The sequence below is a fragment of the Streptosporangium sp. NPDC050148 genome, from assembly GCF_055586505.1.
Genome location: NZ_JBVJIA010000037.1, coordinates 1 through 55074 on the forward strand (window position 1 = coordinate 1; position 55074 = coordinate 55074).

Genomic DNA, 55074 nt, shown 5'->3' on the forward strand with positions numbered 1-55074 from the left:
CCCCCCCCCCCCCTCCCCCCCCCCCCCCCCCCCCCCCCCCCCCCCCCCCCCCCCCCCCCCCCCCCCCCCCCCCCCCCCCCCCCCCCCCCCCCCCCGCGGTCATCGGTCGTCCGGTACGCGCGCCCGCTCGGTGCGGGCGCCGTCCGGTCGTGCGCCCTCGATCAGTACTTACGGTCGGCCAGGACCGCCTTGGCCTGCTCGGGCGTGAAGGTGGTCTCCTCGGTGAGCACCCGCTGCGGGATCTGCTCGCCCTTGACGGCCTTCTTGACCAGGTCCATCAGTTGCGGGCCGAGGAGGGGGCTGCACTCCGCGATGAAGTTGATCTTCCCGTCGGCCAGGGCCTGCATGCCGTCCTTGACCGCGTCGATCGTGATGATCTTGATGTCGGTGCCCGGCTTGAGCCCCGCGCCCTCGATCGCCTCGATGGCGCCCAGGCCCATGTCGTCGTTGTGCGCGAACAGCACGTCGATGTCCTTGTGCGCCTTGAGGAAGGCCTCCATGACCTCCTTGCCCTTGGCGCGGGTGAAGTCACCGGTCTGCGAAGCGATGATCTTGAACTTGGGGTCGGCCGCGATGGCCTCGCCGAAGCCCTTCTTGCGGTCGTTCGCGGGGGCCGAGCCCGTGGTGCCCTGGAGCTCGACGATGTTGACCGGGTCGGACTTGCCCTCGTACTCCTTGACCAGCCACTCGCCGGACTTCTTGCCCTCGACGACGAAGTCGGAGCCGATGAAGGTCTTGTAGAGCGAGGTGTCGCTGGAGTCGACCGCCCTGTCGGTCAGGATGACCGGGATGTTGGCGTCCTTGACCTCCTTCAGGACGGTGTCCCAGCCCGACTCGACCACCGGCGAGAAGGCGATCACGTCGACCTTCTGCTGGATGAACGAGCGGATGGCCTTGATCTGGTTCTCCTGCTTCTGCTGGGCGTCGGAGAACTTCAGGTCGATGCCCGCCGCCGCGGCCGCCTCCTGGACGGACTTGGTGTTGGCGGTACGCCAGCCGCTCTCCGCGCCGACCTGCGAGAAGCCGAGCGTGATCTTGTCGGACCCGCCGCCCTGGGCGGTCGCGCCGGTGGTGCCGGCGTCCCCGCCGCCCGAACCGCAGGCGGTGAGCACGACGGCCATGAGTCCCGCGGCCAGTACCGCGGGCAGTTTCTTGAACATGAACCTTCTCCTGATAGTGAGGTGAGGAGTTTTCTCGAAGAGCTCGAAGAGGAGGTCGCCTCCCGGACGCTGTCCGGGACCGGCGAGGAAGGGGGACGGATCGGCACGGAGGGAACGGAGGCCGATCGGGCGGTACGGGAGCGTCAGTGAGGGGCGGGGCCGCTGCTCTCCCTGACCACCAGTTCGGGTTCCACGATGCGCGGGCCTCCTTCCTCGGCGCCCTGGATGCGGTCGATCAGCAGCCGGAAGGCGTGCCGTCCGACCTCTCCGAAGTCCTGCCTGACCGTCGTCAGCGGCGGCCAGAAGTAGGCGGCCTCGGGCACGTCGTCGAAGCCGACCACGCTGACGTCCTCGGGGACGCGCCGGCCCGCCTCGCGCAGGGCCCGCAGCACCCCCAGGGTCATCTGGTCGTTGGCCGCGAACACGGCCGTGACCGAGGGGTCCTCGGCCAGGCGCCTGCCGAGCCGGTAGCCGGAGTGCGCGCTCCAGTCACCGGCCGCCACCTCGGGCACCGGCCGTCCCTCGGCCTCCAGCACCGACCGCCACCCCTCGACCCGTCCCCTGGCGTCGATCCAGTCGGGGGGGCCGGACAGGTGCCAGACGGTCTCGTGCCCGAGGCTCAGCAGGTGCCGGGTGGCCCGTACGGCGCCGCCGCGCTGGTCGACCATGACCACGGGGACGGGGATGTCGTCCCCGGCGTCCACCGCGACCAGCGGCAGGCCTGACGAGAGGTGGCGCAGGCCGTCGGCGGCCGACTCGTGCGGGGCCAGGACGACGATGCCGTCGACCGACTGCGCGTGCAGCCGCTCCACCCCCTCCCCGATCGACCTTCGGTTCAGGGTGCCGAGGCTGGCGATGTTGACCACGTAGTCGTTCTGCCGGGCCGCCTGCTCGATCGCGTAGAGCGTGGAGGCGGGCCCGTACAGGGTGGTGTCGAAGCTGACCACACCGAGGACTCCCGAGCGGCCCGTGACGAGCTGGCGCGCCGCCGGGTTGGGCCGGTAGCCGAGCTCGTTCACCGCCGCCATGACACGCGCCCGGGTCTCGGGGCGCACCCTGTCGGGAGCGTTCAGCGCCCGGGACACCGTCATGGCGGAGACCCCGGCCAGCTCGGCGACATCGTCCAGCACCGCCGGTCTGGTCCTCGCCTTGCCGTTGTCGGCACTGGGTGTCATGGGGGTCCTCGTCATGTTTCGCTGGGGTTACCAGAGTGTTTGCGATAACACCGACCATGTCAATACCGGCGAAGTCACCTTTTCTGGGGTTTTGCCAGGAGGGCGGAATCACCCCCTCCAGCCGGAGTTCTTTCTGAATCGTGATGTACGGGCCCCTTGACGCGCCTGCTGGTAGCGCTAACAATCGGAGCCGCGACCCGGCCGTGAAATCCTCACGTACGCATGCCCTTCCACGCGCGCGCGGCCTTCCCGGGCGGGCGCGACGTCACCGGCGGAGGGCGTCCCCCACCCAGCCCCGCGCCCTCCCGTCACCGGCACGCGGCCCCCGCCCCCGGGCGATCACGCCGCACCACCGCCCGCGCCCGCAGAGACGGTCCGGCGCCCGCGGAGACGTTCCGTCGGACACGGGCCGGCGATCACGGGCCGGCCGGTCCCGCGCCGATCGATCCTGCCCGGATCGGCGCGGGACCGGTCACCGCGAGCCGTCCAGCGAGCCGGTCAGCGCAGGCCGTCCAGGAGCGTCCGGGCGAGCCCGGCGGCGAACTCGTCGACCGGCAGGGCGGCCGGGCCCAGGGGCGGGCGGCCCGCGGCGAAGGAGTGCAGGAACGCGCGCTGGAAGCAGGCCCCGAGGAACAGCGCCGCCGCCGCGGCCGGGTCGGCGTCGGAGCGCAGCCGCCCGGCCGCGCGCTGCTCGCGCAGGTAGGCGGTGAGCGCGTCGAGCGGCCGGTGCGGGCCGTTGCCGAGCCTGGCCATCTCGTCCCCGTGCCGGCGCAGCAGGACCGGGTCGGAGAACAGGGAGGCGGCGATCGGGAAGCTCGACGCGTAGAACGCCACGGCGTGCCGGGCGACCTCCACCAGCGTCTCCTCGACGTCGCGGCCGTCCATGCCACCGCTCTCCAGATCGGCCACGAGCGGGCCGAACGGGGGCAGGCGCTCCTGCAGGACGAGCACGAACAGCTCCTCCTTGCTCTCGAAGTGCTTGTAGAGGGCGGCCTCCGAACACCCCGCGGCGCGGGCGATCTCCTTGGTGGTCGTACGGGCCAGGCCGATGGTCCGCATCAGGTGCTCGGCGGCGTCCAGGATGCGGACCCGGGTCGGCTTCATGCTGGGTGCTCCCCCGGGTTGACGAATGGTGAGTGTTCACCCACCCTAATGGTTAGTGAGCACTCACCAACCACATGGAGGCGCAATGAAGCTGACCGTCTGCGGAGCCACGGGGGGCACCGGCCAGGAGGTGGTCCGGCAGGCACTGGAGGCCGGTCACGAGGTGACGGCGGTGGTGCGCGACCCCGCCCGGCTGCCGGGCGACCTCGCCGGCGCGCGGGTCGTCACGGCCGACGTCACCGACCCGCGGTCGCTCCGCCCGGCGATCGAGGGACGGGACGCCGTGCTCTCCGGCCTGGGCGCGCGCAGCCGCGGGCAGGCCAAGGCCGGCGTGGCCGCCCCGGTCACCCGCGGGATCCTGGCCGCCATGGCCGGGTGCGGGGTGCGCCGCCTCGTCGTGGTGAGCGCGGCCCCCCTCGGCACCTCACCTCCGGGTGAGCCCTTCCTCGACCGCCGGGTCCTCACCCCCCTGGTGCGGGCCGTCCTGAGCCCGGTCTACGACGACCTCAGGGCGATGGAGCGGGCGATCGCCGAGAGCGACACCGACTGGACGGTCCTGCGGCCGCCCCGTCTGCTGAACGGGCCGGTGACCGGGAGGTACCGGCTGGCGGTGGGCTCCGGCGTCCGCGCCGGCCGCACGATCGCCCGCGCCGACCTGGCCCACGCGATGCTCGCCGTGCTGGACGACCCGGCCACCGTCAGGCGGACGGTCGGCATCGCCTACTGAGCCCGCCCCGTCCCGGACGACCCCTGACGTGCGAGAAGGTGCCGCGCGGGCCGGGCGGCGCGTCGTTTGCGCCCTGCCCGTCAGGGCACGCACCCGGGTATGACCATGCAGTCCTATTGGATGGAATCAGCGCCCGGAGTGCCCTGTCCGGCCCTCGATCGTGACCTGCAGGTGGACGTCGCCGTGGTCGGCGGAGGGATCGCCGGCCTGAGCACGGCCTGGGAACTCGCCCGGGCCGGCCGGTCGGTGGCCGTCCTGGAGGCCGGCCGGATCGCGGCCGGGGTCACCGGCAACACCACCGCCAAGCTGTCGGCCCTGCACACCCTGATCTACGCCGACCTCGCCTCCTCGGCCGGGCCGGAGGCCGCGGCCCTCTACGCCCGTTCGCAGCGGGAGGCGATCGCGCACCTCATCGCCACCGCCACCGAGCTCGGCGTCGACTGCGACATCGAACGGGTGCCCTCGCTCACCTACGTCGAGTCGGCCGACGGGGTCGGCAAGCTCGAGGCGGAGGCCGAGGCCGCCGAGCAGGCCGGGCTGCCGGCCTCGTTCGTGACCGAGAGCTCGCTGCCCTTCCCGATCGCCGGCGCGGTGCGGGTGGAGGATCAGGCCCAGTTCCATCCGCGCGCCTACCTGCTCGCGCTGGCGGAGGCCATGACCGGGATGGGCGCGCTCGTCTTCGAGGGGACGCGCGTGGTGGGCCTGAAGGAGGGCTCGCCCTGCCGCCTCACCACGTCCGAGGGGCTGACCGTCACGGCGACGGACGTGGTGGTGGCCACCCACTATCCGATCTTCGACCGTTCCCTGCTGTTCGCCCGGATGGAGCCGCACCGCGAGCTGGTCGTCGCCGCCGCGATCCCGGCCGATCAGGACCCCGGCGGCATGTTCATCACCACCGAGCAGAGCACGCGCTCGGTCCGCACCGCCCCGTACGAGGACGGGCAGCGCCTGCTGATCGTCACCGGCGAGTCGTTCCTTCCCGGGTCCGGCAACGTCGGCGACCGGCTGGAACGGCTGCGCTCGTGGACCGTCGAACGGTTCCCCGGGGCTCGCCCCACGCACTGGTGGGCGGCCCAGGACAACGACACCACCGACGGCGTGCCCTTCGTCGGCCCGCTGCACCCCGGCGCCAAGCACGCCTACGTCGCCACCGGGTTCGGCGGCTGGGGCATGAGCAACGGCGTCATGTCGGGGCTGCTGCTGAGCACGCTGATCACCGGCGGCGGGTCACCGTGGGCGGGGTTGTACGACCCGCGGCGGCTGCGCCCGGTACGCGAGGCCGGGCCCGCGCTCAAACTACAGGCCACCGTCGCCAAGCACTTCGTCGGCGACCGCCTGTCCACCGCCGGCACCGGCGCCCAGGACGCGATCGATCTGCTCCCCGGAGAAGGGACCGTGGTCAAGAACGGCGGCAAGCGCTGCGCCGTCTACCGCGACGAGACCGGGACCCTGCACGCGGTGTCCGCCATCTGCACCCACATGGGCTGCGTGGTGGGCTTCAACGAGGCCGAACGCTCCTGGGAGTGCCCGTGCCACGGCTCGCGCTTCGGCGTGGACGGCGCCGTCCTGCAGGGGCCCGCGGTGACCCCGCTGGAGAAGGTGGACCTCGCCTCCGGGGACGAGGACACGTCCGGATGAGCCCGCAGGGACCGCCGCTGACAGCGATGTTTGCTCATCGTGAAGAGGGTAAGGGGCTGTTCGCACGACGGGGAGATTCCGTCCGCCGGAACGAGGACCACCGGGACGGAATCACCGGACACATGACAGGAAAACAAAAAAGCTGAGCTTGTACACCCGCCTTGAGCGTTTCCCGGCTGAAGCGCGGAAGGCTCCGTGATCACATCGAAGGAGAGCGACATGGCACCGATATCGCACGCCCCCGGTCACGAGCCGGGCACCCCGCACGGCATCGACCCGGCCGGTGTGGAGGCCCGCAGCGAGCTGGCCCGCTGGGTCAGCGGCGCCGGGGTCTTCCCCACCGACCGTGACACCCTGATCGGCCGTGCCCAGGAGCAGGGCGCGCCCGACACGGTGCTCGGCACCCTGCGGTCCCTGCCCGATCGGACCTTCACCAACATCGCGGACGTGGCCGAGACCCTCGGCTACGGCAAGGAGGAGAGCGGGCAGGGCTGAGACTCCCGCGTACGGCGCCCCGTGCGGGACGGCACGATCACATCCGGTCTCCTTCCGGCACGGGTCTCCGTGCCCCGCGGGACCGGCCAGACCGTACTCGAAGGAGAGGGAGCAGATGACCGACCGTCAGACGGCACCTGAACTGATGGACGAGAAAGACGTGGTGGAGCTGCTGCTCGCCCAGCACTCGCTGATCCGGGACCTGTTCGACGAGGTCGAGACGGCCTCCGCCGAGGACAGGCCCGAGGCGTTCCAGCGCCTGGTGCGGCTGCTGGCGGTGCACGAGACCGCCGAAGAGGAGATCGTCCACCCCTACGCCCGCCGCAAGATCGAGGGCGGTGACGCGGTGGTGGACGACCGCCTGGCCGAGGAGAACGAGGCCAAGCAGCTGCTCATGACGATGGACAAGGCCGGTGCCGACGACCCGGAGTTCCTGACGAACCTCGCGGTGCTCCGGGCCGCGGTCATGGCCCACGCCCGCAGCGAGGAGCGCTACGAGTTCACCCAGCTGCGCGCCCAGACCAGCGAGGCCGAGCGCCGGGCCATGGCCGTCGGGGTGAAGGCGGCCGAGGCGATCGCGCCGACCCACCCGCACGCCGGGGTGGAGTCGGCGACCAAGAACCTGCTGGTGGGGACCCCGGTCGCGATGATGGATCGGGCCCGCGACGTGATCCGCCAGGCCATGGGCAAGACGGGCTGAACGTACGCGCACGGCGAACGGCCCGCCCCTCCTGAACGTGGGAGGGACGGGCCGTTTCCTCGTCCGGCGGGCCGGTCGTTCTCGCCCGGTGGGGCTGCAGGACGGCGGGGACCGCGGGACGGCGGGGCCATGGGAGGGACGGCGGGTGCCGGACCCCCGTGCACGGCGAAGGGCCGGTCCCCCTCGGCGGCGGACCGGCCCTTGCACGTCCTACCGGTCCGGGTAGAAGACGGCCCGCACGCAGCCGTCCTCCTTGCGCTTGAACATCTCGTACCCGCGGGGACCGCCGTCGAGGCCCATCGGATGCGTCTCCAGGTGACTCGCGTCGATCTCGCCCTTGGCCATCCGGTCGAGCAGCATCGGGATGTACCGCTGGCCGTGCTGCTGGCCGCTGCGCAGGGTGAGGCCCTTGTTCATCACCGCGCCCATGGGGAACTTGTCGACGAACCCGAGGTAGACGCCCATCACCGAGACCGTCCCGCCCTTGCGGCAGGCGTGGACGGCCTGGCGCAGCGGCAGGCCGCGGTCGGTCTGCAGCCGCAGGGCCTGCTTGGTCCGGTCGAAGGCGTACTGCGCGCCGGTGCCGTGGCCCTCCATGCCGACCGCCTCGATGCACACGTCCGGGCCGCGTCCGCCGGTCATCTCCTTGAGCGTGCCGAGCAGGTCGGTCTTCTCGTAGTCGATCGTCTCGGCGCCGATCCGCTTCTCGGTCATGGCCAGGCGCTCGGGGAAGCGGTCGATGCCGATGACCCGCTCGGCGCCCATCAGCTTGGCGGCGAGCATGGCCATCTGGCCCACCCCGCCGCACCCCCACACCGCGACCACGTCACCGGGGCCGACGCCTCCGATGTCGGCGCCCATCCAGCCGGTGGGAACGGCGTCGGAGGCGAACACCGCGTTGGAGTCGCTCACCCCCTCCGGCACCGGGAAGGCGTTGACGTCCACGAACGGCACCCGCACGTACTCGGCGTGGCTGCCGGCGTACCCGCCGAGGGCGTGGGAGTAGGCGAAGATGCCCGCGGTCGCGTGACCGATCAGCGTCTCCAGGAAGCCGGGGTTGGGATTGCTGTTGTCACACAGCGAGTACATCTCCTGGCGGCAGTAGTGGCAGCCGCCGCAGCCGATGATGGAGCAGACCACGACGCGCTCGCCGACCCGGCGGTCGCGCACGTCCGGCCCGACCTCGACGATCTCGCCGAGGAACTCGTGGCCGAGGATGTCGCCCGCCATCATGGTCGGCACGTACCCGTCGATCAGGTGCAGGTCGGAGCCGCAGGTGGCGCTTGCGATGATCTTGACGATGGCGTCGCGGCGGTTGAGCAGCCCCGGCTCCGGGACGACCTCCACCGACACCTCGTTGATACCGGTCCAGCACACGGCCTTCATCGGATCCCCCTCCTCATCAGCCGCTTGGCCCCCGGCAGCACGGTCCGCCCGGCCAGGGTCCTGCGGCCTTCCGTCTGGCCCTCGACGCGGAGCACCTCTCCGGTCTCGATGAGCTGCTTGACCGCGCGCAGCCGTTCCCTGGGGGCGCCTTCCGAGGTGCGCACCGCCACCTCGGTCCCGCGGCCGCCCGGGGCCTCGCTGAAGCGCACGTCGTGCTCCTCGACCAGCCTCGCCAGCTCTCCGGGGCGGTCGGGCCCGGTGAGGACCTCCGGGGAGCACTCGATGGTGAGCGCGTACCACTCGGCGGGGTTCGGCGTGGCCCTGCGGGACAGCAGGCGCCGGCCGATCGCAGCGGCCGCCAGACCCGCCGACGCCGCGGCCACGCTCTTGATGACCGAGGTCATGTCAGATTCCCTTCGTGTGAGGACGCCCGGTCTCCGCGCGGGAGACCCGGCGGCCGGGCGGGCCTTCGCCCCCGGACGGGGCGGGGGACGCTCCCGTCCGGGAACGTCCCCCATCACCGCCGTGACCCCGACCGGGCCGGGGGTTCGTCTCCTAGTGGTGGGAGACGGTGTTACGGCGGGAGAGCAGCACGCCCAGGGCGATCATGCCGATGCCCAGGAGCAGGTGCAGCCAGTTGTCGGCGCTGTTGAGCGGCACGAAGTTGGCGTCGCTGTCGTGACCGACGAGCATGCCGTACACCCACAGCAGCAGGTAGACGACGCCACCGCCGATGAGGTAGTTACGGGCGCCTCCCCAGGTGCGGGAGAGGACGATACCGGCGATGCCAAAGAGCAGGTGGACGATGTTGTGCAGGATGGACACCTGGAAGATGCCCAGGAGCATGGCCTCGGACTCGTGCCCGGCGAACTCCATGCTGTCGTAGTTGGTGGTTATCCCCGGAATGAATCCCAGTACTCCCACCAGCAGGAAAACCACTCCGACGGCCATCGCGGCCGTCTGGAGGCGGGTCTTGTTACGTGTGGTGGCGTTCATGATCTCTCCTTGGGTACGGCGTGGCGGCGTCCCGGCCCGGACCGCAGTCCGGGAAGCGGGCGCGTATGGGGGGCGGTCATGACCTCTATGGAGTCCACGAGGATCACGCCGGGCCCGGCCGGTCGAGAGGCACGCCGTCCCGTGGCCGCGACGGGGAGGTCACCGGGGCCGATGACGGCGGCGAGGCGGGCCTCTCCGCGCGCCACGGCGACGTGACCGCCGGCGCCTGGACACGATCTCAATTCACGATCCCTTTCGAGTACGTCGTCAGAGAGGCGCGTGCCGCTCTCCTGCCGAGCCGCTCCCGTACCCGGGCGCCGCGTATCAAACCTGCCGGTTCGAACGGGCGAGATCCCCGCCGGGCACGTTCCAGGGCGCGTTCCCGGATTCGCGCCGGTCAGGGCCGTCGCGCCCGGCCGGCGGGACACCGAGACACGTCAGCCGCATTCGATAAAAAACGCGCCGTCACGGTCTCCGCGGCCTTTTCCCCGCAAGTATCGTGACCAAAAATTATCGCTATTGTCACTGTCGATTGGGATTAATACAGACTTTTGAATTGCGCGGTGACGTCCCCTGCCGCCGGGTCCCGGGCCGGAGCGGCCCGGGAGTCGCCCGAGGCGGCCGGGAGCGACGGTTCCGCGCCCCCGGTTCCGTGCCCTCAGTGGCGGACGGCCGTGAACAGGGCGTAGCTGATCTGCGGGATCTGGCCGAAACGCCGGTACATCTCCCTGCGGGCGGTCGGGCGCTCTGCGGCCTCACCGGCCGGGCCGGTGGCCGCCATGGGGAGGACCTCCTCCACCTGGCCGAACGACCGGCTGATGTTCGCCCATATGTCATGAAAAATCTCGATCTTCAGTCCGGCCTGGTCCATCCGCCGGTAGAGGTCGTCGGCCGTGGGCAGGAACCGGACGCCGAAGCTCCGCGCGAAGCGTTCGATCTCCTCACCCGGGAGCGGCTCCAGCAGGTACCACTCCCCCACCACGAACCGCCCTCCCGGCCGCAGCACCCTGGCGATCTCGTCCAGGGCCGCCGACGGGTTCTCCAGGTGGGCCAGCGACTCGATGGCGTACGCCGCGTCGAAGGAGTCGTCCTCGAAGGGCAGCCACATCGCGTCGGCGAGCTGGAAGTCGGCCTGGCCCACGCCCTCGCCCGCCTCCGGACGCGACCGGGAGAGCCGCACCTGGTACTCGCTGAGCGTGACCCCGGTGACCTGCACGTCGCGGGCCGTGGCGATGCGTACCGCGGGCCTGCCAGTCCCCGAGCCCACGTCCAGGACATGGTCCCCGGGAAGGACCTCCAGCCGCTCGGCCACCAGGTCGGTGAGACGGTCCGTCGCCTCGCCCGCGGACGCCTCGTCGTACTCGTCGGTCCAGTAACCGGCGTGCAGGTTCCCGCCGAACGGGTCGGCCGGGACGTCCGGCTCCCCCGTCCGAGGGCTCGTGGCACCGGCCCAGGACCCGGACGTGTCCGCCCAGAAGCCGGACACGCTGTCATGGGCGCCGGACGTACCGGACCACACGCCCGTCACGCCCGGCATGTCGTCGCGGACGTCGGACGTCTCGGCCCACACCCCGGTCACGTCGTCGCGGGAACCGACCGTCTCGGCCCACACGTCGGACGCGTCGTCACGGGAGTCGGCCGTCTCGGCCCAGGAACCCGACGTGCCGGCCCACACCCCGGTCACGTCGGGCGCGTCCAGCGCGTCGGGCCCGTTGTCGTGGGCGCCGGCGAAGCGGTCGTGGGTCTCGCCGGTCCCCTCGGGCGAGGGTCTCTCCTGCCGGGTCATAGTCAGCTCAGCCTGCCTCTCCGGGGCGGTCCGCATGAGATTCCGTGACGGGAGGGCACGGCGAGAGGCACGCCCTCCCGGCCTCACCCGGCCACCCGGCCGCCGATCGCGACCGGGCGGGGCCGCGCGCTCCCGCCCGTGACCCTCCATGAAGGATCACGGGACGGGTGCCCGCCGTACCACGTTCCCGGCGTCACCGCGTCGCACGTGGCGCGGTCGCCAGATTACTCAGCGTGCACACCGGGAGCCACGGCGCAGCCGGGGCATGTTCGGTAAATCTTCGTTCACGGGATAGGGCGGGTCAGAGCACCCCAGGTCTCTCCGGCGGGGCACGGCCCCGCGCCGGCCGGGCGCGGGGACGTCCGCGCGCGGACCGGGACGTCACCGGCGCCTCACCGGACCCCGGCGCCGGCCCCCGCCTCCTCCAGGAGCACCCGCGCCAGCGTGTCGGCCGCGTCGACGCGGCCGAGGGAACCGGCGGCGCCGGCCATGGCGGCACGGGCCCGCGGGTCCCTCAGCAGCGCGTCGAGCTCGGCCATCAGGTGCTCGGCCGTGGGACCGTTCTCCAGCAGGGCCCGGGCAGCGCCCGCCTCGGCCAGGTAGCGGGCGTTCTGGCGCTGCTCGTCGGCGGCCGAGGGCACCAGCGGGACGAGGACGGACGCCTTGCCCACCGCGGTCAGCTCGGCCACCGTCCCCGCGCCGCTGCGCGAGACCACGACGTCGGCGACCGCGAACACGTCGGCCAGCTCCGCGCCGACGTAGGGCACCGGGCGGTAGCGCTCGCGCAGCCACCCGGGCAGGGCGTCCGCGGTACGGGTGAGCTGGTCGATCCAGCCGGGCCCGCACTGGTGGAGCACCTGCGCCCGGCCGAGCAGGTCGGGCAGGATCTTCTCGATCATGGTGTTGATCTGCCGGCTCCCCTGGGCGCCGCCGGTCACGTACACCACCGGCAGGTCGGGCGTTAGCCCGAAGTGACGCCGCGCCGCGTCGACGTTGCCGCGCAGCAGCTGGGGGCGGACCGGGTTGCCGGTGACGACGGCCCGGTCGCGCACCCCGGCGGGCAGGTGCTCGATCGAGGAGGGGTGGGTCAGCGCGATCCGCCGGGCGAAGCGCGACAGGATGCGGTTGGCCAGGCCCAGGGAGGTGATCTGCTCGTGCATCACCAGCGGGCGGCCCAGCACCCGCGAGGCCACCCCCAGCGGCACGCAGACGTACCCGCCGGTCGACAGCACCACGTCGGGGCGGTAGCGGGCGGCGATGCCGAAGGCCTGGAACACGCCCACCGGGATGCGGAACATGTCCGCCAGGTTGGTGAGCAGCTCGCGCGGGTTGGGCGAGCGCCTGAGCTTGCCCGCCTTGATGGCCCGGAACGCGATGCCGTGCTCGGCCGCGACACGGGCCTCCAGGCCTGTCGCCGTACCGACCCAGAGCACGTCCAGGTCCAGGCCGCGCGCGGCGGCGTGGTCCCGCAGGGCCGTGACGGTGGTCAGCGCGGGATAGGTGTGACCACCGGTCCCGCCTCCGGTGACGAGCAACCGCAGGGTCCGGTGATGTCCGGCCTCCATGTCTGTCCTTCCTTCGCTGTCGCGGCGGTGTTTCGCCGTCGTGACGGTCGTGCCCGAGGGGCCGCGCCGGAGTGCTCCGGAACCCCGGGCACGGTACCCGAGGCGCCCGTGAAGATCCACTTCGCCCTCCGTCGCGGAACGGTCGCCTCCCGTACCTCCCGACACGCCCGCCGTCCGGGGCGTCGGCCGATCGGTCCTGTGGATTCGCCGCGATGAGTACGGTATGTGAATGGATCTGACGGAAGAGCATTTCTTCGGGGCGTCGGAGCGTCTCGGTGACGCGCTGGCGGTGCTCCAGAAACAGGCCGGGGCGGGCGCGGAGGCGCTCGGCTACTTCGGCGACATCGCGCGGGAACTGCACTCCATCGGATCCTGGTTACGGCGCCCGGCCCAGGCCCGGGAGTGGCCGCAGCACATCATGCCCCCCGTCTACGGCCTGCTGTTCGCCCAGGCGTGGGAGCTGGCGTTCCCCGACCTGACGCCCCCGGCCTTCCCCGACGGCGCGGAGCGGACCGAGGCCGGCTGGACCGTGCACCGGGCCACCGTCTGGTTCGGCGACACCCACGTCCCCGGATGGCTCGACCTCAAGGCACCGCTCATCGTGATCGGCCACCTGTCGGTGGAGGGACTGCTCGACGACGGCGACGCCTCCGAGAGCTACCTCGCGGTGGCCGGTGACGTGCGGGCCCGCGCGATCCACAGCGCCGCGGACCACCTGGTGCTGGGCACCCTCTCGGCGGAGGTCGTCTTCTGCACGGGCGGCGACGGCGTCCTGGTCACCGGCGGGGACATCATGGCGGACCTGTTCGTCCCCTCCGAGCACGCCTACGCGCACTACGGCAAGCTCCGGGCCGGGGTCGTCGGCGCCGGGGACCGGGCCGACGTGGTGGCCGAGCGGCTGGCGCCGTGGCTGCCCTCGGGCTACGTCCGCCTCGGCGTACCGGGCACCCCGGTGGACAGGTGGCGCGTCCTGCAGGAGGCGGCGGTGGGACGCTCACCGGTGCTCGCCCAGCCCCGGCCGGTGGTGTTCCCGCCCCCGGCGCTGCTGCTCTCCGCCCTGGCCGCGCCCGCCGCGGTGACCGAGCTGGACCTGTCCGGCAGCCGCCTGCACCGCGTCCCCGAGGACATCTCGGCCCTCACCGCGCTGACCCGGCTGGACCTGGAGCAGACACCGCTGACCGGCCTGGACGGCATCGGGGGCCTGCGCACCCTGGAGCACCTGTCGATCAGGAACACCCCGGTGCGGTCGCTGGCACCGTTGCAGTCGCTGAAGGACCTGCACCACCTGGACGTCTCCTACTGCGAGGACGTCCGGGACTGGACCGTTCTGCTGGACCTGCCCGCGCTGGACACGCTCGTCGCGCACGGCTGCGCCCTGCCGCCCCAGGTACGCGCGCAGCTGTTCGCCAGGCTCGGCGAGCGGATCATCGGGCAGGGACCGCTTCCGGCGTGACGGCCTGACGATGTGACGGCCGGGCCGGTGTGACTGGCGGATCGGCGTGACTGGCGGATCGGCGTGACTGGCGGATCGGCGTGACGAGCCGGGTTTTTGTCGGTGGCGACTGGTTGGGTGGCGGGCATGACTGAGCGACCCGTCCTCGTTCTGGGGGCCACCGGCTCCACCGGCCGCCGGGTGGCGGCCCTGCTGCGCGCCGCCGGGCATCCGGTGCGCGCCGCCTCCCGTGAAGGTGGAGTGCGCTTCGACTGGACCCTGCCGGAGACCTGGGGGCCCGTCCTGGACGGTGTGTCGAAGATGTACCTCATGGCGCCCAGCGGGGTGGCGGTCGACCCGGCCTTCGTCGCGCAGGCGGTGGAGCGGGGCGTCAGGCGCATCGTGCTGCTGTCCGCCACGGCGATCGAGGCGACGGGCGACGAGCGCCTGATGGCCGCCGAGCGGACGGTGCGCGCCTGCGGCACGGCCTGGACCATCCTGCGGCCGACCTGGTTCGCCCAGAACTTCGACGAGGGCCTCTTCCGGCAGGACGTCATGGCCGGTGAGCTCGCGCTCCCGGTGGGTGACCTGCGTCAGGCGTTCGTCGACGCGGACGACGTCGCCGCGGTCGCGGTGAAGGCCCTGACCGTGACCGGCCACGCCGGGCGGAGGTACGAGCTGACCGGTCCCGCCGCCCTGTCGTTCGCCGAGGCGACGGCGATCGTCGGCCGGGCCGCCGGGCACCCGGTGCGCTTCCTGGGAACGCCGGAGGCGTACCTGGACGCGCAGGAGGCGATCGGCCGTTCCCCTGTCGAGGTGAAGGGCGAGATCGAGGCGTACGCCGCGCTGCGGAGCCTGGGCGACGCCGAGCCCGGCGACGTCGTGCGCCGGGTGACCGGGCGCGCCCCGAAGAGCTTCCAGGCGTACGCCGCCGAGGCCGCCGCCCGGGGTGCCTGGCGCGACCGGGCGACGGCCGGGTCGCGCGGGGCCTGAAATCGGTCGGCGGTCCTTCGCGGCGAGGACCGGCGCCCCGCCACGGGGAGGCCGTCCCCCGTGGCGGGGAAACCTGTCGCCCGTCCGGCCCGCCGGGGGGATCATGTACGCGTGAGCGATCCCGCCCTCCCCGTCATCCCCGAGATCCCGACCGGCCCCGTGACCGTCCCCGCCGCCGTCCTCGCGCTCGCCGGCGACGACACCGTCACCCCGGTGTGGCGCAACGAGCTCGGCGGGCTGACGTTCCGCCTCGACGACGGGCACGGCCGCACCAGGTACGCCAAATGGGTCGCCACCGGCACCCCGGAGATCGACCTCGCCGCCGAGGCCGATCGCCTGACCTGGGCGCGGCGCTGGGTGACCGTCCCGCCCGTCATCGAGCACGGCCGGGACGCGGACGGCACGTGGCTGGTCACCGAAGCGGTCCCCGGCCGCCCGGCGGTGGACCCGCGGTGGCTCGCCGCCCCGGCGGCCGCGGCCGCGGCGATCGGCCGGGGGCTGCGCCTGCTCCACGACACGCTGCCCGCGCAGGGGTGCCCGTACGACTGGAGCGTCGAGCGGCGGCTCGCACGCGCCGACCGGCGCATCGCCGGCGGCGAGGGCGCGACCGGCCTGTCGCCCGAGCACCGGCACCTCGGCCCGGCCGAGGCACGGGAGCGCCTCGGCCGGCCGCCCGCGATCGACGGCCCGGTCGTCTGCCACGGTGACGCCTGCGTCCCCAACACGCTGCTGCACGACGACGGCACGTTCGCCGCGCACGTCGACCTCGGTTCGCTCGGGGTGGCCGACCGGTGGGCCGACCTCGCGGTCGCGGCATGGAGCACGGAGTGGAACTACGGCCCCGGGTACGACGGCGTCGTGTACGACGCGTACGGGATCGCCCCGGACCCGGAGCGCATCGCCTACTACCGCCTGCTGTGGGACATGAGCTGACGTTTCGCGGATCTCTTCCGGCACGTCCATGACGAGGCCGGGAACGGAGGTCTTCCGGCACGTCCACGACAGGACTGAGAGCGGAGGTCTTCCGGCATGTCCACGACGGGGCCGGGAACGGCACGGGTGAGGCCGCCCGGCCCACGGGACACCGGCCTCGGACGCCCGCGCCGAACGACCGGCGTGACGGCCCGGGGACGACACCCGAGGACGCGGACGTCCCCCGGGGGGCCCGGTTGGATCCGCGGCACCGGCTGTGCGAGGGTCGGCCGATGCGATACATCATCATCGGAGCGGGGGCCGTCGGCGGTGCGATCGGCGGGCGGCTCTTCGCCGCCGGGCACGAGGTCGTGCTGGTGGCACGCGGTGCCCACCACGCGGCCCTGCGCGACGGCGGGCTGCGGCTCACGGTCCCCGACGGCTCCCTCACACTGCCGATCCCGGCCGTCGACCGGCCGGAGGCCCTCGAACTGCGTCCCGGTGACGTCCTCGTCATGGCGGTGAAGACCCAGGACACCACCGGCGTGCTGGAGAGCTGGGCCGGTCGGCCGGTGGCCGGTGGCGGCACCGCCTGCGAGGAGCTCCCGCTGGTCTGCGCGCAGAACGCGGTGGAGAACGAGCGGCTGGCCCTGCGGCGGTTCCGGCACGTGTACGGGATGTGCGTCTGGCTGCCGGCCACGCACCTGGAGCCGGGAAAGGTCGCGGCCTTCGGGTCGCCGCTGACCGGGATCCTGCACGTCGGCCGCTACCCCTCGGGCACCGACCGGACCGCGGAGCGGATCTCGGCGGACCTGGAGACGTCGGCGTTCCTCGCGCCGGTCGTCCCTGACGTCATGCGCTGGAAGTACGCCAAGCTCCTGGCCAACCTGGCCAACTCCCTGGAGGCGGTCTGCGGCCCGGTCGACGGGGACGACCTGCTCGGCCTGTACCGGCGCACGGTGGCGGAGGGCAGGGCGGTGCTCGACGCGGCCGGGATCGCCTACACCGGCGAGGAGGAGGAGAAGCGCGTGCGGGGCGACAGGATCCGGCTGCTCGAGGTCGAGGGCGCCGAACGAGGCGGCGGATCGTCGTGGCAGAGCCTGGCCCGGGGCACGGGGTCGATCGAGGCCGACCACCTCAACGGGGAGATCACCCTGCTGGCGCGGCTGCACGGGACGGCGGCACCGGTCAACGAGACCCTCCAGCGGGTGGCGAACGCGTTCGCCCGCGAACGCCGGGCGCCGGGGAGCATGCCCGTCCCCGAGCTGCTGGACCTCATCGACCGGCGGGACCGGGACCCGGACCGGAGCTGAGACCGGGATCGGGGCCCGCGCCGGAGGCGGGACGGGACCGGCCGGACTCCGTCCCTTACCGGCCCTCGTGCACCGGCACGGGAAAGAGAAGAGCGACGACCCCGTTCTCGCGGCCCCGAGGACCGGTCAGGCGTCGTGCAGGCGCACCTCGCGGGAGGGCGACGCCGGGGCGAGGACGTCGAGCAGGCGTACCCCCTCCGCCTCCAGGTCCGCCCGTTCCCGCTCGCTCACCGGGGCGAACAGCTCCACCTCCAGCGTCGCCTCCCGCCGCCCGCGCGTCACCTTCCAGACGCCCCGCACGAAACCGTCGACGAGCACCGTCGCCTTGACGATGCCGTTGATCGTGAAGATCCGCCCCCGGTACTCCTCGTCGCAGATGCGGGTCCTGGTCCGCCGGTCGAACGAGATCAGCATGTTGTCGAACTCCGACAGGTAGCGGACCGGGACCGGGGTGTCCGGGTCGGGACGCTCCGCCTCGGGCAGGTCGAACAGCTTCGCGCCGTCCTCGGCCGCGAAGACCCGCAGGTCCATCTCGCGGACGACCTCTCCCAGCCGGGTCAGGCCCGACCACTGCTGGAGGTCCATCACCGTGGCGGGTCCGTAGGCGGCGAGGTAGCGGCGGATGGCCTCCTCGGCGCCGGGCCGCTCCGCCAGGGGCCGGCCCAGCCATGCCTCGGCGGTGGTGTGGGCGGCCTGCCCGCCCACCCCCCAGATCCCCCGGGGCGGGACCTGGACCAGCGCCAGCGTGTTGCGCACCACGGCGACCAGATCCGCGGCGGGAACCTGCGGCCACCGCTCCCGCAGCAGCTCCCCCAGCTCGCGGAAGGTCAGTGGGCGCTCCTCCACCAGCTTCCGACCGGTCGCGGTCACCTCGTCCAGGTCCACCCCGGCCGGGACCCTGCCGCGCAGGGCCCGCTCCAGCACCGGCCGCATCAGCGGCCGCAGGACCAGGCAGTCGTCGGCGCTGACCAGGTGGATGGTGGAGCGCATCAGCACCAGCCGCACCACCAGGCGATCGTTGATCAGCCGGGCGAGGTCGTCGGGGACGAACCCCGCCAGCCTGCTCCACAGCCCGATGTAGGGAGGGTCGGGGGCCTGTGCCTGCATGCCGTACAGGTGCTCCACCGCCTCCAGCGCGGACAGCTCGGCGCGGGCCGACAGCAGCTGTCTCTCCAGCGTGGCCCTGTTCAGCGCGCGCCGGCCGAGTACCTCGGGCATGCCTCTCCTTTCATCGCGTGTCCTCGCATGTCCTCTGACGCCGTCGTGTGACGCCGTCGTGCCGTCTGCCGCGCCGCGTCCCGGTCGCGCTCGTGGCCGCGCACCCGCGCCCCGCACGGGCAGGTCGGCGGGCAGGGCGGGCGCAGGGTACGGGGATCGCGGAGGCGGGCCTCAGAGGGTCGGTGGCACCCACACGTACGGCGTCATCGTGGTGATCGCCTCCAGGCCCAGCCTGGACAGGATCGGGCCGCTGGCACCGGAGGCGTCCACCCGCACGAAGCGGAAACCCCGCGCGACCGCCAGGCCCGCCCGGTACGACACCATCGCCCGGTAGACGCCCCGGCCCCGCCACTCCTTGAGGGTCGAGCCGCCCCACAGCGAGACGAAGTCCGTGCCCTCGTGGAACCGCACCCACGCCGCGCACACCACCCGCCCGTCCGCCTCGGCGACCACCACCGTGCAGGGGTCCCCGGGACCGGCGATCTCGCGCTCCAGCATGCCGGGCAACCAGCCGTGGTCGGCGTTCCAGACCGTCTCCTCCAGCTCGCGGATGCGCTCCAGGTCCTCGCGCCCGGTCGCCTCCCGCAGCCGTACCCCGGCGGGCGGAGGGTGGGCGCCGGCCGGCTCGGCGGCCTGCCCGACGAACAGCGTCTCGCGCTCCAGCGGCTCGAACCCCGCGGCTTCGAGCCGTTCGGGCAGGTCGGCAGGCAGGTCGTAGGCGTGGTACTGCCACTCCACCTCCCGGCCCACCCGGGTGAAGAAGTCCCGCTGGCGGGCGATGACCCCGTCCAGCTCGGCACCGTCGAGCCCGCCCAGGTCGCGGTAGGACAGCAGACCCTGGCCGTGGCCGGTCGACACGGTCCGCAGCAGCGGCCCGAATCGCTCGGCGGTGCGACCCGGCATCGGCCGTCCACGGAGCTGGTCGTGATATGCCCGTAGGTAGGCGGAGGCCCGCGATGAGTTGTCCATTACGGACAGCCAACCACAGACTCACCGCCTCCGACATGGCGTTCCGCCGTCCCCGGCCACCCGGCCCGCCTCGGTCCACGCCCGGCCCGTCCGAGGTCCGGGGGCGCACGAGAACGGAGCCCGGCGGGAACGGCGTCAGACCCCCTTCAACCGGCGGTGCGGGGGAGGCGGCGGCTCCACCTCGATCCGGTCACCGGGACGCACCTCGCCCCCCGATGTCACCACGCCCATCACCCCGGCCCAGCCGACCCGGGCACCCTCGGCGGTCCGCGCCGTCATCCGCTTGAGCAGGCCCGTCCGGAAACGCTCGATCTGCCTGCACGGGGTGCGCAGGCCGGTCACCTCCACCACGGCCTCCTCCCCCAGCCTCAGCAGCGTCCCGGCCGGCAGCTCCAGCAGGTCGACGCCCCGGGTGGTGATGTTCTCCCCCAGCTCTCCGGCACCCACGGAGAACCCCTCCCGCCGCAGCTCGTCGTGGAACTCGGCGGGGATCAGGTGGACCTGGCGGAGGTTGGGCCGGGTGGGGTCCTGCACCACGCGGAAGCGGTGCTTCACCGTGACCCCCAGGTGCGCGTCCCCCTCCACGCCCAGCCCCGCCAGCAGCCGGATCGCGGGCTCGACGGCCTTGCCGAAGGTGTGGGTGGCGCTGCGGCTGACCGCCGTCACTTCTCCGTTCGTCATGATGCGATCCTGCCCGGCCGCCCCGCCTCGGAGAACCCCTCGGTGACCCGTCCTTTCACATGCCACCCCCTTTACGATGTAGATTCACCGGGCGCGGTAGGGTCGGCCCGGTGAGCGTGCCAGCCGTCCCCGCCTCGCCGAGCCCCGTCCTCGAACCCGCCCGTGACCCCTACCGGGCGTACCTGGACTCGCTGACCAGCGCGGAGTCCCGCCGCACCATGCGCGGCTGCCTCGACAGGCTCGCGGCCCTCGTCTCCGGCGGAGAGGTCTCCTCCGGCGCGGGACGGCCCTGGCACCTGCTGCGCTACGAGCACACCGTGCGCCTGCGCGCCCTGATGACCGAGCGCGGCTGGTCCCCCTCGTACGTCAACAAGCACCTGGTCGCGCTGCGCAGGGTGCTGCGCGAGGCCTGGCGGCTGGGCCTGATGACCGCCGAGGAGTACCAGCGCGCGGCCGACCTGCCGACCGTCGAGCACACCCGGCTGCCCACCGGCCAGCATGTCCCGCCGGAGGTGGTGGGAGCCGCGCTCGCCGCGTGCGACCGGGACGACTCCCCGGCCGGGGCCCGGGACGCGGCCCTGCTGGCGGCGTTGTACTCCACCGGCTGCCGTCGCGCCGAGATCGCCGGGCTCGCGCTGGGCGACTACGACCCGGGGTCGCGGTCGCTGCGGGTACGCGGCAAGCGCGACAAGGAGCGGCTGGTCTACCTCACCACCGAGGCCGTGGCCAGGATGGAACGCTGGCTGGCCGTACGGGGCCGTCCCGCGGGCGCCCTGTTCTGCCCGATCAGCAGGCTCGGCCGGCTGCGGACCCGGGACGGCGGTCCCGCGCCGATGACCGGGCAGGCCGTGGCCGACATCCTGGCCAGGCGCCTGGCCCAGGCGGGGGCCGCGGCCCGTACCCCGCACGACTTCCGGCGGACCTTCATCGGCGAGCTGCTCGACGCCGGGGTGGACCTGGCGACCGCGCAGGCCCTCGTCGGCCACTCCTCCCCCGCGACCACGGCCCGTTACGACCGGCGCCCCGAACGCCGCCGCCGCGAGGCGGTCGACAGGATCACCCTGCCCGCTCCCAAGCCGCTCTGAGCGCCGCCGCACGCCCGTGTCCCGGCCCGGATCGGTCCCGTCCCGCCTCCGGGAACGACCCCGGGCCGGTTCCGGATCGGCCCCGGATCTCACCATGGTCCGCCGGGTACGCCGTAACTGTCGGTGGCGACCTTTACCATGAGCCATCTCGAGGAGGGATAGCCGCTCATGGTGGACGCGCTCAGGGTTTCGCTGCTGGTCACTACCGATCTGCCGCCCGACACCGACCTGACGGAGTTCGGGGAGTTGCTGGTCGATTCGGTGCGCACGCTGCAGCGGGGCGAGGTGACCTACCCCGCGCTGCTGCGCGGCGGGGTGTTCTGGCTGGATCGGCCGCTGCCGCCCTCCGACGACGACGGGCTCGCCGTCGTGGCGACCGAGGAGCTGCGGTTCGCGGCGCTGCTGGGTCACCTGTCGGCCGCCCACCCTCCGGGCTCGGCCAGGGAGACGGTGGCCGACGCGGGCCGGGCCATCACCGCCGCCGTCACCGCCCGGTACGGCGACCTGGGCAGCCCGCCCGCCGTGATGGCGATCCGCAGCGAGGACGTGCGCGAGCGCACCCCGGAGTCGGCCGTCCGCGTCGGCCCCGGCACCTCCGCCGCCCCCGCCCTCGTCTCACAGGAGCAGCCCGTCCCGGACACGTGGCCCGGTTCGCCCGCGCCGCCCGTCCCGCACGCGCAGCCCGTACCACAGGCGCAGCCCCTTTCGCAGGTGACGACGGAGGCCGCGGCGCGGACGGCGGCGTCGACGTCGACGTCCATGTCGACGGAGGGCCGGGGGGCGCAGCCCGCGGTGTCCCCGGTCCCGGCCCCGGCCCCGTCCGCGGCTCCCCGGGAGGAGACGCCGGGCGCGAGGGCCCTGAGCGGCCGCTCCTGAGCCTGCACCCGGGCGTCAGGCCGCCGAGGCCCTCGGGCCCTCACAAGGGGGCGGGTGGTGCGGGCGCCCGCCTGCGCCGGGCGAACACCGCCAGGAGACGAGGGGTGATCACCGAGACGATCAGCAGCAGGCCGGTGACGATCGACTGGATCTCGGTCGCCACGTCGTTCAGCATGAGCAGGTTACGGAGGAGGCCGATGAGCAGCACCCCGGCGATCACCCCGCCGAGGGTCCCCCTGCCCCCGTCGAAGTCGACGCCCCCGAGCAGTACCGCGGCGATCACCGCCAGCTCCAGCCCGGCCCCGTTGTCGGCCCGGGCGCTGCCGTACCGCAGGGTGAAGATCACCCCGGCGAAGGTGGCGACGGTGCCCGAGACCACGAACAGGATCAGCTTGATCCGCTTGACCCGGATCCCGGCGAACCGCGCGGCCTCCTCCTGGGCGCCGATCGCGAACAGCGAGCGGCCGAAACCCGTCGCGTGCAGCACCACGCCGGTCACGGCGGCCAGCAGGACGAACAGCGCCATCGGGTACGGGATCGGCGTGCCGGGCACGTCGCCCACCACGAGTTCCGTGTAGCCCCGCGGGAACTCGGCGACGGCGCGGTCCCCCAGCACCACGTACGCCAGGCCCCGGTAGAGCGCCAGCGTGCCGATGGTGACGGCCAGCGAGGGCAGCCCGAGCCGCGTCACCAGCAGGCCGTTGACCAGCCCGCAGGCCGCCCCGACGACGACCACCAGCGGAATGATCGTCTCGATCGCCCAGCCGGCGTCCCAGAGGGCTCCCAGCAGGGCGCTGGACAGGCCCAGCACCGAGGCCACCGAGAGGTCCACCTCCGCGGCCACCACCAGCATGGTCATGGCGAGCGCGATCAGCGCGATCTCCCCCAGGTCGCCCAGCGCGAACGACAGGTTGCCCGCGCTCGCGAAACCGGGCGACCCGGCCGAGCCCGCCAGGAGGACGAGCACCAGCAACAGCCCGACGAACACGTCCCAGCGCAGCAGGCGCCCGGACGGGCCGCGGTCCGCCCGCGCGGTGGAGAGCCGGCCGGCGCCGTCCCGGGAGTCCCCTGGACCGTCGGGGCCGTCGGGGCCGTCGGGGCCGTCAGGACCGTCAGGACCGTCAGGGCCGTCGGGGCCGTCGGGGCCGTCGGGACCGGAGCGTGCGGTGCTCACCTCAGGAGCCATGCCGGGCGTTCCTCCTCCGCAGAACCCGCGCGACGCGCAGCGCGAGCAGCCGGTCGACGCTGATCGCCAGGAGCAGCAGCGCCCCGGTGATCGCCTGCTGCCAGAACGGGTTGACCTTGAGCACGACCAGCGCGCCGGTGATGGTGGTGAGCAGCAGCGCGCCGAGCGCCGCGCCGTACACGGTGCCGGCCCCGCCGGTGATCGCCACCCCGCCGACCACGACGGCGCCGACCACCTGAAGCTCCCAGCCGCCCGCGGCGTCGGCGACCACCGTGCCGAACCGCGACAGCCAGAGCACCCCGGCCAGTCCCGCCAGCGCGCCGCTGAACAGGTAGGCCCCCATCACCCGTCGCCGCACCGGCACGCCCGCCAGGCTCGCGGCCTCGGGGCTGGAGCCGATGGCGTAGAGGTCACGTCCCGAGGCGTAGGAGCGCAGGTGGTGGCCGACGGCCAGCATCACCGCGACGGCGATCACCGGCAGGTACGGGACCCCGAGCACCGAGCCGTTGCCCAGCGAGAGCAGCGAGCGCGGCAGGTCGACGGCGTTGATCTGCCGCCCGTGGGCGACGTAGTGGCAGACGCCCTGGATCACGTACAGCGTGCCCAGGGTCACCACCAGGGCCGGTACGCGGCCGAAGCTGACCAGCAGGCCGTTGACCAGGCCGCAGAGCGCGCCGATCGCCACGCCCGCGACCACCGCGAAGGTGACGCCCCCGCCGTGACCGGCGGAGAGCAGGGCACCGACGGTGAAGGCCACCAGGCCGACGACCGAGCCGACCGACAGGTCGATGTTGCGGGTGATGACGACGACGGACTGGCCGACGGCGAGCAGCACCAGGATCGAGGCGTTGAGGAAGATGTCCGTCAGGCCCTGCCCGGACAGGAAGCCGGCGTTGGTGCTCGCGGTCACCGCCACCAGGACGGCCAGCGCCGCCACGATGCTCAGCTCCCGGGCCCGGAGCACCAGGTCGACCAGGCCGCGGGCGCTCCGCTGCGCGGTGACGGCGCTCATCCGTCCTCCCCCGCCGGTGGCGCGTCCCGGTCGGCGCGGTTCGCGAGGTCCTTCCCCGCGGGCCCGCCGTCGTCCGCGGCGTTCTCCCCGGCCGGCCGCGCCTGCGGCCCGTCGCGGTTCACGAGGTCGTCCCCGTCGGCCGTACGTCCCCGCCGCGGTCGTTCACGAGGCCCTCCCGGTCGCCGCCGACATGACGTTCTCCTCCGTGGCCCGCTCCCGCGGGATCTCGGCGACGAGCCGTCCCTCCTGCATGACCAGGACCCGGTCGGCCATGCCGAGCACCTCGGGCAGGTCGGAGGAGATCATCAGGACGGCGAGCCCCTCGGAGGCGAGCCGGGACAGCAGGCGGTGCACCTCGGCCTTGGTGCCCACGTCGATGCCCCGGGTGGGCTCGTCGACGATGAGAACCTCGGGGTCGGTGGCGAGCCACTTGCCCAGCACGACCTTCTGCTGGTTGCCGCCGGAGAGCACGTCGACCGCGTCCGACAGCCGGCCGAACCCGAGGTGGAGCCTGATCGCCCAGTCGCGGGCCCGGTCGCGCTCGGCGGCGCGGGAGACCAGCGGGCCCCGGCGTAGGCGCTTCAGGCCGGTGATCCCGATGTTGCGCTCGATGGAGTGGCCCATCACCAGGCCCTGCCGGCGCCGGTCCTCGGGGACCAGGGCCAGACCGGCGGACATCGCGGCGGTCGGGGACGCGGCGGGCAGCCTCCTGCCGTTCACCTCGACGGTCCCGGCGTCCCGGCGGTCCACCCCGAAGATCGCGCGGGCGACCTCGCTCCGGCCCGCCCCGATCAGCCCGGCCAGGGCGACGATCTCGCCCCGCCGCACCTCGAAGGAGACGTCGGTGAACACGCCCTCACGGGTGAGCCTGTCGACCCTCAGCGCCACCTCGCCGACCCGGGCCTCCTGCTTGGGATAGAGGGTGCCGAGGTTACGGCCGACCATCCGGCGGACCAGCTCGTCGTGGGTCAGCCCGGCGACCGGCTCACTCGCGATCCAGGTGCCGTCGCGCAGCGTGGTGACCCGCCCGCAGAGCTCGAAGATCTCGTCCAGCCGGTGTGAGATGAACAGCACCGCGCATCCCTGCTCGCGCAGCGCCTCGACCACGCCGAACAGCCGGGCCACCTCGTTGCCGGACAGCGCCGCGGTCGGCTCGTCCATGACGAGCACCCGCGCGTCCCGCGACAGGGCCTTGGCGATCTCCACGAGCTGCTGGTCGGCGATGGACAGGCCGCGGGCCGGCTGCTCGGGGCCCAGGGCCACGCCGAGCCGGGCGAACAGCTCCGCGGACCGGGCGCGCATGGCCGCCCGGTCGATCCGGCCGAACCTGCCCCTGGGGTGGCGGCCGATGAAGATGTTCTCGGCGACCGACAGGTCCGGGAACATCGTGGGCTCCTGGTAGATCACCGCCACGCCCGCCCGCTGGGCGTCGGCCGGGCCGGAGAACTCCACCGGCTCGCCGTCCAGCAGGACCTGCCCGCCGTCCGGGCGGTGCACCCCCGCCAGGATCTTGACCAGCGTCGACTTCCCGGCACCGTTCTCCCCGGCCAGCGCGTGCACCTCACCGGCGCACAGGTCGAGCGAGACCTCGTGCAGCGCCCGTACGGCGCCGAACGCCTTGCTCACCCCGGCCAGCGCCAGCACCGGGGGAACCGCCGGGGAGGACATGGCAGGTGGTCCGGGGGACGGCTCCGCGGAAGGCGGTCCGGGGGCGGCCTCCCCCTCGCCCGGTGCGACCACCGCGCACCCACCTCCTCCGCGTTAAAAACGTTTTAGAGTAATGAACGGACGCTAATCCCGTACGCCGAGGGCTGTCAATGGGGGTGACGTGCTCGTTTCCGAGGGGTGCGCCGGTAGCGCGGGCAGGGCAGGTCAGGGGCCCGCGAGCACGATTGGGTAGGGTCTCGCCCGACGGGATGACACGTTTTAATATCTGCCGAAGCCGGGAGGACGGGTGGGCGACGTCGGCATCAAGCAGGTCGCCCTGGCCGCGGGGGTCTCTCCGGGCACGGTCTCGAACGTGCTGAACCGGCCCGAGCGGGTGGCGGCGCCGACCCGGGAACGCGTCACCCGCGCGATCCGCGAGCTCGGTTTCGTCCGCCACGGCTCGGCCTCGACGCTGCGCGCCGGGCACAGCAGGACCATCGGCCTGTCGGTGATGGACATCGGGAACCCGTTCTTCACCGACGTGGCGGCCGGGGCCGAGGACGCCGCCGGCGCGCTCGGCTACGCGGTGATCCTGGGCAACTCGGCGGGCGGTGCCGCCAAGGAGGAGCGCACCCTGCGGGTGTTCGCCGAGCACCGGGTACGCGGGGTGCTGATCACCCCCTCCGGCGGGGACACCCGCGGGCTCGACGGGCTGCGCGAGCACGGCATCGGCGTGGTGCTCCTCGACCATCCCGCCCACCGGCCCGGCCAGTGTTCGGTGAGCGTCGACGACGTGGCCGGGGGACGGCTGGCCGCCGGGCACCTGCTCGGCCGCGGCGCGCGGCGGATCTGCCATGTCACCGGCCCGCCGGACGTCCGCCAGTGCCGGGACCGGGAACGGGGTGCCCGGCTGGCCCTGACCGACGCGGGCCTGGACCCGCGGTCCGCCCTGCGCACGGTACGGGCCGCCGCGATGACCGCGCGGGCGGGGCAGGAGGTGGCGGCGGCGCTGCTCCGCGAGGGCCGGCCACCGGAGGCGATCTTCTGTGCCAACGACATGCTCGCCCTCGGCGTGCTGCGCGGCCTGCTCCAGGCGGGGGTGGACGTGCCCGGCGACGTGGCCCTGATCGGCTACGACGACATCGACTTCGCCGCCGCCTCGGCGGTCTCGCTCAGCTCGATCCGGCAGCCCACCTACCGGCTGGGGCAGATCGCCACCGAGCTGCTGCTGGACGAGTGCGCCGACCCCGCCGGGCACGCCCATCGGCAGATCATGTTCCAGCCCGAGCTGGTCGTCCGCGAGTCCACGGGCTGAGCGTCCCGTCCCGGCCCCCGTCCCGGCCCCCGCCCCGATCGGCCCGGCCCGGGAAGGTGTGTCATCGTGGCGCCCATGGCTCTTCCCGGCTACGACGAGCTCCGTCCGCGCATCGCCGCCAACCTGTCGGCGTTCCGGCGGCGGAGCGCCCTGCCGCTGACCGAGGGGCTGCGGCACGCCGCGGTCACCGTCTGCGTGCTCCAGGACGGGGCGGGGCGGCCGTACACGATCGTGATCAGGCGCTCCGCGCACGGCCGCAACGCCGGGCAGTGGGCGCTGCCCGGCGGGCGACTCGACGACGGCGAGGACGCCCTGGCGGCGGCCGAGCGGGAGCTGGAGGAGGAGGTCTCGGTACGGGGGGTGGAGGTGGCCGGGGTGCTGGACGACTTCGTCACCGACTCGGGGTTCGTGATCACTCCGGTGGTCGCCTTCGGGGGGCGGCAGCGGCCCCGCGGGGATCCGTACGAGGTGGCCTCGGTGCACCGGGTGCCGCTGGAGCGGTTCCTGGCCCCGGGGGTGCCCCGCTGGCGGATCGACGAGGAGGGACGGAGCCTGCTGCAGATGCCCCTGGGGCCCTCGATCGTGATCCACGCGCCCACCGGAGCGATTCTCTGGCAGTTCGCGGAGGTGGCCCTCAAGGGCCGTGACCTGCGGGTGGCCGGGGTCGCGCAGCCGCACTGGACACGCCGATGACCCCGAAGCGGAATAACCGGCGGTGAGGGTCGGTTAGAGTAAGCGTGCCGATGTGGTTTGTGTCCCCCGGGCCGCAAATTACCGCCTTCACGGAATACCGTTCGGCTGGAGCCGTGTTGTGCCTCTCGCCGAGGAGGCGACCGCCACATCGGCACTAAACGTCACGCCCCGCGAGCGCTCGTACAGGCTCGCGGGGCGTTTCTTTTTCCCGGCTCCCTCCCTCGGACCCCCGACCGCTCTTGCCCGGCTCGCTCCGGGCCGTCCCGAGGCCGTTCTCCGGCCCCTGAGGGGCTCCTGGACGCCCCTGGAGGGCCTACGGGATTTCTTTAGGTGCCCGGGTGGGGGCCGCGGGGTTCCAGCCGGCTCCCAGGGGGTTCCGGCCGACGGGAGGTTTCGCCCTGCTCGCCCAGGTAAGGGCCTGGGCGTTGGAGGATGGCCACAAAGCCGGGAGCTCCGCTTGTGCGGGTACGCACAACCGTCCCCCGCGGGACCACCGCTTAGGGTTGTGAACCCGTCCCATGAGGAGAGCCTGTGCTCTATCGCCTGACCAAGACCGTCAGCGCTCCGGTCCTGCACCTGCTCTGGCCGACCACGGTCACCGGGCACGAGCACGTTCCCGTCACGGGCCCGGCCATCATGGCCTCCAACCACCTCTCGGTCCTCGACTCGACCTTCCTGCCGCTGGTGCTCAAGCGCCAGGTGCGCTTCGTCGCCAAGGCCGAGTACTTCACCGGCAACCCCGTCACCGCCCTGTGGATGCGCGCCACCGGTCAGATCAGCATCGACCGGCAGAGCCCCACCTCGGCCCAGGACATGCTGGACGCGGCGGCGGCGGTGCTCAGGAAGGGCGAGCTGTTCGGCATCTACCCGGAGGGCACCCGCTCCCCCGACGGCCGCCTCTACCGGGGCAAGGTCGGCGTCTCCTGGCTGGCCCTGGCCACCGGCGCGCCGGTGATCCCGGTGGCCATGGAGGGCACGGACAAGGTGCTGCCCATCGGCGCCACGAGGCCCAGGCTCGGCAGGGTGAACGTCCGCATCGGCAAGCCGATGACCTTCAGCGGCTCCGAGCGGAGCGCGCGCGACCGGCGCGCCGTCACGGACGAGATCATGGCGGCGATCCAGGAGCTCTCCGGCCAGGAGTACGTGCCGAGTTACGCACCGAGTCGCGCACAGGGCAAATGATCATCTAACGGCGGATGTCACACCGTCACGCTAGGCTGCCCCCTTCGGAGAACCGAAGCGCGACGAACGGGGGGATCAGGTGGCGCGGGGCAGAACGATCGCGATCACGTCGGCGGCCGTCGTGCTGGTGGCGGGGGCCGCGGGGGGCGGCGCATGGTGGTACCTGCACACCAGGGGCACCCCCCAGGAGACCGCGGAGCTCTTCGTCCGGGCCTGGCAGAAGGGCGACCTGGCGGGCATGCGCGCCCAGCTGGGGACGCCGGACCCGGCGTTCGACACGACGTACGAGAACATGCGCAAGGCGCTCGGCGTGCAGGGCACCGTGGTGCGGCTGGACGGGGTGCGCGAGACCGGGGACGGCGTCGGCCAGGCCGCGTACACCGCCACGCTGAAGCTCAAGGACGTCGGCGAGTGGAGCTACTCCGGCGCCGTGGACCTGGCGGTCGTCGACCGGCACTGGCGGGTGAAGTGGTCGCCGCGCGCGGTCCATCCCGACCTGACCGGGACGACCGCCTTCGCGCTGAGGACGAAGTGGCCGGAGCGGGCCGCGATCACCTCCGCGGACGGCGACCGCATCGACGGCGCCGACGTGGGCGGCTCGGTGCAGCAGCTCGCCGGGTACCTGGAGAAGGCCACGGCCAAGCACGTCGCCAAGCTGGGGGCTCCGTACCGGGTGGGCGACGCGGTCGGCGCGAGCGGGCTGCAGCAGAGGTTCCAGAAGCGCCTGGCCGGCACCCCGGACACCGGGATCGAGCTGGTCGGCGCGGACGGCAAGACCGTCAAGACCGTGGGCGAGATCGACGGCGAGGCGGGCGAGGCGCTGGCGACCAGCCTGGACATGCGGGTCCAGCGGGCCGCGGTCGAGGCGGTCCGCGACCTGAAGAAGACCACGTCGCTGGTCGCGATCAGGCCCTCGTCGGGTGAGATCCTCGCGGTGGTGAACAACGTGGGCGGCTTCAACCGGGCGCTGGACGGCAACTACCCTCCCGGCTCGACCTTCAAGGCGGTCACCGCGGTGGCGCTGCTGGGCGAGGGGATGAAGCCCGGCGACCGGGTCACCTGTCCCAAGGACGTCAAGGTCGGCGGGCTGCCGATCCGCAACTCCAACCACGCCGCCTACGGCTCGGTGTCGCTGTCGGACGCCTTCGCCCACTCCTGCAACACCACCTTCGCCCCCCTGACCAAGGAACGGCTGGACGCCGACAGGCTGGTGGACACCGCGGAGCTGTTCGGCTTCAACACGCCGCTCGACATCGGCGTCCCCGCCGCCAAGGGCAGCTTCCCCAGGGCCGAGAGCGACGCGGAGCTGGCCGCCGAGTCCTTCGGGCAGGGCCGCATCACGGCCAGCCCGCTGCTGATGGCCTCGGTCGCCGCCGCGCTGGCCGACGGCACCTGGCGCCCGCCGACCCTGGTGCCCTCGCTGAAGCAGCCGGTGGAGCCGCGGGCGCTCCCCGAGGGGGTGCTGCCCGACATGCACCGCATGATGTCCGCCGTGGTCACCAAGGGCACCGCCGAGGACGCGGGCCTGCCCCGGGGCACCCGCGGCAAGACCGGGACCGCCGAGTACGGGCCCCAGGACGACCTGAAGACCCACGCCTGGTTCATCGGCTTCCGCGGGGACCTGGCCTTCGCGGTGATCGTGGAGGAGGGGTCGGGCGGTGGCGCGGTCGCCGCTCCGGTGGCGGCCGACTTCCTGCGTGCCCTGGGCTGAGCCGAGGGCCCTGTCGTACGCGGTGTCCGTCGTGCTCCGGTCCCGTCGTGCTCCGGTCCCGCCGGGGCGGGAGAGGGCGGTCAGAACGGAAGGGCCGCGGCGGCCTCGTGACGCAGGACCATGATCAGAAGCGTGGCGATCAGGGTGGCGATCAGCAGCCAGCTGAACATGATGATGACGGTGGACCGGCGCAGGCGCGCCGACGGGCGTCCGCGCCGCTTCCTGGGGGCACGCCTGCGTCCGCCGCGCTCGTTGCGCTGGACGCGCTCGTTGAACGACTCCAGGCGAGCCGCGAGCCGCGGATCCTCATCGACGAGGTAGCGCTCGATCTGCAGCAGCATGCGCTCTTCGTCTTGCGACCAGGCCATGCGGCACCTCCCCGGAACGCAAGCCGTGTGCGGACGTTCTGCCCAATCGTGAAGATCGTTATCCGTTCCGAGGGCCTTGATTTACCCCTTCTTTTCCTGGAGGCGATCAGAACACGGGATCATGCCCGCTCCGGGAGCCGGAAGGGTCTCGTGACCGTGGTTCGGGCGATTCCCAGCCTTCGGTACGATCTCGACATTCCAACGGGCCGGTAGATCCGGACGGGCCCGCCCGCCTCCCCTCGCCGCCGTCGTGAACCGTGCCGTCGTGAACCGTGCCGTCGTGAACCGTGCCGTCGTGAACCGTGCCGTCCCCCCGAGCCGGTACGACCCGGCACGGGGAGACGGCACGGCACCGCGGAGACGGCACGGCGCCGGGGAGGACGGCCGTTCAGTCGAGCGGGGCCGTCACCGTGCCCGCGCCGACGGTCCTGCCGCCCTCGCGGATCGCGAAGCCCAGCCCGGCCTCCAGCGCCACCGGCCCGCCCAGCTCGACCGTGACCTGCACCGTCTCGCCGGGCAGCGCCGGGCCCGTGCCGCCCAGGTCCATCCGGCCCGGCACGTCGGTCGTCCGCAGGTAGAACTGCGGGCGGTACCCGGTCGTGACGGCGGTGCTCCGCCCGCCCTCCGCGGCCGTCAGCAGGCGGACGGTGGCGGTGAAGAGCCGGTGGGCGCTCTGGCTGCCCGGCGCGGCCAGCACCTGGCCGCGCCGGACCTGCTCGCGGCGGATCCCGCGCAGCAGCAGCGCCGCGTTGTCCCCGGCCTCGCCCCGCTCCATGGTCTTGCCGAAGGTCTCGACCCCGGTGACGACCGCGGTGAACCCCTCGCCGAGCCCGACGGCCTGCACGGTGTCGCCGACCCCGACGGTGCCGCGCTCGATCGCCCCGGTGACGACCGTGCCGCGGCCGGTGACGGTGAGCACGTTCTCCACCGGCAGCAGGAACGGGGCGTCGGTGTAGCGGACCGGCACCGGGACGTGGTCGTCGACCGCCTGGAGCAGCGCCTCGATCGAGGCCGTCCACTCCGGGTCGCCCGCCAGCGCCCGCAGCCCGGAGACCCGGACCACGGGCACGTCCCGGTAGCCGTGCTCGTCGAGCAGGTCGCGCAGTTCCAGCTCGACGAGGTCGGCCAGCTCCGGGTCGGCCCCGTCGGCCTTGTTGAGCGCGACCACGACGTGCTCGACGCCGACCCGGCGCGCGAGCAGCACGTGCTCGCGGGTCTGGGGCATGATCCCGTCCAGCGCGGAGACCACCAGGATCGCCCCGTCGAGCTGCGCCGCCCCCGTGATCATGTTCTTCACGTAGTCGGCGTGGCCGGGCATGTCCACGTGCGCGTAGTGGCGCGTGGCCGTCTCGTACTCGACGTGCGAGATGTTGATGGTGATGCCCCGGGCCGCCTCCTCGGGGGCCCGGTCGATGCGGTCGAACGGGACGTAGGCCGCCCCGCCCCGCTCGCTGAGCACCTTGGTGATCGCGGCGGTCAGCGTGGTCTTGCCGTGGTCGACGTGTCCCATCGTGCCGATGTTCAGGTGCGGCTTGGTCCGCACGTAGGCCTGCTTGGCCATGATCGTTGTCTTTCCCGACGCTCGTCCGTGACGGCGACCCGTGCTCGGCCGACCCCTCCCCGCCGGGTCACCTGGGACGAACGGGAAAGGGTCGGCGCTCCGCGCCGTCGAGCCGCCTGGCGGCGGGAGTCAGGGCACGCCCGGACGCGCCCGCGGTGGCGGGCGTCGCGAGAATGGCGTGCCGGAACATGCCTTCATGCTGGGACATGTCCGCGTACGACGGCAACCGGATTTCCGGCGACCCCGGCCGGCGGCACCGGCCGGCGGCCCCGGACGGCGGCACCGGCCGGCGGCCCCGGACGGCGGCACCGGCCGGCGGCCCCGGACGGCGGCACCGGCCGGCGGCCCCGGACGGCGGCCCCGCACGACGGTCCCGGACGGCACCCCGGACGGCGCACCGGCCGCGGACCCGACGGCGGACCCGACGGCGGACCGGCGACCGACGACCGGCGGGTCGCGGGTGGCCGATGTCCGGAAGGGGTATCTAAGGCTCTGTATGCCTGGTCGTGGGCATCATCCGTCGAGCATCACGGGGGAAACGATGACGGACAGCAGGGATTCCAAGGACTCCGGCAAGGCCGCGAAGGTCTCCGGAAAGAGCAAGAAGGCGGCCATGAAGGCGTCGCGGTCGGCCAAGCAGGCCAAGAAGCAGGCGGGCGGGTCCGACACCAGGATGCCGGAGACGGGACCGGCCCACCTTCAGGGACGGGCCGCCCAGCCTCCGGGGGCGTGAAATCATGATCGGGCGACCGAGGTGACCTCCCGTCGCCCGATCATGGAGTGACACGATGCCCGCCTACCTTCGCTTTCCGACGATCTTCGGTGACGTGGTCGTCTTCGCCGCAGAGGACGACCTGTGGATGGTCACCGCCGAGGGCGGGCGGGCCTTCCGGCTGACCGCCGGGGTGGCCGAGGCGGGCTATCCCCGCTTCTCCCCCGGCGGCGACCGCCTCGCCTTCGTCGGCCGCGAGGAGGGGCCGGAGGAGGTCTACGTGATGCCCGCCGACGGTGGCGCCGCCCGGCGGGTGACCTACCACGGGGCCCGCTCCACCGTCACCGGCTGGGACCCGACCGGCGGCATCGTCTACGCCAGCGACCAGGGGCAGCCCTTCGACGGCCGCAGGTGGCTGCACCGGGTGGAACCGGACGGGATGCCCGAGCGCCTGCCCTACGGCCCGGCCAACACCATCTCCTACGGCCCGCGGATCGTGCTCGGCCGCAACACCGCCGACCCTGCCCGGTGGAAGCGCTACCGCGGCGGCACCGTGGGCGACCTGTGGATCGAGACCGGTGGCGGGCGGTTCCGGCGGCTCACCTCGCTGCCCGGCAACCTGGCCTCGCCCTGCTGGGCCGGGGACCGGGTGTACTTCATCTCCGACCACGAGGGCGTCGGCAACGTCTACTCCTGCGACGCCGAGGGCGGGGACCTGCACAGGCACTCCGACCACGCCGACTACTACGCCCGCAACCTCTCCGGCGACGGCCGCAGGCTGGTCTACCACGCCGGGGCCGAGCTGTACCTGGTGGAGGACGGGGAGTCGCGCCCGATCGAGGTGCGGCTGCGCAGTTCCCGTACCCAGCGCAATCGCCGGTTCGCCCCGGCCGAGGACTTCCTGGACGGCGCCACGCTCAGCCCCGACGGCAGCGGCCTGGCCGTCACCACCCGCGGCAAGGCGTTCTCCTTCGCCGCCTGGGAGGGGCCGGTGCGCCAGCACGGGTCGCTGTACGGGGTCCGCTACCGGTTGCTGAACTGGCTCGGCGACGGGGAGCGGCTGGTGGCGGCGGCCAGCGACGAGGGCGACCGCGAGGTGCTGGTGATCCTGTCCGCCGACGGGTGCGCCGACCCCGTCCGGCTCGACCACCTCGACACCGGCCGCGCCGTCGCCCTGGAGGTCTCCCCCACGGCGGACGTCCTGGCGGTGGCCAACCACCGCAACGAGCTGATCCTGGTGGACCTCGCACCGGACGGGACCGGCGGGACGGACGGCCGTGACGGCCGCGACCGTGCTACCGGCGCTACCGGCGCGACCGGCAGGGCGCCGGCGCCCGGCCGCCGTGCCGGCTCCGCGAGGGGCACCGGCCGGGACGGGGACGGCCGGGCCCGCGCCCGGGTGGTGGACTCCAGCAGGTTCGGCGCGATCGAGGACCTGGCCTGGTCCCCCGACGGCCGCTGGCTGGCGTACGCCTGCCAGGACACCGCGCAGACCACCGCGGTGAAACTGTGCCGGGCCGAGACGGGCGAGACGTTCCCCGCCACCCGGCCGCTGCTCTGGGACGGCCGTCCGGCCTTCGACCCCGGTGGCGACTACCTGTACTTCATCGGCCGGCGCGTCTTCAACCCCGTCTACGACGAGCTGCAGTTCGACCTCGGCTTCCCGCTGGGCTCGCGCCCGTACGCGATCGCGCTCCGGGCCGACGTGCCCTCCCCCTTCGTCCCCGCGCCCCGGCCGCTCAGGGACGACGACGACGACGCCGGCACCGGCGGCACCGGTCACGAGAACGGGGAGCACGGGGAGCACGGGGACGGTGACGACGACGGCGACGACGGGGTGCCCGAGGTGGTCATCGACCTCGACGGCATCGAGGACCGGGTCGTCGTCTTCCCCGTGCCCGAGGGCCGCTACGAGGGCGTCGCCGCGATCGAGGGCAAGGCGGTCTACCTGACCTTCCCGGTCGAGGGGAGCGTCGGCGACGACTACGCCGACTCCTCCGACGGCACCCTGCACGTCTACGACTTCGCCAAGCAGAAGCAGGAGACCCTGGTCGGGGACGTGTCGGAGTTCCGGCTGGGCCGCGACGGCGACACGCTGCTCTACCGGTCCGGCGCGCGGCTGCGGATGATCAGGGCCGGGCAGGAGCCGGAGGACGACGACACGCCGGGCCGTACCAGCGGGTGGGTGGACCTGTCGCGGGTGAAGGTCTCCATCCGGCCCGAGGCGGAGTGGCGGCAGATGTTCCGGGAGGCCTGGCGGCTGCAGCGGGAGAACTTCTGGACCGAGGACATGGCCGGGCTCGACTGGGACGGGGTCTACCTGCGGTACCTGCCGCTGGTGGACCGGGTCACCACCCGGGGGGAGTTCTCCGACCTGCTGTGGGAGCTGCTGGGCGAGCTGGGCACCTCGCACGCCTACGAGAGCGGCGGCGCCTACCGGCCCCGGCCGCACTACCGGCAGGGCAAGCTCGGCGTCGACTGGGCCTTCGAGGACGGGGCGCACCGGATCGCCGGGATCGTCGGCGGCGACCGGTGGGATCCCGAGACGACCTCGCCGCTCAACCGTCTCGGCGTGGACGTACGGCCCGGTGACGCGGTGCTGGCCGTCAACGGCCAGCGGGTGGGCCGGGACGTGTGCCCGGACGAGCTGCTGGTCAACCAGGCCGACCAGGAGGTGCAGCTCACCCTGGGGCGCGGGGACGACAGGTGGACCGTGACCGTCAGGGCGATCGGCGACGAGCAGCCGGGCCGCTACCGCGACTGGGTGGAGGCCAACCGGGCCCGCTGCCACGAGCGCGGGGGCGGCCGGATCGGCTACCTGCACATCCCGGACATGGGCCCGGAGGGGTACGCCGAGTTCCACCGCGGTTTCCTGGTCGAGTACGACCGCGAGGCCCTGGTGGTGGACGTCCGCTTCAACGGGGGCGGTCACGTCTCGGCGCTGCTGCTGGAGAAGCTGGCCCGGCGCCGCCTGGGGTACGACTTCCCCCGCTGGGGGGTGCCCGACCCCTACCCCGACGAGTCGCCGCGCGGCCCGATGGTGGCGATCACCAACGAGTGGGCGGGCTCCGACGGTGACATCTTCAGCCACACCTTCAAGCTGCTGGGCCTGGGACCGCTGATCGGCAAGCGCACCTGGGGCGGGGTGATCGGCATCTGGCCCCGGCACCGGCTGGCCGACGGGACGATCACCACCCAGCCCGAGTTCTCCTTCGCCTTCGACGACGTGGGCTGGCGGGTGGAGAACTACGGCACCGACCCCGACATCGAGGTGGACATCACCCCGCAGGACTACGCGGCCGGGGTGGACACCCAGCTGGAGCGGGCCATCGACGTGGCCCTGGAGCGCCTGGTCCTGCAGCCGCCGCACACGCCCAACCCGGCGGCCAGGCCCCGGCTGGCGGTGCCGCGCCTGCCGCCCCGCCAGACCGGGGGACGCATGCCCTGACCCGCTCGTCGTCGTGCGCGCGCGGGGCCCGGCGCTCCGGCCGGCGTCCACCGGCCGGCCCTCGTGCTCAGGACGCCGTGTTCTCAGGGCGCCCCTGAGGGTGCGGTCCCGTGGGCGCCCGCCGTCACCGGGCCACCGCCGGGGAGGTCCCGGTGAGGCTCCTGCGGTGACGTGCGCCCGTCGTAGGCGTCGCGGGCGGCGGTGACCTGCTCGATGTGCGTCTCGGCCCAGTCCTTGATGGCCCGCATCACCGGGAGCAGGCTGACGCCCAGCGGGGTGAGGGCGTAGTCGACCCGTACCGGGACCGACGGGGTGACCGAGCGGGACACCAGCCCGTCGCGTTCCAGGCCGCGCAGGGTCTGGGTGAGCATCTTCTGGCTGACACCGGCGACGGTGCGGGACAGGTCGCTGTAGCGCCGCGGGCCGTCGGCGAGCGCGTTGAGGAGCAGGCTCACCCACTTGTCGCTGATGCGATCGAGAAGCCGGCGGGCCGGGCAGGCCGCGAGGTAGGCGTCGTAGGCGACACGCGCCTCCTCGCGCCGTCGCGCGGCGGTACGGGTGGTCACGACGCTCCTGTGGGTTCGGTACGCACCTCGGAGTGCGTACTTCCTGATAGAGAGTAGCTCTCCATACGGTTGTCCCCACGTCCATGACGGCCTTTCGGAACAGATGGCCTTCGGAACAGATGGCCTTTCGGAACAACGGGGAGAACACATGCGTGCAGTCGTCGTCCGCGCCTTCGGCGGGCCCGAGGTCCTGCGGATCGCGGAGGTGCCGGTGCCGGTCGCCGGAGAGGGGCAGGTGCGCATCCGGGTCGAGGCCGCGACGGTCAACCCCGTCGACCTGGCCACCCGCTCCGGCGCGCTCACCGAGGCGGGCCTGCTCCCGGTACGGGACGTGATCGGCATCGGCTGGGACGTGGCAGGCGTCGTCGAGGAGACGGGCCCGGGGGTCACCGGGATCGAGCGCGGGGCACGGGTGATCGGCCTGTCCGACCGGCTGGACGTGCCGCTGGGCGCCCAGGCCGAACAGGTCGTGCTGGACGCGGACGCGGTCACGGCCGCCCCGGCGGGCGTGACCCCCGTACAGGCCGCGACCCTGCCCCTGAACGGGCTCACCGCCCTCCAGGCGCTCGACGGCCTCGGCCTGGAGCCCGGGCGGACACTGCTGGTGACCGGTGCGGCCGGTGCCGTCGGCGGCTTCGCGGTCCAGCTGGCCGCGGCACGCGGGATCCGGGTGGTCGCGGTCGCCGGGGCCGGCGACGAGCCGCTGGTGCGCGAGCTCGGAGCCGGGCTGTTCGTGCCGCGTACGGCACGGCTGGGCGAGGCGGTGCGCGCCCTCGTCCCTGGCGGCGTGGACGCGGCACTGGACACCGCCGTGGTCGGGGCGGCCGCCCTCGACGCGGTCCGCTCCGGCGGGACGTTCGCCGCGCTGGTCGCGGGAGGGGCACCGGCGCCGCTGCGCGGCATCCGGGTGTTCAACCACTGGATCCGCGCCGACGGGGCGCGCCTGTCGGACCTCGTCGCCCTGGTGGAGGCAGGCGCGCTCACCCTGCGCGTCGCCGGGACCATGCCCCTCGACCGGGTCTCCGCGGCCCACCACCGGCTCGCCGACGGCGGCCTCCGCGGCCGCCTCGTCCTCACCCCCTGAGCATCGCCCCGCCCGCGGGACCGAAGGCGCGTCAGGCTCCAGGGCCCGCGGGGACGGGCGGGATCGTCATGTCCGGCACGGTCCACCCGTCATCAGGCTCCCGGACCCGCGGGCGCCGGGCCGGAACACGAGCCGCCCCGCCCCCGCGAGGTTTTCGGTCCAGCCTTATTCCGGACTCGTTGCCTGGAAGGAGGGGGATGGGCCAGGATCGATGGGTTCGTTCGCAGGGGCGTGCGTCGCGCCCCACTCGTCGAAGGGGAGACAGTTGATCCGGTCCGCTGTGAAGGCCGTCGCCGTGACCGCCCTGGCCGCAGCGGTTCTCGCGGCCGACCCGGCGTACGCGGCGTACGCGACCTCGGCCGTCCACACGCCCGAGCGTGTCTGCGGGGCGGGGTTCAAGCGGGTGAAGGACGGCGTCCGTCCCGTCAGGGCCGGGAGCGACACCTTCGGGTACGTGCACCTCCTGTACAACCGCCGCACCGGCTACAACTGCGCGGTCACCATCAAGACCGCCTTCCGGCGTACCGCCACCCACACCACCGCCACGCTGACGGTGCAGGGCGGCAGGCCCAAGACCGACACGGGCAGGTTCAAGTACTACGCCGGGCCCGTGAAGCTGAAGGCCGGCCGCAGGTGCGTCTCGTACTGGGGCAGCATCCGCGACACCCGCCGGGACTTCACCGAGGCGACCGGCGGCCGCAGGACCTTCGGCAACTGCGGCTGACCCGTGCCCCCGGAGTGACCCCTGACCGTCCGAGGTGGCCGGGTGCCTCGCGGCCCGGAACGATCAGTGTCGTCTCAGGATCCGCTCGATTCGATCCGCGAGATCCTTCGGAAGCCCGTTCGTCACCCGGCTCCTCTCGACGAACAGGTCCTTCTGCCTGCGTTCCGCGGTCTCGCGCCTCCTCCTTCAGGGGGTGCCTCGTAAATCGATCGAACGGACGCGGCGGCTTCGTTACGGTGGGCGGATGTCTTCCCAGCGTGCCCTGCTGCCGCGCTCGACGCCGGCCGCCTCGGGGGTGTCGTCTCGTTCGATCTCCGCGCTGCTGGACCGGATCGAGGCGCAGTCGGCCGAGTGTCACTCCATCATGATCGTGCGCCGCGGTCACGTCGTCGCCGAGGGCTGGTGGGCGCCGTACTCGGCCGGACGCCCGCACCTGTTGTACTCGCTGACCAAGTCCTTCACCGCGATCGCCACCGGGCTCGCGATCACCGACGGGGTGCTCTCGCTGGAGGATCGGGTGGTGGACGTGCTGCCCGAGCACGTCCCGGCCGACATCTCACCGCGGGCGCGGCGGCTGAACGTCCACCACCTGCTGTCGATGACGACCGGACATCGCGACGACAGCCTGGACGAGGCCTGGCGGCTGGAGCCGGGCGACCTGGTGAAGGGTTTCCTGCGCGTGCCGTTTCCCGACCCCGAGGGAACGCGGCACGCCTACGACAACGCGACCACGTTCGTGCTGGCCCGGATGGTGGAACGCGTCACCGGACACGGCCTGCCCGAACTGCTGCAGGAGCGCCTGTTCGGGCCGATGGGCATCGAGCACGCCGAGTGGGACCGGGTGGCCGGCGGTGCCGCCTTCGGATTTCACGGGCTGCACCTGACGACCGAGGCCGTGGCCGCCTTCGGGGAGCTGCTGCTGCGCGAAGGCCGGTGGGGCGAGCGGCGGCTCGTCCCGCGCGAGTGGGTGCGGCTCGCGACCGGACGGCACGTCGACACCCGGCAGATCGAGGGCTGGTCGGAGAACCCCGACACGCTCTGCGGGTACGGCTACCAGTTCTGGATGTCGCGTCACGGCTACCGTGGCGACGGCGCCTTCGGCCAGCTGTGCGTGGTCGTCCCGGAGCACGAACTCGTGGTGGCCGTGACCGCCGCCATAACGCAGGGTGAGTCGATCCTCGGCCCCCTGTGGGAGTGCCTGCTGCCCGGCCTGGATCAGGCGGCGAGCCCCCGGGACGACGAGGTGCTCGCCGATCGCCTGCGGCGGTTGTCGTTCGCGCCGGTGCCGGGATCGGCCGGCCCGGAGCGTTCGGCCGAGGCCGTCCTCGACGCCTCCGCCGAGGACTCGGCCCTGCCCGGCGGGACCACGGTGGTCATCGATCCGGTGCAGGGGGGATGGCTGGTGCGCTTCGGGTCGCCGTCCGAGGTCGAGGTCGAGGTCGGCCACGGCGCGTGGCGCGAGAGCGCACCGCTCGGGCGCCCGGTCGTGGCGACCGGCGCCTGGCAGGGCGACACGTTCGTCGCCGAGCTGTACGTCATCACCACCCCGCACCGGGTCCGGCTGGAGCTCGACGCCGGCGCGGGCACGGCGGTGGCGACGTGGAACACCGTGCCGCTGACCGGCCCCGACCTGAGGTTGCATCTGCGGTCACCTCTGATGACACGACCCGACGTCGCGTAGGCGACACCGGCGCGGTCATCGTCGCAGGGACGGCCCGTCCGGTCGGCGGGAGAGGCACCTGCGGTTTCTCCCGCTCCTCGCCGGCCGGTTCACACCGGTGGGTCGCACCGCATCACGATCCACCGGAAAGGTCGCATTCGCCGCGGGCCGCTGACGCTCCTCCGGCCCGGTCCCCCGGCGCCGGTCACCCCACCCGGTCCCGGCCGGCGAAGGCCAGCAGGCGGGCGGCCAGGGACCTGACCTCGTCGCGCAGCCCGTCCGGGGTGAGGACGGTGAACGGCACGCCGAGACCGGCGAGCATCTGCGCCATCCCGTCCAGCCGCTCGGCGCGGGTGGCGAGCAGCACCCCTCCGGGGGTCTCGCTCAGGGTCGCCGTGGTGGCGGGGATCCGCGCCGCGGCCTCCTCCAGGGTGGTCTCCAGCACCACCCTGACCTCGTGCCGGTACGGCACCGCCGCCAGCGACCCGACCACGTGCGCGACCGGGTCGAAGCCCTCGGGGACGGCGAACGCGCGCCCGGTGCGCGTGACGTCCACCACCCGGTCGACCCGGAAGGTCCTGACCTCCCCGCTGGCGTGGTCGAACCCCGCGACGTACCAGCGGCCGGAGTGGAAGACGATGCCGTACGGGTCGAGCTCGCGGGTCGAGGCGTCGCCGCGCCAGGAGCGGTAGGCCAGCCGTACGGTGACCAGGTGCCGGGCGGCACCGGCTAGGGCGAGCAGCGGGGCGGCCCTCGGGGCGGGTGTCCTCGGCGCCGCGCGTCCGGTGTGGTCGAGCGTCTGCGACACCGCGTCGACGCGCTCGCGCAGCGGGCCGGGGAGCACGCGCTGGATCTTGGCCAGTGCGCTCTCGGTCGCCGCCTCCCCCACCGCCAGCCCGGTGCGCCGCCCGGCCAGCAGGCCCAGCACCACGGCGGTGGCCTCGTCGTCGGTGAGCATCAGCGGGGGCAGCTTGTAGCCGGGCAGCAGCCGGTAGCCGCCGTAGCGGCCCCGCTCGGCCTGGACCGGGACCCCGAGGTCCGACAGCCGCACCGCGTAGCGGCGCACCGTGCGCTCGTCCACCTCCAGCCTGGCGGCGAGTTCGGGGCCGGTCAGGCCGGGTGCGGCCTGCAACAGCTCCAGCAGCGCGAGAACCCGGGCGGCCGTCACGGCAAGATCCCTCACATATCCGGACCGGTACTGTCCGGATTCGATCCTACGGTGAGACCAGGCGAACGAAGGAGAAAGACATGAGCACGTACGTCCTGGTTCCTGGCTTCTGGATCGGCGGATGGGCCTGGGAGAAGGTCGCCCGGCCGTTGCGCGAGGCCGGGCACGACGTCCACCCGGTCACGCTCACCGGGGTCGGCGACCGGGTCCACCTGGCGGGTCCCGGCGTCGACCTGGAGACCCACGTCCAGGACATCGTCAACACGATCGTCTTCGCGGACCTGATCGGGGTGATCCTCGTCGCCCACAGCGGGGCCGGGGCACCGGTCACCGGGGCGGCCGACCGGATCCCCGAGCGCGTCGCCCGGATCGTCTACCTCGACAGCGGGCCGATGGCCGACGGCATGACCCAGCTGGACATCAGGGAGCCCGAGGAGCGGGAGCTCGTCGAGAGGAGGGTCGCCGAGGAGGGCGGCGGCGTGGGCTACCCGCCCCCGTCCTGGGAGGAGCACGAGCGGGCCGGGGTCAGCCTGGAGGGACTGGGCGAGGTGGAGCGCGCGTGGTTCGCCTCCCGCGCGGTCCCGCAGCCGTACGGGACGCTGACCCGCCCGCTGAGGCTCGGCGGAGGCGCGGACGCGCTGCCCAAGACGCTGGTGACGTGCTCGTTCCCGCTGGAGCAGGTGCATGCCATGATCGCCTCCGGTCACCCGTACTTCGCGGCGCTCTCCGGGCCCGAGTGGAGCTTCGCGGCGGTGCCCACCGGCCACTGGCCGATGTTCTCCGAGCCGGAGAAGACCGCGGCCGCGCTCGCCGCGCTGTCGGCCTGACCCCGGGGGTCCCCACGAGACGCGGGGGCCCGTCCCCGGGACACGCCACCACGGAACGGGAACGCGCTCGCGGTCCGGGACGGGACAGGACCGGGGCGGAGATGTCCGGGGGTGCCGCGTCCGCGGACGGTGACATTTGTCCCGGCCGGGTCCGGATCGATGGATCTACCTGCGTCTTCGGTCCCTCCGTAGCGTTCCCCCCATGACGAGCACGACAGTGACGACGAGCACGACGAGCACGACGGGCGACGCGGTGTCGCTCGGTGATCTGACCAAGCACTTCGGGACGGTACGGGCCGTGGACGGCCTCAGTCTGGACATCCCCGTCGGGCAGACCGTGGCCCTGCTCGGGCGCAACGGCGCGGGGAAGTCCACGGCCATCGGGCTGATGCTCGGGTTGCTGGCCCCGACCTCGGGCGGCGTCCGGATCTTCGGGGGGACGCCCGAGGCCGCGATCCGCGCCGGGCGGCTGGCGGCGATGCCCCAGGAGGGCGGCCTGGTCCCCCGGACCACCGTCCGCGAGCTGGTCGGTTTCGTCTCCATGACCTACCGGACGCCGATCCCGGTGCCGGAGGTGCTGGCCGCCGCCGGGCTGGAGGAGCTGGCCGGCCGGCGGGTGGAGCGGTTGTCCGGTGGCCAGTCCCAGCGATTGCGCTTCGCGCTGGCGCTGGCCGGGGACCCCGAGTTGATCCTGCTGGACGAGCCGACCGCGGCACTGGACGTCCGCGCCAGGCGGGAGTTCTGGGAGAGCATGCGCGCCTTCGCCGCGCGCGGCAGGACCGTGCTGTTCTCCACCCACTACCTGGAGGAGGCCGACGAGTACGCCGACCGGGTGGTCGTGATCGACAAGGGCCGGATCGCGGCCGACGGCACCAGCCGGGAGATCAAGCGCCTGGTCTCGCTGACCACGGTGAGCGTCACCGCCGGCACCCGGCGGGCCGCAGACCTGGAACGCCTGCCCGGGGTCACCTCCGCGCGGGCCCGCGACGGCCGCGTGCACCTGCGTACCCGCGACGCCGACGCCACGGTGATGGCACTGGCCGGGATGGGAGCCGTACGGGACATCGAGGTGGCGCCCGCCGCGCTCGAGGACGCCTTCATCGCGCTGACGGAGGTGGACGCCTGATGCTCGCCTACATACGCCTGGAGGTCGTCAGGGTCCTCCGTGACCCGGGGTACGTGATCATGGGCTTCGTGATGCCGGTGGCGATGTACCTCCTGTTCACCAACCTCGGCGTCACGGGCGCCGACCGCGTCTCGGCCGCCGTGTACGTGATGGTCAGCATGGCCGCCTTCGGGGCGATCGGCTCGGCCTTCAACAACGGCACCGGCATCGCCGAGGACCGTACGGCGGGCTGGTTGCGGTTGCTGCGCACCACCCCGCTGTCCCCGGCGCGGGTGGTCACGGGCAAGGCGATCACCGGCATGCTCGTGGTGCTGCCCGCGATCTGCGGGGTGTCCCTGGCCGGAGCGCTGCTGAACGGGGTGCGCCTGCAGGCCTGGCAGTGGGCCTCGATCGTGCCGCTGCTCTGGGTCGGCTCGCTGCCCTTCATCCTGCTCGCCCTGTCCTTCGGCTACCTGTTCAGCGGGCAGACCGCCACCGTGCTCAACATCGCCGCCAACCTGGGGCTGGCGGTCGTCGGGGGGCTCTGGATGCCGGTCGAGGGCTTCCCCGGCTGGATGAGGACCCTGTCGGGGTGGACGCCGAGCTTCGGCTACGCCGACCTGCCGCGCCGGGTGGCGTTCGGACAGGTGCCCGACGCGGGCACGGCGCTGATCCTGGCCGGCTGGCTGGTCGCCTTCGGCGCCCTCGCCGTGTACGCCTACCGCCGGGCCGGGCGCCTCACGTGAACGGTGCACACCCGCCGCCGGGCCGGGCGCCCCATGTGGACCGCATGATAGGAGTCTCCAGGTGAGCGGAGGGCCTGCGGTGAGGAAGCGCGAGGGGCCGGGACACGAAGAGCCGGGACGCGGAGGGCCGGGGCAGCTGGCCTTCTACCCCTGGCTGCTGATCGCCTATCCCCCGCTCGTCGACGTGGTGGAGGGAGACGCGCGGCCGGTGCTCCCGGCGGCGCTGGGCCTGGCGGCCTTCGTCGTCCTGTACGTGCTGTGCGTCCGGTTGTCCTTCACCGACCGGCGGCGCGCGGCGGCCGTGGTGCTGGCCGGGCTGCTGGGGGTGACCTTCCTGCTGCTGGCCGGGCTCGCCCACGACTGGTTCTTCCTCGCCCCGCTGATGACGATCGCCTGCGGGGTCGTGCTGCGCGGCAGGCCGGTCTACGTCCTGCTGGTCGTGCTGACCCTCTCGCTGGTCGTGGTGATGTGGCGGTCGGGGGCGAGCACGGAGCAGATCTCGCTGGTCAGCTGGGGGACGACCACCGGCGGCCTGGTGGTCAGCATCGTGCTGAGGCTGTTCTCGGTGATCGGCGAGCTGCACGACACCCGCGAGGAACTGGCCCGCGTCGCGGTGGCCGAGGAGCGGTTGCGCTTCTCCCGTGACCTGCACGACCTGCTCGGGCACACGCTCTCGGTGATGGTGGTCAAGGCGGAGGTCGTACGGAGGCTGGCCTCCCGTGACGCCGAGGCGGGGGCCTCCCAGGCGGCCGACATCGAGGCCCTCGGACGGGAGGCGCTGCACGAGGTGCGGGCCGCGATCACCGGCTACCGGGGACGCGGTCTGGCCGCCGAGCTGGACGGCGCGCGCACGGTCCTGGCCGACGCGGGCGTCACCGCCACGGTGACCGTCACCGGGGACGCGCCCACGCCGGAGGCCGACGCGCTGCTGGGCTGGGCCGTGCGCGAGGGCGTGACGAACGTCGTCCGCCACGGCTCCGCCCGTACCTGCTCGATCTCCCTGCGGGGCACGGTGCTGGAGATCCGCGACGACGGCCGGGGCGCCGGGGAAGGGGTCTTCGGCAACGGCCTGCGCGGCCTGTCCGAGCGGGCCGCGGCGCTCGGCGGGACGCTGGAGGCCGGCCCGGCGCCGGGGGGCGGTTTCCTGCTGAAGGTGACGCTGCCATGACCGGCCGGCTCCCGTACCGGAGGACGTTCCGATGATCAGAGTGTTGCTGGCCGAGGACCAGGGCATGATGCGCGGCGCGCTGGCCACGCTCCTGGACCTGGAGGACGACATCGAGGTGGTCGCCACCGTCGGCAGGGGCGACGAGGTCGTCGCGGCCGCGCTCGGCGCGCGGCCGGACGTGGCGCTGCTGGACATCGAGATGCCCGGGATCAGCGGCCTGGACGCCGCCGCCGAGCTGCGGGACCGGCTGCCGGAGTGCCGGGTGCTGATCCTGACGACCTTCGGCAGGCCCGGGTACCTGCGCCGGGCGATGGAGGCGGGCGCCTCGGGGTTCCTGGTCAAGGACGGTCCCGTGGAGGAGCTGGCCGCGGCGATCCGGCGGGTCCTGGCGGGCGGGAAGGTGATCGATCCCGCGCTGGCCGCCGCGGCGCTGAGCACCGGCACCAGCCCGCTGACCGAGCGCGAGCGGGACGTGCTGTCCGCGGCGGCCGACGGCTCGACGGTCGCCGACATCGCGGACCGGCTGCACCTGTCGGAGAGCACGGTGCGCAACTACCTGTCCGCCGCGATCGGCAAGACCGGCACCCGCAACCGCATCGAGGCCGCCCGTACCGCCCGGCACAACGGCTGGCTCTGAACGGCGAGGGTCAGGGAGCGGGCAGGGGCTCCACCACCGGTTCGGCGAGCCAGTCGCGCATCATCCGGAAGGTCTTCTCCGCGATCAGCCGCTGACCGGCCGCGTTCGGGTGGAAGAAGTCCCACTTGCTGACGTGGCCGAGCGTGAACGGCTGCGCGAACACCTGGCCGCCGTCGTGGCGGCAGCCGGGGCCGTAGGCCGCGCAGACCCGGGCGAGCGCGGCGTTGTACCCGGCGATGCGGGCGCGCACGCGCTCGCGGCGGGCCCGGTCGGCCTCCGAGGCCGAGGTGGGGCGCGCCAGCATGGTGGGGCAGATCCGGCCCACCGCCCAGAAGCCGCGCGCCACCGGGCTGTCCTTGCCGATCCGCCAGAGCCGGCCGACGTCGGGGACGCTCGCCACGAACACCCGGCCGCCGGGCCGGCCGGCCTGGAAGGTCGCCAGGGCCTGGGCGACGCGGCTCTCGTAGAGGTCCACCGGGGTCATCAGCCGCTCGGAGGACACGCAGGCGTCCTGGGCGCCGACCAGGATCGTGACGTAGTCGGCCCGGCGCTCGACGGCCCGCGCCACCTGGGCGGCGAGACCCGCGCTGGTGGAGCCGGGGACGGCGAGGTTCACGGTGCGCGGGGCGAGGCCGAGATCGCCCATCCTCAGGCGGTGGCTCCGGACGCTCGGGTGATCCCCGGTCGACCAGGAGCGCGAGGCGCAGGGGACGTACCAGCCGCAGGCGTTGAACCCGGCGCTGATGGAGTCGCCGAGCGCGGCCATCACCCTCGGCCGCCAGGGCTCGGCAGTCCGGGCCACCCCGGACACTCCGGCCGTCTGGGCCGTCTGGGCCGCGGGAGCCGTCGGGGCCGTCCGGGCGGCCCAGGCCGGGGCGGCCTGGGCGATCGTGAGGGCGGCCAGCCCTGTGAATGCCGTCACAGTCCTGCGAAGCATGACACCCCCGCTGCGAGATCTCGTCTGCTTCGGATGTATCACCGCAGGTCGGAGCGGCAGGCTTCGTTGACCGAGTGCCTTGGTTTTCTTGACACGTCGTGGCGGGTGTGCTGGGGCGTGAACGACAGTCGAACACGTTCAGTTTTACGCATAGAGTGGCGGAGGTGAGTGTAGCGCTCGGATCGATTCGTCCTCTCGTGGTGAGAACCACCCCCGTCGAGGACCCCGGCGACCTTTTCTCCCGGCTCCCCGACGCCGCCCCCTACGCCTGGGTCAGGCGCGGAGAGGGACTCGTCGCGTGGGGCGAGGCGGTGCGCCTGGACGTGCCCCCCGGCCCCGGGCGTTTCGACTGGGCCCGCGACCGCCTCGCGGAGATCTTCGGCGAGGCGCACGTCGACGACGACGTGACGGCCCCCGGCTCGGGCCCGGTCGCCTTCGGCTCGTTCACCTTCGACCCGGACGCCCACGGCTCGCTCCTGGTCGTGCCCGAGACGATCCTGGCCCGCCGTGACGGCCGCGCCTGGCTGACCACCGTCGGCGAGCGTCGGCTCGACGCCGTCACGCCGCTCCGCGACCCGGGCAGGATCCGGTACGGCGACGGCAGCCTGACCGCGCCGGAGTGGCAGCACGCCGTGGCCCGCGCGATCCGGCGGATCCGGTCGGGCCTGCTGGAGAAGACCGTGCTGGCCCGGGACCTGAACGCGGTCGCCGAGCGGGCGATCGACGTCCGCCTGCTGCTCGCCCGGCTGGCCGCCCGCTACCCCGAGTGCTACACGTTCTCCTGCGCGGGGCTGGTCGGCGCCACCCCCGAGCTGCTGGTCCGGCGGACCGGGGAGACGCTGGAGTCGCTGGTGCTGGCCGGCACGATCGCCCGGGGCAGCGGCCAGGCCGACGACGTGGCGCGCGGCGCGGCCCTGTTCGCCTCGGAGAAGAACCGCCACGAGCACGCCTGCGCGGTGGCGTCGGTACGCCAGGCGCTGGACCCGCTCTGCGCCGAGCTGAAGATCCCCGAGGCGCCCGAGCTGCTGGTGCTCGCGAACGTCCAGCACCTGGCCAGCCCGGTGACCGGGCGGCTGCCGGCCGGGACCTCGGTGCTGGACGTGGTGGAGGCCATGCACCCGACCGCCGCCGTGGGCGGCACCCCGACCGGGCGGGCGCTGGACGTCATCCGCGACCTGGAGGGCATGGACCGCGCCGGGTACGCCGGTCCGGTCGGCTGGATCGACGCCCGGGGTGACGGTGAGTGGGGGATCGCGCTGCGCTGCGCGCAGATCCAGGGTGCCCGTGCCCGGTTGTTCGCCGGCTGCGGGATCATGGGCGACTCCGACCCGGCCTCCGAACTCGCCGAGGCCCAGGCGAAACTGAGGGTCATGCAGTACGCCCTGGAGGGCTGACCCCGCCCTGGTCGGCGACGGTTCGATAGGCGTACCCTCACAAGGGCAACACATCGGACATTTCAGGCAAGGAATGATCCTTCTTCTGCTCCATGTTCTCTCATGCCGTACGGCCGGGCCTGCTCGTCAGGGAGAGGAAGATCATGACGTTATTGACCACCGACCGCCTCACGGTGCGTGACTGGAGTCCCGCCGACGCCGGCGAGGCCCTGGCCATCTACGGGGAGCCCGAGGTGACCCGCTGGCTCTCTCCGGCGATGAACCGGCTGGAGGGAGAGGAGGCGATGCGGGCCACGCTGGAGTCGTGGGAGAGCAGCAGGCCGGCCCTGACACCCCCGCTGGGCCGCTGGGCGGTCGTGCGCAACTCCGACCAGCGCATCGTCGGCGGCCTGTCCCTCAGATACCTGCCGCCGGACGAGGAGGACATCGAGATCGGCTGGCAGCTCGCCCCCGACGCCTGGGGGAACGGCTACGCCACCGAGGCCGGCCGCGCCCTGGCGGGCTGGGCGTTCTCCATCGGCGCCCACGAACTCGTCGCGGTCGTCCGGGTGAACAACCAGCGCGGCGCCGGGGTGGCCAGGCGCATCGGCATGCAGTGGGCCGGGGAGACCGACAAGTACTACGAGACGCGCCTGAACGTGTACCGCCTGTGGCCCAGCGATCTCACCGCCGCCCAGGAGGAGGCCCTCCGGCTCTGACCGGTCTCCTCACGGGGTCGCGTGAGGAACCCGGCGAAGAGGTCCCACCGGCGTCCGTGATGCCCGGTCCCCGGATTCGGGGGCCGGGCATCACGGTCGGCCCGTCCGGTGAGCGTGGCCGGTGACCAGGTCCCGGTCATCCGAGGGTCTTGACCTCCAGCAGCCCCGCCGGTCCCTGCCCGCTCTGCGGCACCATGCGCGGCCGGGTGGCTCACCTGCGCGAAGGTGGCCGTGTCGCAGCCGTCGGCGGCGAGGCCGGCGGGGTGTTCTGCCACCTGCGGGCGGCCTGCTTCATCAGCTGCGGATAGACGATCAGGTGGCGAAGCGGCCGGATCACGGCCATGTAGGACCGCCCGAACACGCCGTTCGGTTTGATCAGCGCGGCCGCCTGGGCGTGGTAGCCGCCCGAGCCGTCGGGGACCCACCCGTAATGGGACAGGCAGTGCACGGTTCTGTTCGCCAGTTCCCAGCACATCTCGTTGTGCGTGAGGTAGACCGGGCGGAACGGTGTCCCGTGGGGCACCGGCGGAATCGGTCCGTCGCGCAGGTCGGCCGGTAGCCGGTCGCGCAGGGACGGCACCCGGGCATCGAGGTCGTGTTCGGGTCCGTCCCAGCCCAGCAGTCGCCCGAGTCGCCAGCGCAGGTCCCACAGTGCGCGCGCCGGCCATGCCCAGCCGTCCGTCGGGGCGTGGTCGTCGCCGGCGATCCGTTCGCCCATCCGCACGAATCGCTCGAAGTCGTCCGGACCGCCGGGGGTCGGCAGCGCCCACACGTCCTCGAGGTGGAAGTCGGCGGCGATCTCGTGAATGCGCCACGGCTGATCGGTGTGCGTACCGTCGGGAAGTCTCATCGTGGTGTACCACCTGTCGCGGGAAGATGGGGTGTGGCTTCGGCGCGGCCCGGCGTCACCGTGGGAGCCCGGTCCGAGGCGCGGGGGCGTCATGGCGGGCGGCGCGGCGGGTCCCGGCCAGCAGCAGGACGATCGCGAGCACGCCGAGCGGCCAGGGCGTGAACGGCTGGACCACGGCGTCGACCACGGTCCAGATCCCCAGCGTCCACGCGATGAACGCCGGCGGTGTGATGCCGCGGCGGTCCAGCCACACCACGATCAGGCCGATCACGACGAGGGGCGGGCCGAAGCTGTCCACGCTCAGCCAGTACGCGCTGCCCGCCGGGCTCATCTGCGCCAGGTCCTCGTGCCACAGTCCCCCGCCGAACCACGTCCCGGCGTGGCGCGCGGCCTTCTCCACCGTCAGGGCGCCGAGCGTGTGCGCCGCTCCGCAGAACGCGAGGATCCAACCGGCCCACTTGATCATCTGAGTTCTCCGTTCGTGTCGCGAGGCCGTGCGGTGCGGCTCCATCGGCGATGGGACGGCCGGCACCCAGGTCCGGGCGAGTTACGGAACCGTGGTTTCGGTACCGATGTTCCGTATCATGCAGGCATGGCGGTGAGAAGGCAACAGGGCGGACGCCCCCGGGACGGTCGCGTGGATCACAAGATCCTGCAGACCACCCGGGAGCTGATCGACGAGGCGGGCTACCCGGCCCTGACGGTCGACCGGGTCGCGGCCCGCGCCGGAGTGGGCAAGGCGGCGATCTACCGCCGCTACGCCTCCAAGGCCGAGATGGCGTTCGCCGCCATCGTGCACGGACAGCAGCCGCCACCGCCGGCCGACACCGGCTCCCTGCACGGGGACCTGCTGGCACTGGCCCGCACGTTTCACGCCCGCATGGCCACCCCGGCGGCCAGGCACGTGGCACCGGCCCTGATAGGCGAGCTCGCCGCCGACCCCGAACTGGACACCCGGTTCCAGGACACCTTCCTGGCCGCCGAACACGCCGGTCTCGCCGAGATCGTCGAACGGGCGGTGGCGCGCGGCGAACTGGCCGGCCCCGTCGACCCCACGATCGCCCACCTGCTGCTGCTCGGCTCCCTCGCGGCCGGCCTGTACATCATCAACCTGCCCGTCGACGACGCGATGATCATCGACCTCGTCACCGCGACCGCGACCGGCATCGCCGCCCTGGCCGACCGGCACCACGGTGACCCCCGCGGCGACCCCAGCGGTGCCGCCCGGCCGGGCCCGCCGGCACCGGGTCGAGCGTGACGCCGGTGATTCAGCGCCGGGGCTTGTAGCCCCTGTGCAGGGCGACGATGCCCAGGTCGAGGTTGCGCCACGCCACCCGCTCCCAGCCGGCCCCCTGGATGATCCCGGCCAGGGCCGGCTGGTCGTGCCAGTCCCTGACGGACTCGGCGAGGTACTCGTAGGAATCGTCGTTGGAGCCGAAGATCCTGCCCACCGCGGGCAGCATCCTCATCAGGTACTCGCGGTGGAGCAGGTCGAACGACGCGACCGTCACGTGGGAGGATTCGAGGATCACCAGCCTGCCGCCCGGCTTGGCGACGCGCAGCATCTCACGCAGGGCCTGCCCGGTGTCGTGCACGTTGCGCAGCGCCGCGGAGATCGTGACGGCGTCGAAGGCGTCGTCGGCGAACGGCAGGTTCAGGGCGTCACCCGCGATGAACGGCAGGCCGGGGCCGGTGAGCGCGTTTCGCCCCCTGCGCCTGACGCCCGTGTTCAGCATGCCGATGGAGAAGTCGGAGGCGATCGCGCGTGCGCCCCGCCCGGTGAACGCATCGGTGGAGGTGCCCGTACCCGCTCCGAGGTCGAGCACGATCTCGCCGGGACCCGCGTCGACGGCCTCGGCGACGGCCCTGCGCCACAGCCGCATCCGGCCGAGCGAGATGACGTCGTTCACGAAGTCGTACCGCCGGGCCGTGCGGTCGAACATCGCGGCGACCTCATGCGGTCGCTTGTCCAGCTGTGCGCGGGTCATGAAGTCCCCCAGATCGTGTGCCGTGATCACGGGCGGCCGGGTGCCTCCGTGGTCGAGCCTGTGCGGCCCGGCCTCCCGAAGCCGGGCTCGTCGTCGCGGTCGCCGCCGATCGCGGTGAAGGCGGTCGTCGCCGTTCGCTCAGCGCGCGTGCCGGGACGGTTCCGCCCCGGTCTCGACCAGGAAGCCGGTGAGCACCTCGGCGAGTCGTTCGGGCTGGTCCTCGGGGACGAGCGTGGACGAGTCGGCGATCTCGATCAGCCGGCCCCCTGGGTACAGCTCCGCCAGCCGGGGGCCGTGCTCGCGCGGCATCAACCGGTCTTCGCTCGCCCAGACGACCAGCACGGGGCGGTCGAAGTCGCTCAGTCGCTCACTCCAGGCCAGCAAGGTCCCACGCCCGGGCGCCGAGGTGGCGAACTTGGCGAAGTCCCTGCGAATGGCCCTGCTCCGGGTCGCGGGAGCGAACCAGTCGTCCATGATCTCGTCCGGGATCCCGCGCAGGCTCATCCCGCCGAATCCATCGCGGTTGTTCCGGAACCACGGAAAACGCATGAGCCGCGTCAGGAGCCAGATGCCACCGGGAACCCTGCACATCGCGGCCAGCGGCTTGACGGGTCCCGGGGGAAAGTTGTCGAACGCCTCGCAGGCCACCAGCACGAGGCGCGCGATCCGGTGGGCCCGCCCCTCCGACACCAGGAACTGGCCACCGCCCCAGTCGTTGAGGACGAGGGTCACCTCGTCCACGGCGAGCCGTTCGATGAACTCGCCCAGCAGCAGCGCGACACCGCGCTGCGACAGGTCGGCGTCCGGGTTCATCGGCCGGCGATGACCACCGAGGGGCAGCGTGGGCAGGACGCAGCGGTACCCCTCCAGCAGCGGCACCACCTTGCGCCACTGGGTCTCGTTCATCGGCGGGCCGTGGCCGAACACCAGCACCGGCCCCTGGCCGCCGGTGTCCTGATAGTCGATCGGACCGCACGACAGCTCGATCGTCGGCATCACACCTCCATTTGATAGATCGTTCTAATGTAACCTAGTGAACACCGACGGATCACGCCAAGCCCTCTGGGCGCGGAAAGGGTGAAGCGCAATGGGACGGACGGACACGCGGACCAGGATCCAGGACGCGGCCACGGTGCTGTTCCGCCGCAACGGCTACTCGGGCACCGGCCTGAAGCGGATCGCCACGGAGGCGGACGCGCCCTTCGGCTCCATCTACCACTTCTTCCCCGGCGGCAAGCAGCAGCTGGCCGAGGAGGCGATCCGCACGTCCGGAACCGCGTACGGCCGGATGGTGCTGGAACTGCTGGACAGCGTCCCGGACCCGGTCGAGTCCGTCGAGCACGCCTTCCGGACGGCCGCGGACGACCTCGCAGCGACCGGCTACGCCGACGCGTGCCCGATCGCGGCCGTGGCGCTGGAGGTCGCCGGCACCAACGAGGTCCTCCGGGTCACGACGGCGGAGGTCTTCGCCGGTTGGGTCGATGCCGGTGAGCAGTGGTTCGCCCGCTGGGTGCCCGACCGGAACACGGCGCGGTCACTCGCCTATTCGATGATCATGATTCTGGAGGGGGCGTTCGTGCTCTCCCGGGCCGCCCGCGACCCGGAGCCGCTGCGGGTGGCCGGCCGGTCGATGGCCGAGATGCTGCTCAGGGCCGTCGAGAAGACCGGCGCGCAGACCGGCGAGGGGTGATCCCTGCGAGCGGGACAGGCGACGGGAGCCGTCCGTCACACTTTCATACATGTACGTATGTATGTATATTGACGATGGAACCGGAGACGAGGGCGGGGGAAGCGGTATGAGCGGGACGGTCGCGCGTCGCACGCAGGCCGATAGGCGCGCCAGGACGCGGGGGGCCATCCTGGCGAGCGCCGCGCGGGGATTGTCCACGTACGGCTACGCCGATCTGGTCCTGGAGCAGGTGGCGAGGGACGCGGGATACACCCGGGGGGCGCTCTACCACCTGTTCGCCGGCAAGGAGGAGCTCGCCCTCGCGGTGGTGGAGTGGGTGAGCGAGACGTGGGACGCCGAGGTGCGCCTGCCCGCCCTCTCCGAGGCCGATCCCCTGGCCTCGCTCCTGACGATGGCCAGGGGTCACACTCTCTACTGCCGTCGCGACGTGGCCAGGGTGATGCTCACCCTCAGGGTCGAGTTCGCCGGGCAGGATCACCCGGTCGGGCGTGCGGTCGGTGAGACCATCGGCCGACTGGAGACCGAGTGCGCCGGGCTCATCGCCGCGGGCCGCGACAACGGCTCGATCCCCCCGGGGCCGCCGGCGCGCCTGACGGCGGTCGCCTTCGTCGGGCTGATCGAGGCGGTCGCGATCCAGGTGGCAGGCCAGGCCCCCCACGACATCGAGCTCATGGAGAGAGCGGTGCGCGGGATCCTCGGTGTCGCCCCCGTCGTGTCCCCGTCACCGCCCGCGCACCGCTGACGGCGCGGACCACGTGACCACGCCGCCACCTTGGCCGATCGCCC

General features: G+C 73.1%; 52 protein-coding genes. 29 read left to right on the forward strand and 23 right to left on the reverse strand.

Translation table 11 applies throughout. From position 1 onward, the window contains the following. Nucleotides 1-161: 161 nt before the first annotated feature. The 3 genes from ACZ6RT_RS31100 to ACZ6RT_RS31110 form a co-directional block, all read right to left on the reverse strand. Entirely contained in the window at nt 162-1160 is a 999-nt protein-coding gene (locus ACZ6RT_RS31100; protein WP_399195727.1) for an ABC transporter substrate-binding protein, read from the reverse strand. A 143-nt stretch (nt 1161-1303) separates the two neighbouring features. Continuing rightward, entirely contained in the window at nt 1304-2335 is a 1032-nt protein-coding gene (locus ACZ6RT_RS31105; protein ID WP_399195729.1) for a LacI family DNA-binding transcriptional regulator, read from the reverse strand. Nucleotides 2336-2833: 498 nt separating this feature from the next. Next, nucleotides 2834-3439, reverse strand: coding sequence for a TetR/AcrR family transcriptional regulator (locus ACZ6RT_RS31110; RefSeq protein WP_399195731.1), 606 nt, complete (start codon nt 3437-3439; stop codon nt 2834-2836). An 85-nt stretch (nt 3440-3524) separates the two neighbouring features. On the opposite strand from ACZ6RT_RS31110, the gene ACZ6RT_RS31115 reads away from it, so the two are divergent. The 4 genes from ACZ6RT_RS31115 (at nt 3525) to ACZ6RT_RS31130 (ending at nt 6999) form a co-directional block, all read left to right on the forward strand. Next, a complete protein-coding gene (locus ACZ6RT_RS31115; RefSeq protein ID WP_470157453.1) occupies nt 3525-4166 on the forward strand; it encodes an NAD(P)-dependent oxidoreductase in 642 nt (213 codons plus the stop codon). A 120-nt stretch (nt 4167-4286) separates the two neighbouring features. Further along, nucleotides 4287-5804, forward strand: coding sequence for an FAD-dependent oxidoreductase (locus ACZ6RT_RS31120; RefSeq protein WP_470157454.1), 1518 nt, complete (start codon nt 4287-4289; stop codon nt 5802-5804). A 219-nt stretch (nt 5805-6023) separates the two neighbouring features. Continuing rightward, a complete protein-coding gene (locus ACZ6RT_RS31125; RefSeq protein WP_399195736.1) occupies nt 6024-6299 on the forward strand; it encodes a DUF2795 domain-containing protein in 276 nt (91 codons plus the stop codon). 115 nt (nt 6300-6414) lie between these two features. Further along, nucleotides 6415-6999 (forward strand): hemerythrin domain-containing protein, encoded by a 585-nt coding sequence (locus tag ACZ6RT_RS31130; protein WP_399195738.1) that lies wholly within the window; start codon nt 6415-6417, stop codon nt 6997-6999. 210 nt (nt 7000-7209) lie between these two features. Here ACZ6RT_RS31130 and ACZ6RT_RS31135 read toward each other — a convergent pair whose 3' ends face one another. From ACZ6RT_RS31135 to ACZ6RT_RS31155, 5 genes are all read right to left on the reverse strand, one after another. Continuing rightward, complete coding sequence (locus tag ACZ6RT_RS31135; protein ID WP_470157455.1) at nt 7210-8385, reverse strand: zinc-dependent alcohol dehydrogenase; 1176 nt, start codon at nt 8383-8385, stop codon at nt 7210-7212. After that, a complete protein-coding gene (locus ACZ6RT_RS31140; RefSeq protein ID WP_399195742.1) occupies nt 8382-8789 on the reverse strand; it encodes a hypothetical protein in 408 nt (135 codons plus the stop codon). Before ACZ6RT_RS31140 ends, ACZ6RT_RS31135 begins: the two co-directional genes overlap by 4 nt. 151 nt (nt 8790-8940) lie before the next feature. Then, nucleotides 8941-9381, reverse strand: coding sequence for a DUF4383 domain-containing protein (locus ACZ6RT_RS31145; RefSeq protein WP_399195744.1), 441 nt, complete (start codon nt 9379-9381; stop codon nt 8941-8943). A gap of 658 nt (nt 9382-10039) precedes the next feature. Beyond that, nucleotides 10040-11167, reverse strand: a complete 1128-nt coding sequence (locus ACZ6RT_RS31150; protein ID WP_399195748.1) for a class I SAM-dependent methyltransferase — start codon at nt 11165-11167, stop codon at nt 10040-10042. 392 nt (nt 11168-11559) lie between these two features. Then, a complete protein-coding gene (locus ACZ6RT_RS31155; protein ID WP_344896949.1) occupies nt 11560-12732 on the reverse strand; it encodes a UDP-N-acetylglucosamine--N-acetylmuramyl-(pentapeptide) pyrophosphoryl-undecaprenol N-acetylglucosamine transferase in 1173 nt (390 codons plus the stop codon). 229 nt (nt 12733-12961) lie between these two features. Here ACZ6RT_RS31155 and ACZ6RT_RS31160 point away from each other — a divergent pair, with 229 nt between their 5' ends. The 4 genes from ACZ6RT_RS31160 to ACZ6RT_RS31175 all read left to right on the forward strand — a co-directional run bounded on the left by ACZ6RT_RS31160 (nt 12962) and on the right by ACZ6RT_RS31175 (nt 17382). Next, the gene (locus ACZ6RT_RS31160; protein ID WP_470157456.1) at nt 12962-14185 is read left to right on the forward strand and encodes a leucine-rich repeat domain-containing protein; all 1224 of its coding nucleotides are present in this window, start codon (nt 12962-12964) and stop codon (nt 14183-14185) included. Nucleotides 14186-14311: 126 nt separating this feature from the next. After that, on the forward strand, nt 14312-15157 hold the full coding sequence (locus tag ACZ6RT_RS31165; protein WP_470157457.1) for a Rossmann-fold NAD(P)-binding domain-containing protein: 846 nt from the start codon (nt 14312-14314) through the stop codon (nt 15155-15157). 111 nt (nt 15158-15268) lie between these two features. Then, nucleotides 15269-16090 (forward strand): phosphotransferase, encoded by an 822-nt coding sequence (locus ACZ6RT_RS31170; protein ID WP_470157458.1) that lies wholly within the window; start codon nt 15269-15271, stop codon nt 16088-16090. Between the two features lie 272 nt (nt 16091-16362). Further along, nucleotides 16363-17382: a ketopantoate reductase family protein gene (locus ACZ6RT_RS31175; protein ID WP_470157459.1), complete on the forward strand. Its 1020-nt coding sequence runs from the start codon at nt 16363-16365 to the stop codon at nt 17380-17382. Nucleotides 17383-17508: 126 nt separating this feature from the next. Here the strand turns inward: ACZ6RT_RS31175 and ACZ6RT_RS31180 are convergent, their stop codons facing one another. From ACZ6RT_RS31180 to ACZ6RT_RS31190, 3 genes are all read right to left on the reverse strand, one after another. After that, nucleotides 17509-18600 (reverse strand): winged helix DNA-binding domain-containing protein, encoded by a 1092-nt coding sequence (locus ACZ6RT_RS31180; protein WP_470157460.1) that lies wholly within the window; start codon nt 18598-18600, stop codon nt 17509-17511. A 171-nt stretch (nt 18601-18771) separates the two neighbouring features. After that, nucleotides 18772-19503, reverse strand: a complete 732-nt coding sequence (locus ACZ6RT_RS31185; RefSeq protein ID WP_399195760.1) for a GNAT family N-acetyltransferase — start codon at nt 19501-19503, stop codon at nt 18772-18774. Between the two features lie 201 nt (nt 19504-19704). Further along, nucleotides 19705-20250 carry an MOSC domain-containing protein gene (locus ACZ6RT_RS31190; RefSeq protein ID WP_470157461.1) on the reverse strand — a complete coding sequence of 182 codons (546 nt, stop codon included), beginning with the start codon at nt 20248-20250 and terminating at the stop codon, nt 19705-19707. A 110-nt stretch (nt 20251-20360) separates the two neighbouring features. On the opposite strand from ACZ6RT_RS31190, the gene ACZ6RT_RS31195 reads away from it, so the two are divergent. Both ACZ6RT_RS31195 and ACZ6RT_RS31200 read left to right on the forward strand, forming a co-directional pair. Continuing rightward, entirely contained in the window at nt 20361-21335 is a 975-nt protein-coding gene (locus tag ACZ6RT_RS31195; protein WP_470157462.1) for a tyrosine-type recombinase/integrase, read from the forward strand. A gap of 168 nt (nt 21336-21503) precedes the next feature. Continuing rightward, nucleotides 21504-22211, forward strand: a complete 708-nt coding sequence (locus ACZ6RT_RS31200) for a hypothetical protein (protein WP_470157463.1) — start codon at nt 21504-21506, stop codon at nt 22209-22211. 40 nt (nt 22212-22251) lie between these two features. Here the strand turns inward: ACZ6RT_RS31200 and ACZ6RT_RS31205 are convergent, their stop codons facing one another. From ACZ6RT_RS31205 to ACZ6RT_RS31215, 3 genes are all read right to left on the reverse strand, one after another. Further along, nucleotides 22252-23397, reverse strand: coding sequence for an ABC transporter permease (locus ACZ6RT_RS31205; protein WP_470157464.1), 1146 nt, complete (start codon nt 23395-23397; stop codon nt 22252-22254). Further along, nucleotides 23387-24409, reverse strand: a complete 1023-nt coding sequence (locus tag ACZ6RT_RS31210) for an ABC transporter permease (protein WP_470157465.1) — start codon at nt 24407-24409, stop codon at nt 23387-23389. Before ACZ6RT_RS31210 ends, ACZ6RT_RS31205 begins: the two co-directional genes overlap by 11 nt. Nucleotides 24410-24571: 162 nt before the next feature. Next, nucleotides 24572-26077: a sugar ABC transporter ATP-binding protein gene (locus tag ACZ6RT_RS31215; protein ID WP_470157466.1), complete on the reverse strand. Its 1506-nt coding sequence runs from the start codon at nt 26075-26077 to the stop codon at nt 24572-24574. A 286-nt stretch (nt 26078-26363) separates the two neighbouring features. On the opposite strand from ACZ6RT_RS31215, the gene ACZ6RT_RS31220 reads away from it, so the two are divergent. The 4 genes from ACZ6RT_RS31220 (at nt 26364) to ACZ6RT_RS31235 (ending at nt 30957) form a co-directional block, all read left to right on the forward strand. Then, nucleotides 26364-27371, forward strand: a complete 1008-nt coding sequence (locus ACZ6RT_RS31220) for a LacI family DNA-binding transcriptional regulator (RefSeq protein WP_399195775.1) — start codon at nt 26364-26366, stop codon at nt 27369-27371. Nucleotides 27372-27446: 75 nt separating this feature from the next. Continuing rightward, complete coding sequence (locus ACZ6RT_RS31225) at nt 27447-28064, forward strand: NUDIX hydrolase (protein WP_344897800.1); 618 nt, start codon at nt 27447-27449, stop codon at nt 28062-28064. Nucleotides 28065-28595: 531 nt separating this feature from the next. Then, nucleotides 28596-29246 carry a lysophospholipid acyltransferase family protein gene (locus ACZ6RT_RS31230; RefSeq protein ID WP_470157467.1) on the forward strand — a complete coding sequence of 217 codons (651 nt, stop codon included), beginning with the start codon at nt 28596-28598 and terminating at the stop codon, nt 29244-29246. A 79-nt stretch (nt 29247-29325) separates the two neighbouring features. Further along, nucleotides 29326-30957, forward strand: coding sequence for a penicillin-binding transpeptidase domain-containing protein (locus ACZ6RT_RS31235; protein WP_470157468.1), 1632 nt, complete (start codon nt 29326-29328; stop codon nt 30955-30957). 80 nt (nt 30958-31037) lie between these two features. Here the strand turns inward: ACZ6RT_RS31235 and ACZ6RT_RS31240 are convergent, their stop codons facing one another. Then, nucleotides 31038-31325 carry a DUF3040 domain-containing protein gene (locus ACZ6RT_RS31240; RefSeq protein WP_399195780.1) on the reverse strand — a complete coding sequence of 96 codons (288 nt, stop codon included), beginning with the start codon at nt 31323-31325 and terminating at the stop codon, nt 31038-31040. A 388-nt stretch (nt 31326-31713) separates the two neighbouring features. Further along, a complete protein-coding gene (gene tuf, locus ACZ6RT_RS31245) occupies nt 31714-32886 on the reverse strand; it encodes an elongation factor Tu (protein ID WP_470157469.1) in 1173 nt (390 codons plus the stop codon). A 541-nt stretch (nt 32887-33427) separates the two neighbouring features. Here tuf and ACZ6RT_RS31250 point away from each other — a divergent pair. Both ACZ6RT_RS31250 and ACZ6RT_RS31255 read left to right on the forward strand, forming a co-directional pair. Further along, entirely contained in the window at nt 33428-33619 is a 192-nt protein-coding gene (locus ACZ6RT_RS31250) for a hypothetical protein (protein WP_470157470.1), read from the forward strand. A 55-nt stretch (nt 33620-33674) separates the two neighbouring features. Next, entirely contained in the window at nt 33675-37046 is a 3372-nt protein-coding gene (locus ACZ6RT_RS31255; RefSeq protein ID WP_470157471.1) for a S41 family peptidase, read from the forward strand. Nucleotides 37047-37129: 83 nt separating this feature from the next. Here the strand turns inward: ACZ6RT_RS31255 and ACZ6RT_RS31260 are convergent, their stop codons facing one another. Next, entirely contained in the window at nt 37130-37612 is a 483-nt protein-coding gene (locus tag ACZ6RT_RS31260) for a winged helix-turn-helix transcriptional regulator (RefSeq protein WP_470157472.1), read from the reverse strand. 148 nt (nt 37613-37760) lie between these two features. Between ACZ6RT_RS31260 and ACZ6RT_RS31265 the strand changes: the two genes are divergently transcribed. The 3 genes from ACZ6RT_RS31265 to ACZ6RT_RS31275 all read left to right on the forward strand — a co-directional run bounded on the left by ACZ6RT_RS31265 (nt 37761) and on the right by ACZ6RT_RS31275 (nt 41101). Next, the gene (locus ACZ6RT_RS31265; protein WP_470157473.1) at nt 37761-38696 is read left to right on the forward strand and encodes an NADP-dependent oxidoreductase; all 936 of its coding nucleotides are present in this window, start codon (nt 37761-37763) and stop codon (nt 38694-38696) included. 265 nt (nt 38697-38961) lie between these two features. Next, nucleotides 38962-39420: a hypothetical protein gene (locus ACZ6RT_RS31270; protein ID WP_470157474.1), complete on the forward strand. Its 459-nt coding sequence runs from the start codon at nt 38962-38964 to the stop codon at nt 39418-39420. A gap of 244 nt (nt 39421-39664) precedes the next feature. Further along, the gene (locus ACZ6RT_RS31275) at nt 39665-41101 is read left to right on the forward strand and encodes a serine hydrolase domain-containing protein (RefSeq protein WP_470157475.1); all 1437 of its coding nucleotides are present in this window, start codon (nt 39665-39667) and stop codon (nt 41099-41101) included. 184 nt (nt 41102-41285) lie between these two features. Here the strand turns inward: ACZ6RT_RS31275 and ACZ6RT_RS31280 are convergent, their stop codons facing one another. After that, on the reverse strand, nt 41286-42248 hold the full coding sequence (locus tag ACZ6RT_RS31280; RefSeq protein ID WP_470157476.1) for a helix-turn-helix transcriptional regulator: 963 nt from the start codon (nt 42246-42248) through the stop codon (nt 41286-41288). 80 nt (nt 42249-42328) lie between these two features. On the opposite strand from ACZ6RT_RS31280, the gene ACZ6RT_RS31285 reads away from it, so the two are divergent. The 5 genes from ACZ6RT_RS31285 to ACZ6RT_RS31305 all read left to right on the forward strand — a co-directional run bounded on the left by ACZ6RT_RS31285 (nt 42329) and on the right by ACZ6RT_RS31305 (nt 46731). After that, nucleotides 42329-43075, forward strand: coding sequence for an alpha/beta fold hydrolase (locus ACZ6RT_RS31285; RefSeq protein WP_470157477.1), 747 nt, complete (start codon nt 42329-42331; stop codon nt 43073-43075). Between the two features lie 202 nt (nt 43076-43277). Beyond that, complete coding sequence (locus tag ACZ6RT_RS31290; protein ID WP_470157478.1) at nt 43278-44201, forward strand: ABC transporter ATP-binding protein; 924 nt, start codon at nt 43278-43280, stop codon at nt 44199-44201. After that, on the forward strand, nt 44201-44926 hold the full coding sequence (locus ACZ6RT_RS31295; protein WP_470157479.1) for an ABC transporter permease: 726 nt from the start codon (nt 44201-44203) through the stop codon (nt 44924-44926). The genes ACZ6RT_RS31290 and ACZ6RT_RS31295 overlap by 1 nt, the downstream gene beginning before the upstream one ends. A gap of 79 nt (nt 44927-45005) precedes the next feature. Then, entirely contained in the window at nt 45006-46094 is a 1089-nt protein-coding gene (locus ACZ6RT_RS31300) for a sensor histidine kinase (RefSeq protein ID WP_470157480.1), read from the forward strand. Nucleotides 46095-46125: 31 nt separating this feature from the next. Then, entirely contained in the window at nt 46126-46731 is a 606-nt protein-coding gene (locus ACZ6RT_RS31305; RefSeq protein ID WP_399195809.1) for a response regulator transcription factor, read from the forward strand. Nucleotides 46732-46741: 10 nt separating this feature from the next. Here ACZ6RT_RS31305 and ACZ6RT_RS31310 read toward each other — a convergent pair whose 3' ends face one another. Next, nucleotides 46742-47653, reverse strand: a complete 912-nt coding sequence (locus ACZ6RT_RS31310) for a GDSL-type esterase/lipase family protein (RefSeq protein WP_470157481.1) — start codon at nt 47651-47653, stop codon at nt 46742-46744. A 179-nt stretch (nt 47654-47832) separates the two neighbouring features. Between ACZ6RT_RS31310 and ACZ6RT_RS31315 the strand changes: the two genes are divergently transcribed. Next, complete coding sequence (locus tag ACZ6RT_RS31315; protein ID WP_399195813.1) at nt 47833-49062, forward strand: isochorismate synthase MenF; 1230 nt, start codon at nt 47833-47835, stop codon at nt 49060-49062. A 143-nt stretch (nt 49063-49205) separates the two neighbouring features. Further along, nucleotides 49206-49760, forward strand: a complete 555-nt coding sequence (locus ACZ6RT_RS31320) for a GNAT family N-acetyltransferase (protein ID WP_399195815.1) — start codon at nt 49206-49208, stop codon at nt 49758-49760. Nucleotides 49761-49971: 211 nt separating this feature from the next. On the opposite strand, the gene ACZ6RT_RS31325 is transcribed toward ACZ6RT_RS31320, so the two are convergent. Together ACZ6RT_RS31325 and ACZ6RT_RS31330 are read right to left on the reverse strand one after the other, a co-directional pair. Next, complete coding sequence (locus ACZ6RT_RS31325) at nt 49972-50610, reverse strand: DUF2867 domain-containing protein (RefSeq protein ID WP_470157482.1); 639 nt, start codon at nt 50608-50610, stop codon at nt 49972-49974. Between the two features lie 55 nt (nt 50611-50665). Further along, complete coding sequence (locus tag ACZ6RT_RS31330) at nt 50666-51076, reverse strand: DUF6463 family protein (RefSeq protein ID WP_470157483.1); 411 nt, start codon at nt 51074-51076, stop codon at nt 50666-50668. Nucleotides 51077-51247: 171 nt separating this feature from the next. On the opposite strand from ACZ6RT_RS31330, the gene ACZ6RT_RS31335 reads away from it, so the two are divergent. Next, nucleotides 51248-51868, forward strand: a complete 621-nt coding sequence (locus ACZ6RT_RS31335) for a TetR/AcrR family transcriptional regulator (RefSeq protein WP_399195823.1) — start codon at nt 51248-51250, stop codon at nt 51866-51868. Nucleotides 51869-51878: 10 nt separating this feature from the next. Here the strand turns inward: ACZ6RT_RS31335 and ACZ6RT_RS31340 are convergent, their stop codons facing one another. After that, complete coding sequence (locus ACZ6RT_RS31340) at nt 51879-52598, reverse strand: class I SAM-dependent methyltransferase (protein WP_470157484.1); 720 nt, start codon at nt 52596-52598, stop codon at nt 51879-51881. 138 nt (nt 52599-52736) lie between these two features. Beyond that, the gene (locus ACZ6RT_RS31345) at nt 52737-53594 is read right to left on the reverse strand and encodes an alpha/beta fold hydrolase (RefSeq protein WP_470157485.1); all 858 of its coding nucleotides are present in this window, start codon (nt 53592-53594) and stop codon (nt 52737-52739) included. A gap of 91 nt (nt 53595-53685) precedes the next feature. Between ACZ6RT_RS31345 and ACZ6RT_RS31350 the strand changes: the two genes are divergently transcribed. Beyond that, the gene (locus tag ACZ6RT_RS31350; protein WP_399195829.1) at nt 53686-54288 is read left to right on the forward strand and encodes a TetR/AcrR family transcriptional regulator; all 603 of its coding nucleotides are present in this window, start codon (nt 53686-53688) and stop codon (nt 54286-54288) included. A 106-nt stretch (nt 54289-54394) separates the two neighbouring features. Beyond that, on the forward strand, nt 54395-55030 hold the full coding sequence (locus ACZ6RT_RS31355) for a TetR/AcrR family transcriptional regulator (protein WP_470157486.1): 636 nt from the start codon (nt 54395-54397) through the stop codon (nt 55028-55030). Nucleotides 55031-55074 lie beyond the last annotated feature (44 nt).

What these genes read in the sequence shown, in the direction of transcription:
- ACZ6RT_RS31320 (WP_399195815.1), top strand. Translation starts at nt 49,206, where the DNA reads ATGACGTTATTGACCACCGACCGCCTCACGGTGCGTGACTGGAGTCCC.
- ACZ6RT_RS31305 (WP_399195809.1), top strand. Translation starts at nt 46,126, where the DNA reads ATGATCAGAGTGTTGCTGGCCGAGGACCAGGGCATGATGCGCGGCGCG.
- ACZ6RT_RS31115 (WP_470157453.1), top strand. Translation starts at nt 3,525, where the DNA reads ATGAAGCTGACCGTCTGCGGAGCCACGGGGGGCACCGGCCAGGAGGTG.
- ACZ6RT_RS31325 (WP_470157482.1), bottom strand. Translation starts at nt 50,610, where the DNA reads ATGAGACTTCCCGACGGTACGCACACCGATCAGCCGTGGCGCATTCAC.
- ACZ6RT_RS31150 (WP_399195748.1), bottom strand. Translation starts at nt 11,167, where the DNA reads ATGACCCGGCAGGAGAGACCCTCGCCCGAGGGGACCGGCGAGACCCAC.
- ACZ6RT_RS31295 (WP_470157479.1), top strand. Translation starts at nt 44,201, where the DNA reads ATGCTCGCCTACATACGCCTGGAGGTCGTCAGGGTCCTCCGTGACCCG.
- ACZ6RT_RS31165 (WP_470157457.1), top strand. Translation starts at nt 14,312, where the DNA reads ATGACTGAGCGACCCGTCCTCGTTCTGGGGGCCACCGGCTCCACCGGC.
- ACZ6RT_RS31105 (WP_399195729.1), bottom strand. Translation starts at nt 2,335, where the DNA reads ATGACACCCAGTGCCGACAACGGCAAGGCGAGGACCAGACCGGCGGTG.
- ACZ6RT_RS31345 (WP_470157485.1), bottom strand. Translation starts at nt 53,594, where the DNA reads ATGCCGACGATCGAGCTGTCGTGCGGTCCGATCGACTATCAGGACACC.
- ACZ6RT_RS31255 (WP_470157471.1), top strand. Translation starts at nt 33,675, where the DNA reads ATGCCCGCCTACCTTCGCTTTCCGACGATCTTCGGTGACGTGGTCGTC.
- ACZ6RT_RS31355 (WP_470157486.1), top strand. Translation starts at nt 54,395, where the DNA reads ATGAGCGGGACGGTCGCGCGTCGCACGCAGGCCGATAGGCGCGCCAGG.
- ACZ6RT_RS31185 (WP_399195760.1), bottom strand. Translation starts at nt 19,503, where the DNA reads ATGCCGGGTCGCACCGCCGAGCGATTCGGGCCGCTGCTGCGGACCGTG.
- ACZ6RT_RS31275 (WP_470157475.1), top strand. Translation starts at nt 39,665, where the DNA reads ATGTCTTCCCAGCGTGCCCTGCTGCCGCGCTCGACGCCGGCCGCCTCG.
- ACZ6RT_RS31285 (WP_470157477.1), top strand. Translation starts at nt 42,329, where the DNA reads ATGAGCACGTACGTCCTGGTTCCTGGCTTCTGGATCGGCGGATGGGCC.
- ACZ6RT_RS31145 (WP_399195744.1), bottom strand. Translation starts at nt 9,381, where the DNA reads ATGAACGCCACCACACGTAACAAGACCCGCCTCCAGACGGCCGCGATG.
- ACZ6RT_RS31125 (WP_399195736.1), top strand. Translation starts at nt 6,024, where the DNA reads ATGGCACCGATATCGCACGCCCCCGGTCACGAGCCGGGCACCCCGCAC.
- ACZ6RT_RS31240 (WP_399195780.1), bottom strand. Translation starts at nt 31,325, where the DNA reads ATGGCCTGGTCGCAAGACGAAGAGCGCATGCTGCTGCAGATCGAGCGC.
- ACZ6RT_RS31120 (WP_470157454.1), top strand. Translation starts at nt 4,287, where the DNA reads ATGGAATCAGCGCCCGGAGTGCCCTGTCCGGCCCTCGATCGTGACCTG.
- ACZ6RT_RS31190 (WP_470157461.1), bottom strand. Translation starts at nt 20,250, where the DNA reads ATGACGAACGGAGAAGTGACGGCGGTCAGCCGCAGCGCCACCCACACC.
- tuf (WP_470157469.1), bottom strand. Translation starts at nt 32,886, where the DNA reads ATGGCCAAGCAGGCCTACGTGCGGACCAAGCCGCACCTGAACATCGGC.
- ACZ6RT_RS31250 (WP_470157470.1), top strand. Translation starts at nt 33,428, where the DNA reads ATGACGGACAGCAGGGATTCCAAGGACTCCGGCAAGGCCGCGAAGGTC.
- ACZ6RT_RS31110 (WP_399195731.1), bottom strand. Translation starts at nt 3,439, where the DNA reads ATGAAGCCGACCCGGGTCCGCATCCTGGACGCCGCCGAGCACCTGATG.
- ACZ6RT_RS31205 (WP_470157464.1), bottom strand. Translation starts at nt 23,397, where the DNA reads ATGGCTCCTGAGGTGAGCACCGCACGCTCCGGTCCCGACGGCCCCGAC.
- ACZ6RT_RS31265 (WP_470157473.1), top strand. Translation starts at nt 37,761, where the DNA reads ATGCGTGCAGTCGTCGTCCGCGCCTTCGGCGGGCCCGAGGTCCTGCGG.
- ACZ6RT_RS31340 (WP_470157484.1), bottom strand. Translation starts at nt 52,598, where the DNA reads ATGACCCGCGCACAGCTGGACAAGCGACCGCATGAGGTCGCCGCGATG.
- ACZ6RT_RS31350 (WP_399195829.1), top strand. Translation starts at nt 53,686, where the DNA reads ATGGGACGGACGGACACGCGGACCAGGATCCAGGACGCGGCCACGGTG.
- ACZ6RT_RS31180 (WP_470157460.1), bottom strand. Translation starts at nt 18,600, where the DNA reads ATGCCCGAGGTACTCGGCCGGCGCGCGCTGAACAGGGCCACGCTGGAG.
- ACZ6RT_RS31225 (WP_344897800.1), top strand. Translation starts at nt 27,447, where the DNA reads ATGGCTCTTCCCGGCTACGACGAGCTCCGTCCGCGCATCGCCGCCAAC.
- ACZ6RT_RS31200 (WP_470157463.1), top strand. Translation starts at nt 21,504, where the DNA reads ATGGTGGACGCGCTCAGGGTTTCGCTGCTGGTCACTACCGATCTGCCG.
- ACZ6RT_RS31140 (WP_399195742.1), bottom strand. Translation starts at nt 8,789, where the DNA reads ATGACCTCGGTCATCAAGAGCGTGGCCGCGGCGTCGGCGGGTCTGGCG.
- ACZ6RT_RS31160 (WP_470157456.1), top strand. Translation starts at nt 12,962, where the DNA reads ATGGATCTGACGGAAGAGCATTTCTTCGGGGCGTCGGAGCGTCTCGGT.
- ACZ6RT_RS31330 (WP_470157483.1), bottom strand. Translation starts at nt 51,076, where the DNA reads ATGATCAAGTGGGCCGGTTGGATCCTCGCGTTCTGCGGAGCGGCGCAC.
- ACZ6RT_RS31175 (WP_470157459.1), top strand. Translation starts at nt 16,363, where the DNA reads ATGCGATACATCATCATCGGAGCGGGGGCCGTCGGCGGTGCGATCGGC.
- ACZ6RT_RS31215 (WP_470157466.1), bottom strand. Translation starts at nt 26,077, where the DNA reads ATGTCCTCCCCGGCGGTTCCCCCGGTGCTGGCGCTGGCCGGGGTGAGC.
- ACZ6RT_RS31135 (WP_470157455.1), bottom strand. Translation starts at nt 8,385, where the DNA reads ATGAAGGCCGTGTGCTGGACCGGTATCAACGAGGTGTCGGTGGAGGTC.
- ACZ6RT_RS31155 (WP_344896949.1), bottom strand. Translation starts at nt 12,732, where the DNA reads ATGGAGGCCGGACATCACCGGACCCTGCGGTTGCTCGTCACCGGAGGC.
- ACZ6RT_RS31130 (WP_399195738.1), top strand. Translation starts at nt 6,415, where the DNA reads ATGACCGACCGTCAGACGGCACCTGAACTGATGGACGAGAAAGACGTG.
- ACZ6RT_RS31290 (WP_470157478.1), top strand. Translation starts at nt 43,278, where the DNA reads ATGACGAGCACGACAGTGACGACGAGCACGACGAGCACGACGGGCGAC.
- ACZ6RT_RS31210 (WP_470157465.1), bottom strand. Translation starts at nt 24,409, where the DNA reads ATGAGCGCCGTCACCGCGCAGCGGAGCGCCCGCGGCCTGGTCGACCTG.
- ACZ6RT_RS31100 (WP_399195727.1), bottom strand. Translation starts at nt 1,160, where the DNA reads ATGTTCAAGAAACTGCCCGCGGTACTGGCCGCGGGACTCATGGCCGTC.